50 protein-coding genes and 5 pseudogenes (1 of these 55 running past the window's edge) are annotated in these 57,221 nt (G+C 60.7%); 17 read left to right on the top strand and 38 right to left on the bottom strand.

Annotated features, from left to right (window positions below; genetic code table 11):
• The 9 genes from trbL to ACFQX9_RS01535 all read right to left on the bottom strand — a co-directional run.
• Positions 1–1,235, bottom strand: the 5' portion of a protein-coding gene (gene trbL / locus ACFQX9_RS01575; RefSeq protein WP_377786254.1) for a P-type conjugative transfer protein TrbL. The gene continues 1 nt to the left of window position 1, outside the view; the window shows 1,235 of its 1,236 coding nt (coding positions 1–1,235); the start codon lies at positions 1,233–1,235; the stop codon is cut by the window's left edge — 2 of its three bases fall inside, at positions 1–2.
• Positions 1,236–1,238: 3 nt separating this feature from the next.
• Positions 1,239–1,613 (bottom strand): putative entry exclusion protein TrbK-alt, encoded by a 375-nt coding sequence (gene trbK-alt / locus ACFQX9_RS01570; protein ID WP_377786252.1) that lies wholly within the window; start codon positions 1,611–1,613, stop codon positions 1,239–1,241.
• Positions 1,613–2,347, bottom strand: coding sequence for a P-type conjugative transfer protein TrbJ (gene trbJ / locus ACFQX9_RS01565; protein ID WP_377786250.1), 735 nt, complete (start codon positions 2,345–2,347; stop codon positions 1,613–1,615). The genes trbK-alt and trbJ overlap by 1 nt, the downstream gene beginning before the upstream one ends.
• Positions 2,344–4,785 carry a conjugal transfer protein TrbE gene (trbE, locus tag ACFQX9_RS01560; RefSeq protein ID WP_377786248.1) on the bottom strand — a complete coding sequence of 814 codons (2,442 nt, stop codon included), beginning with the start codon at positions 4,783–4,785 and terminating at the stop codon, positions 2,344–2,346. The genes trbJ and trbE overlap by 4 nt, the downstream gene beginning before the upstream one ends.
• A gap of 10 nt (positions 4,786–4,795) precedes the next feature.
• Entirely contained in the window at positions 4,796–5,059 is a 264-nt protein-coding gene (locus ACFQX9_RS01555; protein ID WP_007600323.1) for a VirB3 family type IV secretion system protein, read from the bottom strand.
• Positions 5,059–5,385: a TrbC/VirB2 family protein gene (locus ACFQX9_RS01550; RefSeq protein ID WP_377786245.1), complete on the bottom strand. Its 327-nt coding sequence runs from the start codon at positions 5,383–5,385 to the stop codon at positions 5,059–5,061. Before ACFQX9_RS01550 ends, ACFQX9_RS01555 begins: the two co-directional genes overlap by 1 nt.
• On the bottom strand, positions 5,382–6,302 hold the full coding sequence (gene trbB / locus ACFQX9_RS01545; RefSeq protein ID WP_377786243.1) for a P-type conjugative transfer ATPase TrbB: 921 nt from the start codon (positions 6,300–6,302) through the stop codon (positions 5,382–5,384). Before trbB ends, ACFQX9_RS01550 begins: the two co-directional genes overlap by 4 nt.
• Positions 6,303–6,548: 246 nt before the next feature.
• Positions 6,549–7,868 carry a nitrate/nitrite transporter gene (locus ACFQX9_RS01540; protein ID WP_377786240.1) on the bottom strand — a complete coding sequence of 440 codons (1,320 nt, stop codon included), beginning with the start codon at positions 7,866–7,868 and terminating at the stop codon, positions 6,549–6,551.
• 73 nt (positions 7,869–7,941) lie between these two features.
• Positions 7,942–8,604, bottom strand: a complete 663-nt coding sequence (locus tag ACFQX9_RS01535; protein ID WP_377786238.1) for a hypothetical protein — start codon at positions 8,602–8,604, stop codon at positions 7,942–7,944.
• Positions 8,605–9,325: 721 nt separating this feature from the next.
• Between ACFQX9_RS01535 and ACFQX9_RS01530 the strand changes: the two genes are divergently transcribed.
• Positions 9,326–11,452 carry an NERD domain-containing protein gene (locus ACFQX9_RS01530; RefSeq protein WP_377786236.1) on the top strand — a complete coding sequence of 709 codons (2,127 nt, stop codon included), beginning with the start codon at positions 9,326–9,328 and terminating at the stop codon, positions 11,450–11,452.
• 224 nt (positions 11,453–11,676) lie between these two features.
• Here ACFQX9_RS01530 and ACFQX9_RS01525 read toward each other — a convergent pair whose 3' ends face one another.
• Positions 11,677–11,805 carry a hypothetical protein gene (locus ACFQX9_RS01525; protein ID WP_377786234.1) on the bottom strand — a complete coding sequence of 43 codons (129 nt, stop codon included), beginning with the start codon at positions 11,803–11,805 and terminating at the stop codon, positions 11,677–11,679.
• A gap of 14 nt (positions 11,806–11,819) precedes the next feature.
• On the opposite strand from ACFQX9_RS01525, the gene ACFQX9_RS01520 reads away from it, so the two are divergent.
• Both ACFQX9_RS01520 and ACFQX9_RS01515 read left to right on the top strand, forming a co-directional pair.
• Positions 11,820–12,566, top strand: a complete 747-nt coding sequence (locus tag ACFQX9_RS01520) for a hypothetical protein (RefSeq protein ID WP_377786232.1) — start codon at positions 11,820–11,822, stop codon at positions 12,564–12,566.
• Positions 12,567–12,823: 257 nt separating this feature from the next.
• Positions 12,824–13,189 carry a hypothetical protein gene (locus ACFQX9_RS01515; RefSeq protein ID WP_377786230.1) on the top strand — a complete coding sequence of 122 codons (366 nt, stop codon included), beginning with the start codon at positions 12,824–12,826 and terminating at the stop codon, positions 13,187–13,189.
• Here ACFQX9_RS01515 and ACFQX9_RS01510 read toward each other — a convergent pair.
• The 4 genes from ACFQX9_RS01510 to ACFQX9_RS01495 all read right to left on the bottom strand — a co-directional run bounded on the left by ACFQX9_RS01510 (position 13,176) and on the right by ACFQX9_RS01495 (position 17,557).
• Positions 13,176–15,455, bottom strand: a complete 2,280-nt coding sequence (locus ACFQX9_RS01510) for a restriction endonuclease (RefSeq protein WP_377786228.1) — start codon at positions 15,453–15,455, stop codon at positions 13,176–13,178. The two genes, ACFQX9_RS01515 and ACFQX9_RS01510, sit on opposite strands and share 14 nt — an antisense overlap.
• Position 15,456: 1 nt before the next feature.
• The gene (locus tag ACFQX9_RS01505; RefSeq protein ID WP_377786226.1) at positions 15,457–16,680 is read right to left on the bottom strand and encodes a type II toxin-antitoxin system HipA family toxin; all 1,224 of its coding nucleotides are present in this window, start codon (positions 16,678–16,680) and stop codon (positions 15,457–15,459) included.
• Positions 16,673–17,251, bottom strand: a complete 579-nt coding sequence (locus tag ACFQX9_RS01500; protein ID WP_377786224.1) for a helix-turn-helix domain-containing protein — start codon at positions 17,249–17,251, stop codon at positions 16,673–16,675. The genes ACFQX9_RS01505 and ACFQX9_RS01500 overlap by 8 nt, the downstream gene beginning before the upstream one ends.
• 93 nt (positions 17,252–17,344) lie before the next feature.
• Positions 17,345–17,557: a hypothetical protein gene (locus ACFQX9_RS01495; RefSeq protein ID WP_377786222.1), complete on the bottom strand. Its 213-nt coding sequence runs from the start codon at positions 17,555–17,557 to the stop codon at positions 17,345–17,347.
• Between the two features lie 213 nt (positions 17,558–17,770).
• Here ACFQX9_RS01495 and ACFQX9_RS01490 point away from each other — a divergent pair, with 213 nt between their 5' ends.
• Complete coding sequence (locus ACFQX9_RS01490; RefSeq protein WP_377786220.1) at positions 17,771–18,298, top strand: LysR family substrate-binding domain-containing protein; 528 nt, start codon at positions 17,771–17,773, stop codon at positions 18,296–18,298.
• Between the two features lie 140 nt (positions 18,299–18,438).
• Here ACFQX9_RS01490 and ACFQX9_RS01485 read toward each other — a convergent pair whose 3' ends face one another.
• The 6 genes from ACFQX9_RS01485 to ACFQX9_RS01460 form a co-directional block, all read right to left on the bottom strand.
• Complete coding sequence (locus tag ACFQX9_RS01485) at positions 18,439–18,888, bottom strand: CopG family transcriptional regulator (protein ID WP_377786218.1); 450 nt, start codon at positions 18,886–18,888, stop codon at positions 18,439–18,441.
• Between the two features lie 9 nt (positions 18,889–18,897).
• A complete protein-coding gene (locus ACFQX9_RS01480; protein ID WP_377786215.1) occupies positions 18,898–20,874 on the bottom strand; it encodes a conjugal transfer protein TraG in 1,977 nt (658 codons plus the stop codon).
• Between the two features lie 92 nt (positions 20,875–20,966).
• A complete protein-coding gene (locus ACFQX9_RS01475) occupies positions 20,967–22,694 on the bottom strand; it encodes a relaxase/mobilization nuclease domain-containing protein (protein WP_377786213.1) in 1,728 nt (575 codons plus the stop codon).
• Positions 22,695–22,937: 243 nt separating this feature from the next.
• Complete coding sequence (locus ACFQX9_RS01470; RefSeq protein WP_377786211.1) at positions 22,938–23,834, bottom strand: lytic transglycosylase domain-containing protein; 897 nt, start codon at positions 23,832–23,834, stop codon at positions 22,938–22,940.
• Positions 23,835–23,837: 3 nt separating this feature from the next.
• On the bottom strand, positions 23,838–24,344 hold the full coding sequence (locus tag ACFQX9_RS01465; protein WP_377786209.1) for a S26 family signal peptidase: 507 nt from the start codon (positions 24,342–24,344) through the stop codon (positions 23,838–23,840).
• Positions 24,344–24,808: a DUF2840 domain-containing protein gene (locus tag ACFQX9_RS01460; protein WP_377786207.1), complete on the bottom strand. Its 465-nt coding sequence runs from the start codon at positions 24,806–24,808 to the stop codon at positions 24,344–24,346. The genes ACFQX9_RS01465 and ACFQX9_RS01460 overlap by 1 nt, the downstream gene beginning before the upstream one ends.
• A 323-nt stretch (positions 24,809–25,131) precedes the next feature.
• On the opposite strand from ACFQX9_RS01460, the gene ACFQX9_RS01455 reads away from it, so the two are divergent.
• Positions 25,132–26,109 (top strand): IS110 family transposase, encoded by a 978-nt coding sequence (locus ACFQX9_RS01455; protein WP_377786205.1) that lies wholly within the window; start codon positions 25,132–25,134, stop codon positions 26,107–26,109.
• A 584-nt stretch (positions 26,110–26,693) separates the two neighbouring features.
• On the opposite strand, the gene ACFQX9_RS01450 is transcribed toward ACFQX9_RS01455, so the two are convergent.
• From ACFQX9_RS01450 to ACFQX9_RS01430, 5 genes are all read right to left on the bottom strand, one after another.
• Positions 26,694–27,596, bottom strand: coding sequence for a replication initiator protein A (locus tag ACFQX9_RS01450; protein WP_377786203.1), 903 nt, complete (start codon positions 27,594–27,596; stop codon positions 26,694–26,696).
• Between the two features lie 3 nt (positions 27,597–27,599).
• A complete protein-coding gene (locus ACFQX9_RS01445; protein ID WP_377786201.1) occupies positions 27,600–27,878 on the bottom strand; it encodes a helix-turn-helix transcriptional regulator in 279 nt (92 codons plus the stop codon).
• A 124-nt stretch (positions 27,879–28,002) separates the two neighbouring features.
• Entirely contained in the window at positions 28,003–28,533 is a 531-nt protein-coding gene (locus tag ACFQX9_RS01440) for a DUF2285 domain-containing protein (protein WP_377786199.1), read from the bottom strand.
• Positions 28,534–28,582: 49 nt separating this feature from the next.
• On the bottom strand, positions 28,583–28,705 hold the full coding sequence (locus ACFQX9_RS01435; RefSeq protein WP_377786296.1) for a transcriptional regulator domain-containing protein: 123 nt from the start codon (positions 28,703–28,705) through the stop codon (positions 28,583–28,585).
• A gap of 218 nt (positions 28,706–28,923) precedes the next feature.
• Positions 28,924–29,202, bottom strand: a complete 279-nt coding sequence (locus ACFQX9_RS01430) for a DNA -binding domain-containing protein (RefSeq protein ID WP_377786197.1) — start codon at positions 29,200–29,202, stop codon at positions 28,924–28,926.
• Between the two features lie 106 nt (positions 29,203–29,308).
• Between ACFQX9_RS01430 and ACFQX9_RS01425 the strand changes: the two genes are divergently transcribed.
• Positions 29,309–29,590 (top strand): helix-turn-helix domain-containing protein, encoded by a 282-nt coding sequence (locus ACFQX9_RS01425; protein WP_377786195.1) that lies wholly within the window; start codon positions 29,309–29,311, stop codon positions 29,588–29,590.
• Positions 29,591–29,750: 160 nt separating this feature from the next.
• Here the strand turns inward: ACFQX9_RS01425 and ACFQX9_RS01420 are convergent.
• From ACFQX9_RS01420 to ACFQX9_RS01400, 5 genes and pseudogenes are all read right to left on the bottom strand, one after another.
• Positions 29,751–29,915 (bottom strand): annotated as a pseudogene (locus ACFQX9_RS01420) (DUF736 domain-containing protein); the annotation flags it as partial.
• A gap of 164 nt (positions 29,916–30,079) precedes the next feature.
• The gene (locus ACFQX9_RS01415; RefSeq protein ID WP_141340643.1) at positions 30,080–30,376 is read right to left on the bottom strand and encodes a DUF736 domain-containing protein; all 297 of its coding nucleotides are present in this window, start codon (positions 30,374–30,376) and stop codon (positions 30,080–30,082) included.
• Between the two features lie 482 nt (positions 30,377–30,858).
• On the bottom strand, positions 30,859–31,866 hold the full coding sequence (locus tag ACFQX9_RS01410) for a tyrosine-type recombinase/integrase (protein WP_377786193.1): 1,008 nt from the start codon (positions 31,864–31,866) through the stop codon (positions 30,859–30,861).
• Complete coding sequence (locus ACFQX9_RS01405; RefSeq protein ID WP_377786191.1) at positions 31,863–32,777, bottom strand: tyrosine-type recombinase/integrase; 915 nt, start codon at positions 32,775–32,777, stop codon at positions 31,863–31,865. The genes ACFQX9_RS01410 and ACFQX9_RS01405 overlap by 4 nt, the downstream gene beginning before the upstream one ends.
• Positions 32,771–33,356, bottom strand: a pseudogene (locus ACFQX9_RS01400) (tyrosine-type recombinase/integrase). Before ACFQX9_RS01400 ends, ACFQX9_RS01405 begins: the two are co-directional and overlap by 7 nt.
• A 1,017-nt stretch (positions 33,357–34,373) precedes the next feature.
• On the opposite strand from ACFQX9_RS01400, the gene ACFQX9_RS01395 reads away from it, so the two are divergent.
• Positions 34,374–34,676 carry a DUF736 domain-containing protein gene (locus tag ACFQX9_RS01395; protein WP_100951628.1) on the top strand — a complete coding sequence of 101 codons (303 nt, stop codon included), beginning with the start codon at positions 34,374–34,376 and terminating at the stop codon, positions 34,674–34,676.
• 147 nt (positions 34,677–34,823) lie between these two features.
• On the opposite strand, the pseudogene ACFQX9_RS01390 reads toward ACFQX9_RS01395, so the two are convergent.
• Positions 34,824–34,979, bottom strand: a pseudogene (locus tag ACFQX9_RS01390) (DUF736 family protein); the annotation flags it as partial.
• 625 nt (positions 34,980–35,604) lie between these two features.
• On the opposite strand from ACFQX9_RS01390, the gene ltrA reads away from it, so the two are divergent.
• Positions 35,605–37,131 carry a group II intron reverse transcriptase/maturase gene (ltrA, locus tag ACFQX9_RS01385; RefSeq protein WP_377786189.1) on the top strand — a complete coding sequence of 509 codons (1,527 nt, stop codon included), beginning with the start codon at positions 35,605–35,607 and terminating at the stop codon, positions 37,129–37,131.
• Positions 37,132–37,347: 216 nt separating this feature from the next.
• Here ltrA and ACFQX9_RS01380 read toward each other — a convergent pair.
• From ACFQX9_RS01380 to ACFQX9_RS01355, 6 genes and pseudogenes are all read right to left on the bottom strand, one after another.
• Positions 37,348–37,848: pseudogene (locus tag ACFQX9_RS01380) on the bottom strand (DNA primase); the annotation flags it as partial.
• Complete coding sequence (locus ACFQX9_RS01375; protein WP_377786187.1) at positions 37,848–42,167, bottom strand: strawberry notch-like NTP hydrolase domain-containing protein; 4,320 nt, start codon at positions 42,165–42,167, stop codon at positions 37,848–37,850. The pseudogene ACFQX9_RS01380 and the gene ACFQX9_RS01375, both read right to left, overlap by 1 nt.
• A 184-nt stretch (positions 42,168–42,351) precedes the next feature.
• Positions 42,352–44,447, bottom strand: a pseudogene (locus ACFQX9_RS01370) (ParB/RepB/Spo0J family partition protein).
• 108 nt (positions 44,448–44,555) lie between these two features.
• Complete coding sequence (locus ACFQX9_RS01365; RefSeq protein WP_377786185.1) at positions 44,556–45,512, bottom strand: ArdC family protein; 957 nt, start codon at positions 45,510–45,512, stop codon at positions 44,556–44,558.
• Between the two features lie 495 nt (positions 45,513–46,007).
• Entirely contained in the window at positions 46,008–46,190 is a 183-nt protein-coding gene (locus tag ACFQX9_RS01360; protein WP_377786183.1) for a hypothetical protein, read from the bottom strand.
• A 134-nt stretch (positions 46,191–46,324) separates the two neighbouring features.
• Complete coding sequence (locus tag ACFQX9_RS01355; protein ID WP_377786181.1) at positions 46,325–46,846, bottom strand: thermonuclease family protein; 522 nt, start codon at positions 46,844–46,846, stop codon at positions 46,325–46,327.
• A 504-nt stretch (positions 46,847–47,350) separates the two neighbouring features.
• Between ACFQX9_RS01355 and ACFQX9_RS01350 the strand changes: the two genes are divergently transcribed.
• Positions 47,351–47,617 (top strand): hypothetical protein, encoded by a 267-nt coding sequence (locus ACFQX9_RS01350; RefSeq protein ID WP_377786294.1) that lies wholly within the window; start codon positions 47,351–47,353, stop codon positions 47,615–47,617.
• Positions 47,618–47,648: 31 nt separating this feature from the next.
• Here the strand turns inward: ACFQX9_RS01350 and ACFQX9_RS01345 are convergent, their stop codons facing one another.
• Entirely contained in the window at positions 47,649–47,834 is a 186-nt protein-coding gene (locus tag ACFQX9_RS01345) for a DUF3606 domain-containing protein (protein WP_377786179.1), read from the bottom strand.
• A 238-nt stretch (positions 47,835–48,072) separates the two neighbouring features.
• Here ACFQX9_RS01345 and ACFQX9_RS01340 point away from each other — a divergent pair, with 238 nt between their 5' ends.
• The 8 genes from ACFQX9_RS01340 to ACFQX9_RS01305 form a co-directional block, all read left to right on the top strand.
• Complete coding sequence (locus tag ACFQX9_RS01340; RefSeq protein ID WP_377786177.1) at positions 48,073–48,945, top strand: hypothetical protein; 873 nt, start codon at positions 48,073–48,075, stop codon at positions 48,943–48,945.
• Positions 48,946–49,175: 230 nt separating this feature from the next.
• Positions 49,176–49,802 carry a transcriptional repressor LexA gene (gene lexA / locus ACFQX9_RS01335; RefSeq protein ID WP_377786175.1) on the top strand — a complete coding sequence of 209 codons (627 nt, stop codon included), beginning with the start codon at positions 49,176–49,178 and terminating at the stop codon, positions 49,800–49,802.
• Between the two features lie 50 nt (positions 49,803–49,852).
• The gene (locus ACFQX9_RS01330) at positions 49,853–51,931 is read left to right on the top strand and encodes an N-6 DNA methylase (RefSeq protein ID WP_377786173.1); all 2,079 of its coding nucleotides are present in this window, start codon (positions 49,853–49,855) and stop codon (positions 51,929–51,931) included.
• A gap of 35 nt (positions 51,932–51,966) precedes the next feature.
• Positions 51,967–52,866: a hypothetical protein gene (locus ACFQX9_RS01325; RefSeq protein WP_377786171.1), complete on the top strand. Its 900-nt coding sequence runs from the start codon at positions 51,967–51,969 to the stop codon at positions 52,864–52,866.
• Positions 52,867–52,922: 56 nt separating this feature from the next.
• Positions 52,923–53,651 (top strand): hypothetical protein, encoded by a 729-nt coding sequence (locus ACFQX9_RS01320; protein ID WP_377786169.1) that lies wholly within the window; start codon positions 52,923–52,925, stop codon positions 53,649–53,651.
• Between the two features lie 224 nt (positions 53,652–53,875).
• On the top strand, positions 53,876–55,624 hold the full coding sequence (locus tag ACFQX9_RS01315; RefSeq protein WP_377786167.1) for an AAA family ATPase: 1,749 nt from the start codon (positions 53,876–53,878) through the stop codon (positions 55,622–55,624).
• Complete coding sequence (locus ACFQX9_RS01310; protein WP_377786165.1) at positions 55,621–56,451, top strand: hypothetical protein; 831 nt, start codon at positions 55,621–55,623, stop codon at positions 56,449–56,451. Before ACFQX9_RS01315 ends, ACFQX9_RS01310 begins: the two co-directional genes overlap by 4 nt.
• Before the next feature lie 575 nt (positions 56,452–57,026).
• Positions 57,027–57,221: hypothetical protein (locus ACFQX9_RS01305; RefSeq protein ID WP_377786163.1), on the top strand; the 195-nt coding region annotated here is incomplete at its 3' end.

Genomic DNA, 57,221 nt, shown 5'->3' with positions numbered 1-57,221 from the left:
CAGTGATCCTCTTGCGAAAGGTCGACAGATCCGCCGCCGCCTCCGCGATCACCTGAGCGGATCGCGTGCGTTGCCGCTGATGCGCCATGACTAATCGTCTGCGCCCGCTTCATCCGCCGCACCCATGCGGGCGCACTGTCGGAAGCTCTCGAGGCGTCGCCTTCCCCCTTACCGGCATCGCTGGCCCCTCCACCAAGACCAGCTGCGACCGAGCGCAAGGGACTTGCAGCACCGGACGCGCTCGCCTCGGAGCCGGACTGACTCCCCGCCCGAAACACGCTCATGGTTCCACTTGCGATCGCACTTCCACCGCGTGCGGCACCTGCAATCGCGCCGCCGGCGAGACCGGCAGCGCCGGCCGCAAGGCCAGCGCCAGCCGCGACGACTCCACCGACGGCAAGTCCCGTCCCGACGGCGCTGCCTGCGCCGAGTTGCGGACCTCCGGAGACGATGCCGTTGGCAATGCCGGGTCCGAAAATGCCGAGCCCCAACAAGGAGAGAGCGCCGAGCACCAGCGCCATCGCGTTCTCGATGGTCGGCTGATTGCCGCCGAAACCTGCCGTGAACTGCGAGAATAAAGTCGATCCGATGCCGACGATGACAGCGAGGACCAAAACCTTGATGCCGGAGGAGATGACGTTGCCCAGCACCCGTTCGGCCGCAAAGGCGGTCTTGCCGAACAGACCGAAGGGGATCAGGACGAAACCTGCAAGCGTCGTCAGCTTGAACTCGATCAGCGTGACGAAGAGCTGGACAGCGAGAATAAAGAAGGCGAGCAGCACCACGATCCAGGCGAACAGCAGGATCGCGATCTGGACGAAATTTTCGAAGAAGCTGACATACCCCATCAGGCCCGAGATGGAGTCCAGGATCGGACGGCCGGCATCGAGCCCCACTTGCGCGATCCGACCTGGCCGCAAGAAATCTGCCGATGACAGGCTCGTGCCCGAGGCTTTGAGGCCAAGACCTGCAAAGCTCTCGAAGACGATGCGGGCAAGGCTGTTCCAATTACCGATCAGGTAAGCAAAGACACCGACAAACAAGGTTTTCTTGACCAGCCGGGCAAGAATCTCCTCATCACTTCCGAGGGACCAGAACAGGCCGGCAAGCGTGAGGTCGATTGCAACTAACGTCGTGGCAAGATATCCGACTTCGCCCCCGACCAGGCCGAATCCGGAATCGATATAGCGGGTGAAGGTTTCCAGGAACTGGTCGATGATGGAGGTGCCGCCCATTGCTCACTCGCTTTGGCTTGGAACGGAGGGTGAGAGCGACGGCAGGCGGCTTTCGTCCTTACGCGGCCCCGGGGAGGAAAATGGCGCCGTGCCCGCATTGCTTTCCGTACCGTTTACCGATCCGCTTTTCCCCAGGAACTGGCTGCGCCGTTCCGCCCAGATCCTCTCGCATTCGAGCAGAGCTTTTTTCTGCTCGTAGGTGACGGTGCGGCATTGCTCGAGCTTTGCCGCCGTCGGATCGGGCTTCGCAGCGGGCGAGGCGGAAGATTGGGTCGCGCTATCGTCGCCGCGCAGGCGAATGGGGCAGGCGGCGACGACCAGGACTGTGAGGCTAACTGCCACCGCGATCGGCAGCCGTTCAAATCTGTTCTTCATCATCAGTGGAACATCTGCACGGTTGTCGGTTGATAGCCCTGACCCTGGGTCAGAAAGCGCCGCAGCTGCTCCCTCCCCTGATCCTGGGCACTTGCTCTTTGTGCGGCTTCGAGCGTTTGTGCGCGCCCCTGCGCGGCCACGGTCGCGGTGAGATCAGCAAGCTGCTGGGCTTGCAGCGCAAGGAGCTGGTTGCCGGCCTGACTTGCCTGCAGAGCACCAGACGCGCCCTGGCTCGCCGTGACCAGGGCCGACATCTGGGTGCGGTTGGTATCGAGATTGCCGACGACGGTTGCCTGCACCCGCATGGCGTCCTGCAGGCCGGCAACCGCATTCTGCCAGCGCGTCTGGGCGTTGGCGACGAGGATGCCATTGGACATGCTCGCGGATGCCGGCGCATAAATTGTCGAGAACGCGCGATCGATCTGCTGGACATCGTAGGCAATGCGCTGCGCTTGACTGAGCAGCTGCTGCGTGCGCTGGATCGATTGCTCGAGCTGCTGCAACGACGAATACGGCAGGCTCGCCAGGTTCTTCGCCTGATTGATCAACATCTGCGCTTGGTTTTGCAGCGAGGTGATCTGGTTGTTGATCTGCTGCAGCTCGCGCGCGGCCGTCAGCACATTCTGCACGTAGTTGTTGGGATCGAACACGATCCACTGTGCCTTTCCCTCCCGGGGCGCTTGGGTCAGGCTAATTGCGATGACACTTGCTGCCAGCAGCGGACGGAGACGTTTCATGACAAGCCTCCTTCCTGGGCAAGCTGCGGAATGAGATTGCAGGCCCAGCCGAGGTCGCGCGCCTTGAGCCAGCCGGTGACGAAATCGTCTCGTCCGTGCTCGGCTAGCACCCGCTCGATGAGGGCCTGATCGGACTTGGACGACGCGGCCGCAAAGGCGAGCGCGATCTCGCCAAGGCCAAGGTCAAACAGTCGGTTGCCCCGGCGCGACTGGCAGTAGTAGTCGCGCTTGGGGGTCGCGCGGGCGAGGATCTCGATCTGCCGGCCATTCAGTCCAAAGCGCCGGTAGATCGCCATGATTTGCGGCTCGATCGCGCGATCATTGGGAAGCAGGATCCGGGTCGGACAGCTCTCGATAATGGCGGGCGCAATTGCGGAGCCATCGATATCGGCCAGCGACTGGGTCGCAAACACGACGGAAGCGTTCTTCTTGCGCAGCGTCTTCAGCCATTCGCGGAGCTTGCCGGCAAAATCGGCATCGTCCAGCGCAAGCCAGCCCTCATCGATGATGAGAAGGGTCGGACGACCGTCGAAGCGATCCTCAATCCGGTGGAACAAATAGGAGAGAACCGCCGGCGCGACACCGGTCCCGATCAACCCGTCAGTCTCAAACACCTGGACGGAGGTCTCGCCCAGCCGCTCACCTTCGGCATCCAGCAGCCGCGCAAATGGACCGCCGAGGCAATAGGGTTGCAGCGCGCGCTTCAAGGCATTGGATTGCAGAAGAACGGACAAGCCCGTCAGCGTCCGCTCCCGAACTGGCGCCGAGGCGAGCGAGGTCAAGGCCGACCAGATATGATCCTTGGTCTCGGGCGTGACCTCGATGCGCTCGCGCGCAAGGATCGATGCAATCCAATCGGCTGCCCAACCGCGCTCCCCGACATCGTCGATGCGCGCAAGCGGCTGGAGCGCCACGAATTCTGCCGAGTCTCCACCAACCGCGCCGCCGAGATCATGCCAGTCGCCGCCCATGGCGATCGCCGCCGCACGGATCGACCCACCGAAATCAAATGCAAAGATCTGTGCTTGCGGATATCGCCGGAACTGCAGCGCCATCAGCGCGAGCAGCACCGACTTCCCGGCGCCGGTCGGCCCAACAATCAGAGTGTGTCCGACATCGCCGACATGGAGCGAGAAGCGAAAAGGGGTCGATCCTTCCGTCTTGCCGAAGAACAGTGGAGGCGCCTTGAAATGATGGTCCCTCACCTCTCCCGCCCAGACCGCCGAGAGCGGGATCATGTGGGCGAGATTCAGCGTCGACACCGGCGGCTGGCGCACGTTTGCATAGACCTGTCCCGGCAGGCTGCCGAGCCAGGCCTCAACGGCATTCACTGTCTCGGCCATTGAGGTAAAGTCCCGGCCCTGGATCACCTTTTCAACGAGGCGTAGCTTTTCGTCGGCCGCGCTAGGATCCCTGTCCCAAACCGTGACCGTTGCCGTCACAAAGGCCTCTCCAATCTGATCCGAGCCGAGCTCCTGGAGCGCGCTATCTGCATCCAAAGCCTTGTTGTGGGCATCGGTGTCCAGAAGCGTGGACGCCTCGTTCGTCATCACCTCCTTCAGGATCGCGGCAATCGACTTGCGCTTGGCAAACCATTGCCGCCTGATCCTGGTCAGGAGTTTTAGAGCATCGATCTTGTCGAGCATGATCGCCCGCGTGGACCAGCGGTACGGGAATGCGAGGCGGTTGAGATCATCGAGGATCCCGGGCGTCGTCGCGCTCGGAAACCCCACAACCGTCAGGACACGCACATGCGCGTCACCCAGCATCGGCTCAAGCCCGCCTGTCAGCGGCTGATCGGCAAGCAGCGCATCGAGATACATCGGGATTTCCGGCACCCGAACACGATGCCGCTTGGTCGACACCGTCGAGTGCAGGTAGGTGAGCGTTGCCTCGTCATCTAGCCAGCCGCATTCCGGCATAAAGCCCTCAACGAGCTGGAGCACGCGGTTGGTCCGGTCGACGAAGCCACTCAGCACCTCGCGCGCATCCGCTCCCGCGCTGCCATGGCCGCCCTCGTACAGGAGACGCTCGGCCACAGCTGCACTCTCTGCAGGCGGCAGATAAAGGAAGGTGAGATAGTAGCTCGATTCATAATGGCTGCCGGCCTCCTCGAATTGCGCTTTCCGCTCCGCATCCACCAAGGCGGATGCGACATCCGGGAATGTGTCGGGCGGATAGCGCCCTGCCGAATGCCGTTGCGCCTCGACGAAAACCGCCCAGCCCGATCCGAGACGCCGGAGCGCATTGTTCAGCCGGCTTGCGACCGCAACAAGCTCAGCCGGCACGGAACTGTCGAGGTCCGGCCCCCTGAACCGCGCCGTCCGCTGAAGCGAGCCGTCCTTGTTCAATACAATTCCCTCGTCGACCAGAGCAGCCCAGGGCAGGAAATCAGCAAGGCGCGTGTTTGAATGACGGTATTCGGCAAGATTCATCATGGGACTTCTCTCAAGCGCTGAGGTGACCGGGAACACGAACGTGCCGGCGCACGACTTCGACGAATTCCGGATCGCGTTTTGCGGCCCAGACCGCGGCCATGTGGCCGATGAACGCCAGCAGAAGTCCGGCCAGCCACAAGCGCAGACCGAGGCCGAGTGCTGCAGCCAACGTGCCGTTGAGAATGGCAACCGATCGCGGTGCCCCGCCCATCAGGATCGGCTCGGTCAGGGCACGGTGGACAGGGGCGACAAAGCCCGGGACTGGCTCATCCATCAGATCACCACCCCGCCGCCGAACGAGAAGAACGACAGGAAGAAGCTCGAGGCGGCAAATGCGATCGACAGACCAAACACGATCTGGATCAGCCGCCGGAAGCCGCCCGAGGTGTCGCCGAATGCGAGCGAGAGACCTGTCACGATGATGATGATGACCGCGATGATCTTGGCGACGGGTCCTTCGACCGATTGCAGGATCTGGTTGAGCGGCTGCTCCCAGGGCATGTTCGAGCCGGCGGCCCAGGCCGGCTCGCTGGCCAGGTACAGACAAGCGAATGCCGCAACTGATCTGAAACCTCGCCCGAGAGATGATCCTACGTTCATGATTGATCTCCGATTTTCGAAAGGGTGTAGTCGCCTGATGGTCCAAGCCCGGTGACAGAAGCGAGTTCGCTCAAATGCCGTTCGGCACCACGGCCAGAGAGCACGGCGATGACGTTGATGGTCTCGGCGATCAGCGCGCGCGGGACCGTGACGACGGCCTCCTGGATGAGCTGCTCGAGCCGGCGGAGCGCGCCAAGCGCGGTGCCAGCGTGAATCGTGCCGACACCACCGGGATGTCCAGTCCCCCAGGCTTTGAGCAGATCGAGCGCCTCGGCTCCGCGCACCTCGCCAATCGGGATACGATCAGGGCGCAGGCGAAGCGACGAACGCACAAGTTCGGACAGCGAGACGACGCCATCCTTGGTGCGCAGCGCCACGAGGTTCGGCGCCGTGCACTGAAGCTCCCGCGTATCTTCGATGAGAACGACGCGATCCGAACCTTTGGCCACCTCCGCCAGAAGCGCGTTCGTCAGCGTCGTCTTGCCCGTCGATGTGCCGCCCGCGACCAGGATGTTCTTGCGTGTAGCGACCGCATCGCGGAGCGCGTTCGCCTGCTCCAAGCTCAGGATGCCGGCAGCGACATAGTCGTCCAGCCCAAACACGGCGACCGCAGGTTTGCGGATCGCGAAGGCCGGCGCGGCGACGACCGGCGGCAACAAGCCTTCGAAACGTTCTCCCGTTTCCGGCAGCTCAGCCGAGATTCGGGGCGAGCTGGCATGAACCTCAGCGCCCACATAGTGGGCGACCAGCCGGACAATTCGCTCGCCGTCGGCAGCTGATAGACTCTCGCCGGTATCGGTAAGGCCGCTCGACAGCCGATCGATCCACAGCCGGCCATCGGGGTTCAGCATCACCTCAACGACGGACGGATCTTCCAGAAAGCCTGCGATGGCCGAGCCCAGCGCTGTGCGGAGCATGCGCGCTCCGCGCAACTCGGCTTCCGAATGAAATGAATGGATCGCCACGACTACCCCCCAGTTGGGTGAGCCAGCTAGCGTCTAGCCGCCTCACATGAGGACAACTAGAAAAAGCAGAACCTGCGCGACAGCAACAATGGGACCGGGTCAGTCGTAGTCTGGCGTAGAAGAAGAAAGATTAGGGACGATCGCTTCTGACGCGCCGAACATCACGACCCCGGACATCAGCCCGGCGACATGCGGGCTTCACCACTCCGCATGATCATCCGCCTCCAGGATGGCGAGCTCGGCTGGTAGAATAACGACCTCAACCGAGTTCCAGCCTCCTGCCGGCTGACGTGTGGCCGAAGCGCCAGCCTTCCGTTTCCGGCGCTCCAGCCACGGGACGGCGGCGAACCAGACCAGCGCCGCCACCTGCAGCAAAACGTTCACACCGAACGCGGTCTGATAGGCCGTTAAAGGATAATGCCCCGTCTCTAGAGGCCATTGCTCCAGAATCAGTCCCATCCCGTATTGCACGAGGAAAGCCCAGCCAAACTGCAGGACATTCAGACCGCCATTGGCGCGCGCAACCAGCTCGGCCGGGAAATAATCCGCTATGATGGCGTAGGTCAGAGCAGTGGCTGATCCGGCCATCGACAGCACGCACCACGGCAGGAGTGATGGCCAGGGCGGATGCAGGATCAGCACAAGCTCCGCCACAATCAACATCGCCGCGACCAAGCCAAACAGAGCCTCGGTCTTCTTAGCCCGGCGGCGCACCCAGTTGGCAAGGACGCCCAAGACGAGAGCGCCGAGACTCAGAGCGACCGCCATCACGAACAATTCGTTGACGAGACTCGTTCGATCCAGCCGCTCCACATCGCAAAGCCAGGGCGCCGCCCATAAGGATTGCAGTGCCCAAGCGGACCCGATGCAGGTCGCCGATAAGGGCGCCATTCTCCAGAACCGCGCATCCGAGTAGACGGTTTTTAGAGTGGCGGGCGTCCTGCTACCCTGTGGCCCAGTGGTTCGTTCGGGAACCACGAGATAGATCAAAATGGCAGCAAGCGCGCTCGCGGCGGCCAGCACGCCGAATAGACCCCGCCACCCGATCCAGTCCAGGAGCGCTTCCGCAGGAGCCGTTGCGGTGACCGCGCCCAATGAGCCCAGCATAATCATATAGCCATTGATCAGCGCCAAACGTTCTCTTGGAAACCAGAGGACAATGATTTTCAGCCCGGACATCAGGGCTGCTGCACTCCCAAGTCCGACAATCGCGCGAGCAAAAAGAAGCGACAGGAATCCCGTCGATAGCCCAAAGAGCGCGGCCCCCCCTGCAGCAACAGCCAAGAGCACGCTCTGGACCCGGCGCGGCCCAAAGCGATCAAGTAACATGCCGATCGGAATCTGGGCCGCCATAACGACAAGAAAATAGATTGACGTGAGCAGCCCGATATCGGCAGGGCCAAGCCCGAGATCAGAGGCGAGGCGGCCAGCAATGAGTGTATTGATCGTCCGGAACAGGTACGAAAGGTAGTACCCGGCCGCGAAGGGAAGAAACACGCACGCGATGAGCCGCCACACAGGGATTGGCTCAACTCGTGCCACCGGCAATATTTGCGACCCAAGCTCCTTCCGCACGCTTCTGGCGGCCGGCCTAACAAAAGGAGTTGGGCAGGTTTCGAAAGTTTGGACTGCTGCCGCCCTCCTCGGCGGCAGCGCTCGGCTCGGAGTTTCCATCCGCCGCGACTGCTGACAGACCCTCCTTTCTCGGCTGTTCTTCTGCCGCGCGTTGTGACGCGCCAGCATGAGCTTCACTGACAGGTCGACTGCGCCTGCCCAGCCGATCGATCGTCTCCTGGATCAATGGCTGACCGAGCCGTACCCGCCGTTCGACCTGCTCCGCCAACACCTTAAAACGCTGCTGTCCGAGCAGGCACGCCTCCCGCTGCCCGGATGGCAGCATGGGCGGCGTCACGGTGAGGTGATAGCGCGCATGCAGGGCTACGATCTCGGCGATGATCGCGATCTCGTGCTCGAGCCTGGCCATCTGGCCACTTATCCGGTCCAGAGCCTGATGAACGCGCCCCTCGATGGGCGGTGAAGGATTCAGGAATCTTTCAAGCGCCGTCTCGACGACCATGCTCTTGCCGAGCCCCGGGCGTTCGGTCGCAACTTCAAGCCGCTGAAACATGCTCTCGGAGAGCTGAACGGTAACCTTCTTGGTTCGCGCTCCTTCGTTCGGGCTCGGCTGCGCATCGCTGTCGGCTTGATTCACAATCGAGTTAGGCTGGCCTCCAAGCTCTCCATCGACTTGCACTGCTTGTTCGCTCCCAATTAGCGGCCGCGACCTGCCCGCGCACCGCGGCACGCGCGGCGTCGATTTCGGAATCGAAACGGCTGTCGCGCCCAGCGATGATGGAGTTGACACAAGGGCCAATCCGAACGTCACTTCAACCGCACCGACTTCTGCGTCGTAGTGTGGCGTAGCCAAAGAAAGACAAGGCGGTCTCAAGAAGAGCTGGATTTGTAAAGCCTGTATCATTCGCGCGCAGCTAACGGGCTGTTGCAGCGGGCCCGGGCGCCTTGAGTGACGCGCCCATCGCTTGTTGCTTCATGGCGTGCTGCCGACCTGCAGTATGCTTATCTGATTCAGCGCCGCACCCATTGCCAGGAACTGCCAGGGCGCATTGGGGCGCGCGTACTGATTACTCATGCTTGTCAGAGGCGTGCATGTCGATGCTCACCTCTTTCAGGACGGTGGATCCGCTTGCAAGCCGCCGTCCGATCGACTCAACAAAGCGATCGTACGTTCCGCGCCCTTGGCGCTCTCGGAGGGCGCTCGCATTTGCTGCGATTTCAACGACTTATCCCGATGACGCTGATCGAAAGGTTCCTTTCAATCACCAAAGGGGTTTTCAGCCGCCCTTGCGCAAACCGTGGCATCAGCCGTTGCACGGTCGCCTATTCAGGTTTAGTGGGTCGATCAATCTTGGCGCGCAGCTTGTCAGGATCGCCCGTAGAATGGTGTGGAATCTGCAATGCCTTCCCGAACATTAAGCGAGAGTATCGTCAAGACGAGTTTAAAGGACTTGGATTGGCACAGACTTGAGCAACATCTTTCTACACTTGTATTGGATCAAGCTTGCGCGGCTCAGCTTCTCGGTCTACTTCGCCGCAACGGCAACCTCTTTCAGAAGCGGCCGGCCCCGATCCGGAGCCGAGCTCGCGATGCGTTCCTAGCAAACGTCGAAGCGCACTTCTTAGAACATCTCGGGCAAGATTGGGCGCGCGAGGTCAATGAACTGATGGGACTTAGCCATCAGATAGAAGCGGGCTATGCAGAGATACTGAGGAGCCTTTCTGCGACAGACGCCGCCAAAATGGCTCCGGAGGTTCAGGCCGCGTCTGGGCTATCCTGGTCAGCTCATGCATTCGATGACATGATGAAGGAGTTTCACGCCGACCTGCTGCGCCGAAGACGCATAAAGTTGAGCCATTTCCGCGTGCGGCGTCGGGATGGTACATCATTCAATCCGGACGGCGCGCTCGGCAATTTGGTCAACATGGCCACGATGACCCTGCTGTTGCTTGGCTACCAGCAGTCATGGTTCGACGTGGACGGGTTCCTTTTTTTGCCGACGTTGCCGGAGCCCACGAATGTCGACAATGACCGGACCGCGGCCACTCTTGCGCTGGCGGCTTCTTGGCGTCTTTGGGAACGCTTGGAGCAACGTTGTCGATATTTTGGCCGCGGATTTCGTGTTATCGGCGAGCCCATGCCGAGATGGGTGCCGAAGGACGCCAAGCGAGCGATCGCGTATGAGCTCATTACGCCCGAAGAAGGACTCGATTACTACGCTAATGTACGTCTTACCGATCAGCTAGCGCGGACCTATCACGGGTTGCTGCAGAATACCAACTTGAAGACTTGGGCTTCAGGGATAGACGGTCCTCTTGAACTTCCGCCGAAAGGATACGTGTCGCCGGAGGAAGGCCATTCCTGTATTTCGCTCAGCGAAGTGCTTGGTTACTTTGTCCTCGACGACCAGGAGCGTCCGTGCGGGCTGAGGCTCGTCGAATGGATACGCGGATATTCTACGTTGCAAAGTCTAGCCGGCGAGCGCTACCGCACTCTCGGTTTGAAGGGACTATGCCACATCATCCCCCGCAGCGAGTTGCGCGCTCTTTTGGAGCGGGTCGGCCTGAAGAATGGCGCCGCAGACCTTTTTATCAACCAAGCATCAATGCGCAAAACCAGCCGCGATCTTTTTGACCAACCGCTCGTGAGAATGCGAGACGGTTCCCTCATGCTCTTTGGCCCAGCGATCATATATTCTGAGCCTGGCCGCGTAACGCTTTCTGCTGTCGGAAAACAAGGCGAGCAGCTAGGGCGCAAAGGCAAGGCCTTCGAAAGGGAAATGTTGCGCTTTATCGCTGGTCAAGGATTGGCCGCGAAGGCCTTCAGGCTGAAGATCGCCGGAGAAGAGTTCGAGTACGACCTTGTCGTGCCTTGGAGCGAATATCTTTTCGTCTTCGAATGCAAAAATCGAACATTGTCGGCCCATAATCCAGCGGCAGCTTACTATTTCGCCTTGGAGATGAACTCTGCCGTAAATCAGGTCACCCGTTTGGCTACTGCATTGCACGACCATGCTGACGCGGTTCGCGACGTATCTGGGATTGACGCAAAGAATATGATTATCGTTCCTTGCATTTTGAGTTCGTTGCCGTACGCAGCGGCTGACGCGCGGAATAACGTTCACATGACGGACGTGTCTCTTCTTAAGCGCTTCTTCTCCAACTCGCGTGAACCAGCGACAACCAAACGCAGAAGCTCTGCTACATCACTCTGGCTTGGGGATAAGCCCACGCCAGCCGACTTCCTTTCTTACCTGCAAGCGCCATCCCCACTACAGGCCTTAATCGCACGGACGCGCCACGCGCCGTTCTATTTCGATCTTGGCGAAGAGACCGCAGTCGCGGTGACGGACATAATGGACAAAGACACTCCTGTGATGAGCTTGGGAAGGCTCTTCTCAGCCGAATACGGATTCATCGAACGAGGCACCTCGCGTTCCGACTTAAACAAGAGGAGACTTGTGGAGCGACAAGCCGTTCGGGAGGCCGACAGAAAATGGCGGAAAGTTCAGACTCGCATCAAGTGAAACACTCGCAACCGGGGGGATCGATCCTCCCGTCGAAATCCACGTCGTAAAACGATGTCCCACCGCTGGTCCAAATTTCGATCCTCCGATACTCTGGCTGTCCGGCCCGCATAGATCTTCGCAACTTTGCAGGTGGGCGGCGCCTTGACGTCAGGGGGTGCCCGGCTTTGGCGAGAAAGGCTTGTACATCTGTGATGGAGATCGCGAAATTCAGCGCCTCCCCCTTAGCTCAATGGAAGCGCGACAAGGATGATCGGTTGTTTCTGCTGGAATGCCCAAGGCGACATCACGGGCTTGTCCTGCGCCGGAGCTTTTGGCGCTTCTTTGCCCTCAAGATAGAGCTCGATCAGCATTTTTAAGCGCGAACATGTCGTCGCGCACCTCAACGGCCACTTTCTGCACGCACACCAAATTCCTGCGCCGGCCGCTCGCCCGGTGTGAAGCCCATAGCGACGACCTATCTCCGTTTTTGATTTATGGTGCGCTCGGAGGAACCGGAGGGACTCAATTTGTCGCGTCGCGCAAAGATCATTTGGATCGTCGGAACGGCGCTGCTGCTGGTGCTGCTGCTGGTCCTCCGGTTTATCCCCTACCCGGCCAGATTTGCGAGCCAGCCGGGGAGGCCAAGGTCGCGAACTGCACCTCTTATCAGCTCCTTCCCTTCATCGTGTTCGAGGTTGCGCAATTCCTGGATAAAATGGGCGGCGCGATTACCGCCGTTGCGACCATTGCGATTGCCATCTTCACGTTCACGCTCAAGCGGGCGACAGACAAACTATGGGAGGCCGGAGAGCGCCAGCTACACCTGCTTGGCGAAACATCGGCCGCTCAGTCCCGGGACATGCAAGCCTCTATCCAGGCCGCCACCGACTCTGCGAACGCAGCAATCACGAGCAATCAGATCGCTGCGACCAATGCCGAACGGCAGTTACGGGCATACGTCACTGTGCAAGACATCAATATGGTGACCCACCGGCTTGCCGATCGCGTAGGCACCCTCCATGACAACATCGTTCCCGGCGCGGTACACCTATCGATTTTCCGTCATTCTGAAGAACGGCGGCATGACTCCGGCGATCAACGCGCGAACCAACATAAGTCACAACAGATTTAATAGCGAAATCCCAGCGGACTTCCACTTTCCTGATTCGACCAATTTCGGCAATGCTCTGATCGGTCCGCAACTGGTCTGGCACACGCCGTCGATTACAATCCAAGCGGCGGAGCTTGAAACACCCTTGGTAGGAGCGTTGCACTATCTTTGGGGATGGATCGAATATGACGATATCTTTTCCAGTACCACACGGCATCGAACGGAATTCTGCTTCAAGATAGAGTGCGAGCGCCTTCAGCCCACGAACGAGTTTTGGGTTGGCTTTGCTCCTCATTCCAAGTTCAACGCCGCCGATGAGGATCGTCTACGGCACATCGATCCTGCCGGTTAGCACCCAGAGGCTAATCATAATTAATCTTGAGAAGATTGAGCTGGTGAAGGCGAAACGTCGACTCTTCAGGCGCGTATCTCACTTCAAAGAATTCAAAATCGCTACGCCGTTCCAGGCAGCATTTCTGGTCAATAATGCGCATGATCCTCAGCCTGTCCGCCAAATCGGTTCTTGCACCGAAGACTATGCCCGACAGATCTTCGAATTTGTATTGCAGGGCCCGCATCGGCTTCTCACGCAAATCGAAACCCGAATGCACTACGGCCACGTGGCGACAGCTATCGGCGAATGAGCGGCGCGAATAAATTCTGCAGGGCTGCATCGTCGAATTTGTCCGCTTCGGAAGTGGACGCGCGAACTGAAGGCGAACTTGATCTCGTCGATCTTCCTTCGACGACGGCGATCCGCTCCATAACCGTTTCCACTGCGCGAGATACGACCGCTGTGCTTACACGCGTTCTAGTTGCTAATTTTTTAAGAGTCTCGATGTGTTCCGTAAGGGTCGATTCCGAGTCGATGCTTTCGACAGTCCTATCTATTTCATCGAACTCTCTTATAATGACCTCGTTAACAGCCTGAGGAATCCCGCTGCCTAAATGCAGCTTCCACTCTTCAACCGCATCTGAGATTTTCTCAAGATCGTCCGGAGCGCAATTGTGGATCATTCCAATCGCAGCGGTCTCGAGGCAATTGGCGAGCTCGCCTGCAACAGTGAACTCGTCAAAATAATCTCCGTCACGCAATTTGGCGATGAGCTCGATTACGTCGTCGCCGTCGCGCCAGGAGTCCAGCCCGTCGACCGGCGCGCGCGCAAGCGCGAGAGCAAGATCTGAAAATCGTTGATCGCCGCTGGATCGATGCCAGGCAATTAACAGCTCTATGCGTTGTGTGTTCGAGAGACCGGTTTGTTGCAACGAATCCCCGTGTTTTCCGGGCGTCTTGATCCATACCGGGAGGTGAAGAAAGTCACCCGCAATCTTGGCGAAGCACGTGGCCACAACTGCAAGGCTATCGGCTGGAAGCCTTATGGTCTTGCAATATGACCAGACCGCTCGTGCAAAGTCCGATTCGACGGCAGAGGCGGCGATCTCACGGAGAAGCGCATGGTCATTGAGATACTCCGTCAGATAATCTCGCAAAGAAGGATTCACAAAACTTACGAGCGGCCCGCTGATCTTAACGAACCCTCCCTCAAGGGTTCGCAGGGCCTCGTCAAAATCCTTGGGTCCGTGCTCTTCGCCATATTTCGCGCAGAGGCGCGGGTGTAGACTTTCATAGGAAAGCTTCAGCTCCTTGAGCCCAACCCCGTATTCGGAGCTAAAAAAGAGAGCGAGCAGGAGATGCTGGCACATCTTCGCGATGTGCGTGCGGAAGGCAATGTCCCATAACTGCTTCGGATTCGTGAGAGCATCGATAAACGCGGCCGGGTAGATCTCCGGCAGAATGTCCCCCACACGGGTGCTATCCGTCATCCAATCGATAATGCGTGGGCTATAGTTCTTGTGATCGACGATCTTGGCGATATGACCGCTTCCGATGAGCGCGCTTATGTGACTCTGCGGCGTTCCCGCGACGAGCAGATGATTGTAGAGAATGCGCGCCTTGATCCGTCTGGTGTAAATGCCGACATCGAGCACATATTTGCTGATATCCAGGCGCTGATCGGCTAAGTACTCGGAAACCAGCCGGGCCTCCTCGAATATGTAGGCCCGCGTGGTCAAAATGAACCGCGCATTTGGGGATTTCCGGACGCGCTTGATAAAGCGCGCGAGATCGGAGTCCTTGTGCGAAAGGGCACTCCGGTCTAGCGCCACCCTTCCGAGAAAATCATCGAAGAAGAAGACCTGTTTCTTCGAATCTTCGATGGCGGCAAAACCGTCATCGAGACTTCGGATCGCTACAAGCTCCCAATCCTCGGCGATATAGGCGTAAGATAGCATCTCGGCGAGCGTGGTCTTACCGACGCCCGGCGGGCCTGAAATGATCACAAGATGATGCGCTTCCAGCGTATCGCGGGCACCATTGAAGCTCGGGTTCGGCGCATAAACACGTACCTTGGCTTCGATTTCTTCACGGGTGATATTATTGACAGTATGCGCAGCCGACCGCAAGACGCGCTCCAATACACCCACGCCTGACAGCCAAAGCTTGATATGAGACTTCTCAGTATCAGGGTATTTCCTGATAAGCCCGTTCAGGTCCCCCGGCCCTAGAATATCACCTTCGCTTTGGAGAGAGGGGCCTATCAGAGCCGCAAGTTCTGTTTTTCTGGGCGGCGTCAGCGCGCGCGATGTTGCAAGCACGTAGCGTGTAGGCGCGAGACGATCAATCGACGAACGCTCCCGTTTGAGTTCTGATTTGAGGCCGGGATAAGTTGAGCCTGCGTAATGTTTGGCCTGAAGGATGATCTTTGCGCCGCCTTTGGCGTGTCGGCCATCCATGCCGCCGTCTGGACCGGCCGCAAACGCCTCGAAACGGATACCAAGCTCGCGGCCGACGAGGTCACGGGCGAGGTCCTCGAAATCGGCTGGCGAAAGGTTTCCGAACTCGTAGGGCATCCTACAGCTCGCTGTAAATCGGGATGGAGACCGCGTGTGCATCGACGCTACCGACCACCTTTTTATCCAGCGGAAGCGTCTTCTTCTGGTCTGACCACACCTGCTTGAATCGCTGCACCGTTTCGGTGGCGGTATCGAGGACAAGCTTTTCAGAAATCTTCGCTTTCGCCGCAAGATGCTTGAGTTCATCTTTGGAAAACTCGGTCATTTTCTTGCTGCGTGAATAGTTCAACGCCATCTTGTCATCCGCAATATAGGGAATGGTCGAAAGCAGATCGTAAGCGGGCGACAATGCTGGCGTTCGCCGGTCGGGATAGATCAGCGACCAGTTCTTAAGGTGCATGTCGGTATTGCCGATCAGCGTACTGAAGACGAGCCTGCGAATAAATTCGGCGACGTCGGCATCACCGGTTTCAATGCCGAGCACACCTGCGATCCCCTTATAATTGACGTGCTCGTATTTCTCGTCCGGCGCGACGCCAAAGACCTGCGCGAAGTCTTCCATGTGAACAGGACCGTCGGCGGTCCGGTCAAACCGCTTGACGGCGAGCGCCTGTCCTTTGAATTCGCCGATGCCCTCGGGCAGTCCATCGATCGCGTTCACGTCGAGCAGCTGAAGGTCCGGTACGTCCATGCCCATGGCCTTCGCGATCGTCATCATCGAATATTCGTTCTCGGGCACGCCCGCGTACTGGTTGGACGGCAGTTTGACGATCCACGATCCGCCGACGCCTTCCACCGGGATGGTCAGGCCGCCCCTCTTGGAATTGCTCTTGAGCGCCGAGAATTTCAGCTGCACACCAGCCAGGGAAAACCGCAGCATGTTGTGCCGCTCGTCCGGCGTTAAGTCCTCTTCGACCTGCGGCGGCAGGGCCTCGCCTTCCGCCGGATGGACCGACAATGCGCCCGGAAGATCCTGACCCAGCATCCACAGCAGGAAGAATTCACGCTTTTCCTTTACGCCCGCGCGCTCTGCGAGATAACGGCGCAGCGGTCCTTCCGGCAACAGGTTAGAGAAAAACGGCGGAAGAACCATGCGGTAGGGCCTGAACGCGGTCAGGAGATTGCCGAACTGGTCTTTGAAAGACAGGCTCAGGGTCGGGCGATCTGGATCGTCGATATAGCTTTGATTGAAGGCAAAGAGCGTCCGGTCCCCCTGCACGAGCGTGAGGGTGGCGATGGGTTTGCCGTACAGATGAACGTCCAGAACCGAGACCTCAGGCATCGTCGTCCCCTCCATCAAAAGAATAGGCCGGACGCGGCGCTTCCACAGGATGCGCGATCCGGTTGCGAAGGCCCTGCAGTACGCCCGCAACATTATCTAGTACGGGCTTTGGTGGCGGGCTGGCCTGATCGTGACGCAAAGTCTCAATGACATCCGTAACGAGGGCGAGGTCGGACTTTGAAAGGCGGACTTGTTTTAGGAAGCGAAGATATTCTGCGATGCGGTCGAGCGCAGCTGAACTGCCGTACTGCTTCTTCTGTTTGGCGATGAGGCGTTCACCCTTGGCAAAAAGGACAGACTGCCCATCTTCCTGGAAGAATTCAGGGGCGGTCGAACGGAGTACACCCTCCACTGCGGGAAGAAGTTTTTTAGGCACAAGCACGACTTCGAGGTCGAGCGCCCGCGCCATTTGGATGAAGCTCGAGAGGCCCGGTTCAAGGCGCCCGGTTTCGATCTGGGAAATGTGCGCCTGGGTCAATCCGGAGCGGGCGGCCAAAGCGCGCTGGCTGATAGCCTCCTTGACACGCTGGCCCTGCACTTCTCGGATAAGCTCCTCGCTTTGGTACGCCATGATAATTATCCTGATCAAAATTGACCCTTGATAATGATATTATATCATTGTTGTGACCGAGTCAAGGATCGATAATTATCCTTATCAGGACGGCTAAATGATAAGTATTCTATATCGCATTGCGTGAAAAATAGGGATATAGACCATGACGAGACCAGCGAGAAAGACACGAAAGCACAGCGCCGGAACGCCTTCAGGCCGGCCCTCGATGACGAGCATCTGATCGCAATAGGTCAGGTCGCCCTGCGTGGGGAGATGCTTGACAATCCGATCGATCTTACTGCCCAACAGGTGATCCAGCGCCACTCCCCGATCGTCCGAAGGAACTGAGCAAGTTCACGACCGCGAAGAAAATCGGCTTGGCCCAGGAAGCTCTACACAGGACATGCCCGAGAGCAGCAACGCGATTGCCGAGTTTTTCGGTGAGCTCTACGCGGCACGATCCGAGAGGAATGACATCGTTCACCAGACCTAGCGGACGACGGATACACGCAGCAATTTCCGTAGGTCGACATCGAAATGATTGAGCGTTCGAGGGACCGTCTCACGATGGCCTTGCGCAACAGGGCCGTCGACGCCGCAATTGTGACCGGCGAACGAGCTCTGCCTGGAGCGAAGTCGATGCCGCTCTGGAGCGAACGCATTTTGGCTGTCTTACCCGCGGACCACAGATTGGCCGAAAGCCGAACCGTTTCGTGGACCGATCTCAGCGGCGAGACTCTCTTGCTGGGTCGCCGAGATCCCGGACCTGCAATTCACGAGTGTCTCATCGCAAAGCTCATGTCCCCAGAAGATCGACCTGAAATCGCATGGCATGATGCGACCCGAGAAACTATCAAGAGCCTGGTTGGCGCGCGTCCGGGTATTGGACTGACACTTGAATCCTCTCTTGGCACGAGCTGCGACGGCGTCGTTTACAGAGAAGTTCAGGATGGCGCTGGTTCGACGCGGATCGGGCTTTCTGCGAACTGGCGAGCAGACAACGAAAGTCCTGCGCTGGCAAATTTCTTGAAGTTACTGAAACAACGCTATCCATCACCGTCCTGATCTGTCTGGGGCCGCAACACCGACGCTCCGCATGGATTGATGAGTAGTGACGGCGATAGAAAGGCAGTAGCGCAACGATATCGAGCGACAGGAACCGGCGCTCGTGTTCTGGCGTAGGAAAAGAAAGGACGGTCGGCCGATCAATGAGAGCCGGGATCGCCTGTGACTGGTGCAGTACTCCCAGGATCGCTTGATTCCATGCTCACTTCCTTAAGGACCGTCGATCCGCTGGAAAGTCGTCGCCCCAGAGCTTCGACAAAGCGGTCGTAGCGCTCACCGCCCTTGGCACGCGCGGCTGGGCTCGACTGCTCGGGCAAGGCCGGGGTAGACGTCAGCCAGAAGCGGACGAACAACGCGATCGTCTCCAGCGTGACACCGTCATTCCGTTCGAGCCGTTCCAGCATGCGTACGATGCGGTCGAGCCGCTTGGCTATGGCCGCCTCCCGCCGGTCGGAGTCGTCCGGCGAGAGGAATGAAGAGATCGCGGCCTCGACGACCAGAGACTTGGGCTTGCCGTGACGTTTTGCGAGAGCCTCAAGGCTGCCGAAGATACCTCGATCGAGGTAGATGCTTAGCTGGACCTTTTTCATGACGACCGCTCAGAGGCCCATTTTGTCGTCAGGGTCGAGGCTGACAGTGCGTGCCATGCCCTGCATCGACCGGGTTAAGGCCGTTGCCTGCACGACCTCGGCGTCGGCATCATCCGGGGCAGTGTCGAACTCGTTTTCGGCAAGCGGAGAGCTGATCACCACTTCTTCATGCTGCGGTAGCTCAGGCTCGCGGCGAATACCGCCATTCGGATCGCGGGTCTTGCTCCTCAGCGAAGCGAGCAATTCGGCTGAAGGCGGAATCGGCTTCTGTCCCGACCATTCATCTGACCGTGTGGTCGATGTGACTGGCTTCGTGCGCGAGGGCGTCAGGATTCGGCGTTGGAGTTGTGGATCCTCATAATATCGAACCTTGCGGGCGCGTATCGGGTGCACCCCCGAAACCATCACAATCGCCTCATCGGGCGAGAGCTGCATGACCTCCCCAGGCGTGAGCAGCGGCCGGGAGGTCTCCTGCCGGCTCACCATGAGGTGGCCGAGCCATGGCGAAAGGCGATGCCCGGCATAGTTCTTCATCGCCCGCATCTCGGTCGCGGTCCCGAGCGCCTCCGACACCCGTTTGGCGGTTCTCTCATCGTTAGTCGAGAACGCGATCCGGATATGGCAATTGTCGAGAATAGCGTGGTTCGGGCCATAGGCACGTTCGAGCTGGTTCAGGCTCTGGGTGATCAGGAAGCTACGGATGCCGTAGCCGGCCATGAAGGCGAGCTGGCTCTCAAAGAAGTCGAGCCGGCCGAGTGCTGCGAACTCGTCAAGCATGAGGAGCAGTTGCTGCCGCGGCCGGGTGGTATCCAGGCTTTCGGTCAAGCGCCGTCCGATCTGGTTGAGCACGAGCCGCATCAAGGGTTTTGTGCGGGCAATATCGGATGGCGGTACCACCAGATAGAGCGAGATGGGACGATCCCCGTCGACGAGCTCCCGGATACGCCAGTCACATCGGCCGGTGACCTTGGCGACGACGGGATCGCGATAGAGCCCCAGGAAGCTCATCGTCGTTGACAAGACGCCGGAACGTTCATTTTCACTCTTGTTGAGGAGCTCCCGTGCAGCCGAGGCGACCACGGGATGAACGCGCTTCCCAAGATGCGGGGTCGCCAGCATTGCATTCAGCGTCGTCTCAATCCGGCGCGATGGGTCCGACAGGAAGTTGGCTACGCCGGCGAGTGTCTTATCGGCTTCCGCGTAGAGGACATGCAGGATCGCGCCGACGAGCAGGGAGTGGCTGGTCTTCTCCCAATGATTGCGGCGCTCGAGGGCTCCTTCCGGGTCCACGAGGATGTCGGCGATGTTCTGTGCGTCCCGCACCTCGCAGTCGCCCTTGCGGATCTCGAGCAGCGGATTGTAGGCGGCACTTGCCGGATTGGTCGGATCGAACAGGAGCACGGGGCCAAAGCGGGCGCGCCAGCCGGATGTCAGCTGGAAGTTCTCGCCCTTGATGTCGTGGACGATGGTGGAGCTCGGCCAGGTCAGAAGTGTCGGAATGACAAGGCCGACGCCCTTGCCCGAGCGCGTCGGAGCAAAGCAAAGCACATGTTCCGGACCGTTGTGCCGCAAATAGTTGCGGCCAAAGCGGCCGAGCACGACGCCGACGGGACCAAGAAGCGCAGCATGCCGAATCTCCCGCGCATCCGCCCATTGCGCCGAGCCATAGGTCGTGACGTTCTGCACTTCCTTGGCCCGCCAGACCGAGAGGAAGATGGCAACGCCAACGGCTGCTATTCCGCCTCCAGCCGCGATGCATGCGCCCTGCATGAAGATGACGGGCGCGTAGGCATCGAATTTGAACCACCAGATGAAAAACGCGGCTGGCTGATAGATTGGCCAGTGCCCGATCATGAACCAGGCGGGACCGAGCTGCGGCTGGAAGGCCAGACGCCAGGCCGTCCACTCGGTCGCCGTCCAGAGGAAGGCGAGCACGACCAGCGAGACGACGATCAGTTGGCTCCAGACAATCTTTGTAGCGGACATGGACCGAGGCAATGCGGCAACGCGTGCTACTAGCGCAACGGCGAACCGCTCGGTGTCGTAGTCGCGCGCAGATTGGCGCGGAGATCGGTGGGTCAAAGCGAGAGGTCGCGCTTGCGGCCGAAACTCCAATCCACCCCGCCTGGACCGGCAATGCCGCTCACCTGCCTGCCCAGTTCACGCTCCAGCGACGGTAACCAGGGCACGAGCTGGAAACCGAGGCCGTTGTCGATCATGGCGAAGCGGCCGGAGGCGAGCGATAGCCTCCGGCTGTAAACCCCCGAAACGGACTCTCCTGGCTCCGCGGGCAAATGCGCCAGCCCGGTTTCGGAGGCCAAGCGCCGCCCCACGGTCTCGAGCTCGCGGTTGCGCAGGATGCCAATCAGGTTGCGACCGAGTGTGACCTTGTCGCCATCCCGGCTGGCGAGGCCCTTCTCTACGAGGGCGTCGATCCTGTGGTCGAGCGCGGCGCGGACTTCGGCGCCGAAACCGGCACGAGAGAAATCGGCGCCTTCACGAGCGACCAGGCGCCGGTCGAGCCAGGTCGCCCCATCCGCCGTCACCTGCTGGTCAAGATTGAGGTCTGAGCGGACAGCCAGCGCGATCCGCTGGCGGCCCCCTGCGTCCTCAAACCGTCGCAGCTCTACAATGCCGCCAACCGGCCCGTCACCCGCGGCCTCGATCTCGGGGAGTTTCAGGTGATGAACGCGCCCATCGACGCCGTCGACGACGGCGAAGGCCGAGCCCCTCAGCTCATCGTCAAGCCCACGTGCGATAAGGCGGCCGATCACGGGTTCGCCATGGCGTTCGCTTTCGAGTGCCCAGGATGACGATGCGCGTGCGGCGCCATCCTTCGTGAGGCTCTTGTGCAGCCGCTTGATAATATCGCCGCGTTCCCCGAGCTCTCGCAGGCGCTGCTCCGCGTCAGCCGCCAGTACCCAGCGCGCCGGCCCGGCCGGCTCGGCCAGGCCCAGCCGCTCGAGGTTGCGCATCCTTCCGATCCGGATCTCACGCAACGGGTCGCGCGCGGCTTCCCGGTCCGGCCGCAGATCAATGACCCCGTCCGCCGCCCCTGTTTCCCGGGCCAGCACCCGATCGAGCCTAGTCCAACGTTCAGCCGTCACTTCCCTGTCCAGGTTTCGGCGGATCTCCAGCTCTGATCGCGGGCCGAGTTCACGCGTGACGAGATCCCCGGCTCGGGCGCGCAAGCCCTTCGAGATATAGTCCCGGCTGATGACAAGGTCCTTGCCGTCATCGCCACGGCCCCTCACGAGGACGTGGATATGCGGGTGCTCCGTGTTCCAATGATCAACCGCCACCCAATCGAGTTTGGTGCCAAGGTCCCGCGAAGCTTGATCCATCAGTTCGCGGGTGAAGGTTCGTAAGCTTTCCAGCTCAGTGGCATCATCGGGCGAGACGATGAATCGGAAATGATGCCGATCGTCCTCGCAGCGCTCGGCGAAGGCGCGGCCGTCGGCCTCATCGCCGCTAGCGTCAAAGAGCTTGCCGGGTGCTCCGTCGCGGGTGACGCCGTCGCGCTGGAGATAACCGATATGGGCACGCAGGGCGCCTGGCGAACGCATCCGGCGCACAACACGCGCCTTGACGATGGCGCTGCGGGCACGGTTATTGAGGAGCCGGGTCGCGGCAAGGCTCGCCGCGCGGCCGCGCCCAAACGTGCTGCCATGGCTGCGGCCACCATGTGAGAGGCCGCCGGCCTTCTGCGCAGCTTTGAGGGCCTGCGCCAGGAACGGTTTTGTCCGAGCCGGGCGCGTCGAGCGGATGCGGCCGGGACGGACGCGGAAATCATCGTTACCGGCCATCGTCAGCTCCGCAGGGTGTCGAAAGCTGAACCAAAATAGCGCGTTGCCGAACGTCGCAAGGTTTGCTGGACATTGGCAATGTTTGCAGCGTGATTTGAATTTGCTGGTGATTCCTGCCCCGACCGACCGGCCGCACCTTGCGGCTTTTACCCTGCCCTCCCCGGTCGCTCACTCCCAGCTCTCTGCCGACCACTCTCAAGGTTGCGACTGGCTTCGACATCATGCGACGAAATGCGATTGCGATCATCGGGACTGCACCTCGTCTGATCGCAGCGCAAACAGGCCCGTCCCGCGAGGCACGAGTGCAGTTGCACCCGCCCTAGGCGCTGCTTTCGACGAATTCATCGTGCGGATACCGGATGCCGAGTTGGTGTCAGCCGATAAGCTCTTGGACCGCTCAACAACGAGCGGCGCTTGCTGCCACGCGGCGAAGCGTCTGGCAGCCGAACCACCGCTGTTGCGCTGCTCAATACCGATCAATGGTGCGAGTATAGCGATGTAGATCTGTGTTTCATCCGGAAGCGCTCGACCGGTGGCCAGGTGCTCCTCGTACCGTCTTGGTCCAGCATTGTAGGCTGCGAGAAACCCTGCTGATCCGAAACGATCGAGCATCTCGCGGAGGTACGCTGTCCCAGCCATGATGTTGTCGTGAGGATCAAACGGATCGATACCGAAATCGTAACGAACGCTCAGTTCGACCCAGGTCGCGGGCATGATTTGCATTAACCCGAGCGCTCCGCGAGGTGATATGGAGTGCGGATCACCACCGCTTTCGGCCTGCATGACAGCACGGATCCAACGCTCCGGGACCGCGAACCGATGCGAGGCTTCAGTCACGAACGCGGCGTATGCAGGGCCTGGAAGCAGGTTTGAGGAGCGCGCAGCGGGTGCGCGCGATCCAGCCTCCGCTCTGCCGGCCAATGGCGCTCCGAACGTCAGCAGAATTCCCAAGAAGCAAGCAGCGGCTCGAGATAGCAATGTGTGGACAGCCGCCAAGGACAGAGCTCTTCCCGGCCGGCGCTGAGCCGGCGCGAGACGGCGGCGACGCGCGCCGATTGCCGACAATTCGGCCGGGATGGAGGAATGACAGTGCGATCGGTCGAATAGAGAAACTGCAACCCAGTGGAGCAATGCCGGCATTTGTCAGTCCTCCCTGGTCCACACCGGTAGCGCTTGCCCGATGACGGCCGATATCGGGAGCGGTCCGAAATATCTGCCGTCAAAGGACACCGCCGACTGCCAGTTCATGAGAAAGACCTCGTCCCCAGCGACGACCCGGCAGCCCTGCCAGGCCGGCAATTGCCTGCCACGGCGGTCGCGCTCGCGTGCCTGGCCCATTTCGATGCCGTCGACGACGACTGTGAGTCCCGTTCTACAGACGGTTTGTCCGGGTAACGCCAGCACGCGCTTGAGCATCGGAAGACCGCTCGGCAAATAGCCGTTGAAGTCGAGGAAGCTCGCAAGCGGCTCTGGTGGCCGAACGGCCACGAGCTCAGTGATGTGCAATCGTGCGGTCCCTTGCAAACGGTAGAGGCCGATCGGCACACTTTCGGAAGCGTTCCAGATGTACGATAGTGAGGTGTCGGTGACCGGCCAAAGCCCGAGCGTTGTGGCCCCACATATCGCAAGGATGATCCTTAGCCGTCCCATCAGAACACCATCCTGCGCCGGTGGAGCCAGGCCTGGTGGCGCGCACGCGTATAAGGTCGTGGCGTTTCGTTGACGGAAAGACGGTTGTGGATGTGATGCCAATACTCGGGCGCTGCATCGGCAGGTTCGATGCCGAGTGACTCGACGGCGTCGATCAACTGGAGAACGCGCTCGACCTTTCGCCAGCCCGCCAGTCGCAGCAGGCTTTCGCCGCCGGGGCTGACCCAGGGCACAGTCGAATACCGCTGCCCCGGTGTGATCGCGCGCAGAATGTCGATGCGAGACAGGATGGTTCCGAAGTCATTGGACGACCAGCGCACGAACGCAAAGATGCTGCCGGGCATAAACGAGAGAATGCGCCGGTGCTGGTCAATGATCTTCTCCGATACAGGCTTGCCGAACCGGATTCGGTTCTCGATCCGCTTCTCGAGCCACAAGAGTTCAACAGTTGTGAGATCGCTCACCCGGCCACTCCATAGTTTTGAGAGGAATTTCGGACATGCCAACGGGTGCGCTGTCGCCAGCGCATCGACGTCAGAGCTTTGGTTTCGGCAGAACGGTTGCGATGAAGCGTCGATGATCGGCGTTGTCCAAGCGTTGCAGCGCTCGTGCTGCTGCTAAGGATCGCTGCCGAGTGGCTCCAATTCGTTAGAAGGAATCTGAAGGAGAGCGGGTTAGCCGGGGTACTGACCGGTGCCCCCTCACCGGTCGCATTGCGACGACGATGCCTCGCGACGCTTCGCGAACGGAACGCACGGTGCGTTCCGGCGGTCGGCAGCGGAGGGGCATGATGGACTTCTATGCAGGGCTCGACGTGTCGCGGGAGGCGACGAACATTTGTGTGGTCGACGACGGCAAGGTCGTCAGGGAGGCGAAGCTGGACACCGATCCGGACGCGATCGAACTGTTGCTGGCGGAGTGGGGAATTCGTCTCAAGCGCGTCGGCCTGGAAGCGTTCTCGTTCAGCGCCTGGCTGTTCACGGCGGTTGCCGAAAAGGGGCTCCTGATGATCTGCATCGAGAACCGGCACGCCAAGGCGTCGATGAACGCGATGCTGAATAAGACCGCCCGCAACGACGCAAAAGACAATGCGCAGATGATGCGCACTGGTTTGTTCCGCGCGGTTCATGTCAAGTCGGAGAGCGCACAGACGTTGCTGGCGCTGCTGGTCGCGCGCAAAGCGATGCTCGGCAAGGTTCTGGACATGGAGAACATGATCCGCGGCCTGCTGCGCCCGTTCGGCTTCAAAGTCGGCGAGATCTCGGTCGGCCGTTTTGATGCGCGGGTGCGCGATCTCTTGGCCGGGAAGAAGGAATTGGAAGCGATCGTGGCGCCGCTGTTGGACGCCCGCAGCGCCATGCGACAGCAGTTGGCAAAACTGCACCGCGTGGCGCTGACGTTTCGCGCCGCCGTCGATGATCCGCCGCGATTCAAGAAGTCGACCAATGTCGGCGCCGGTTTCGGGCTGACGCCGCGGCGCTATCAAACCGACCAGACCGACCGGATCGGCAACATCTCCAAATGCGGCGACGAGCTGACGCGGGCGATGCTCTACGAGGCGGCGATCGCGATCCTCACGCGCATTCCGAAGACCTTTAAGCTGCGGCTGTGGGGCGTGCGGCTGGCCAGGAAGAAGGGTCTGATGCGCGCGGCGACCGCAGTGGCTCGCGCGTTCGCCGTGCTGCTGCACAAGATCTGGACTAGTGGCGCCACCTTCCAGTTTGGCGCCGGCGGCAAGCGTGGCCGGGTCGCTGCGGCGACTTAAGGGCCTCCGCGACCCAGCCGCTTCCTCGCGCGCCTTTTCCTTCCGCCACGGCGGAGCGGCGTCCGAGGGGACGGGGATGTGGGTGAGATCGCAACTTTTCTTGCGGGCGGCTTCATGCAGAGCTGTGAGGCCATCATGCACGGCGCTGACTAGCCTGACTGCCCATTCTCCAGATTGCGGCATCTGGTTGGCGTCGTGCCAACCACGGACGTTAGCGAGTTCTCCTCGACGAGCGAGCTGCCGCAAAGGAAGGCGACGAGCGTGATGCTGTGCTGCCGATGCTGGTGATTCCGTGATTTTGCGCGCGATCGCGGACGCGCGCGCATCTTGGAGAACGGATTCGCATTGCAGGAAGGTCTTGCGCGTGACAGCATAAGCGCATGAGGCATCCTCGTTGCACGCACGACCGACCTGTTCACAACTCCCTGATTCACAACAAGAAGTTAGTTTTAGTACGTTAGTAAAGTTACGGGAGCAGGAAATCTCGGCGCCGCAGAACCTTAGCTCTGATTCCGGTCCTCGATAGCACGAGCATCGCGTCCCCGATGGCACGAGCGCTCTGGTCCCTGATAGCACGAGCGAATTCACCGCTTATCCCCAGCAGGAAGGACGAGGCCACGCTTGCGCAGTCGCTTGCTTGACGGGCCGATGGGGACTGGTGCGAAATTCAATCGCTCTGCGCCATTCGGATGATGCGTGATGATGAGCCGATAGCCTGGCAATGTCTGACTTCGGACGATCTGACGCAGGTCGTAGGCAAAGTGTTTGAACGGCGACATGCTGCCGGACTTCGCATGCAAGTGCACGAGATCGAAGCTCCAACCGCCATTCTGACGGCCGCCGTGCTTGCGGACGAGGCGATAGAGCCAGCGCTCCAATCCACCGGTCAGATCGAAATAGGCGCGGTCAATCGTTAGCACGAGCGCTTCATCGAGAACGCCCGTGTAGAACCAATCGGGCAGGATCAGCTCGATTCCACGGGCATGCCCGTGCGGATCGGCAGTCTCTTTCCATTCGTTGATCCAGGAAAAGCGATGCCGCCGCCGTTCGCTCGGCTGGCGGATCGATGTCATCACAGTGGTCGATTGCAGCCGGTCGAGCGCAGCCTTCAGGCGGTCGTAGTCGCGCACGCTGGTGCCGCGGCCGACGAAGGTCAGGATCTCGTAAGGGGTCGCTGCCATCAGGCGGGACGTTTTCAGGCCGGCATCACGGGCTTCGACAATCTGCGAGGCAGCCCAGATCAGAACGTCCGCGTCCCAGATCGTCGCCATGCCATGTTCCGGCACGGCTTCGACACGAATGGTGATGGTGCCTGCGCGGAAATCGATGGGAACAATGCGCCTCGACTTTGCCAGCGAAAAGAACGGATACGCCATCAGGTCTTGCGCGTCCCGTGGCGCCAGATCGCCCGGGAGGGCGCGAAACAGATCGAGCTGGTCGCGCTCTGATTGGCGCCTGCTGCTTGCAGTGGAGTTGCTGTCCGGCATGGGTCAGCGCCGCTCCTTACCGGCATACGGAACGGGTGTGTGCCGTTTCGCGGGCAGAACCGTGCCTGTGCCGGGATCGCTGGTGGACGTTTTGGCGCCGCGGTCAACCCACGCCTTCAGGTCCTCGATCGCATACACAACGCGACCGCCGAGCTTGCGGTAGGTCGGGCCTGTCCCATACGTGCGGTGCTTTTCGAGGGTGCGGCCGGACAGTCCGAGAAAGCGCGCCGCTTCGGGCGTGCGCAGGTATCGCGGCGGCAGGCCTGCGTTCGGATCGGGCATTTGCGAGGCTCCGTGGTCGTCTGGAGCGCGGCCGGCTCGGGCCGCGCGTCGACGGTCACGATGGCGCAGTCAGCGTGCCTAGGGGGATGCCGAAGATCGAGTGATGATTTTCGGCACCCCTGCTCTACTCCTTGCGAGATGAAGGACGTAGCAATGCGCGATAGCCGCCGCGCATCAGAGCCAAGCCAGCCTGCACCAGGCGGATGGTCCGGCTGCGCAATTCGTGGGTTTTCCAGGCGTGCTCAGGGATGCGTTTCCGGCCGAACAGCACCTCGGCGATGACGCGATAGGAAGCACCCTCCATGTGTCCATCGAGCGCTCGCAGCACCAAGACGAGTCGTTCGCGCCGCTGCGCCGAAAGCTGATGAAGGGAAGGTCCCGGCGGGCGGCCGTTGATTGCGCGCCACAGCCGATGTGAGGCGTGGGCGCGGATCTCAAAGTCCGCATCGAGCGGCAGTTCGGCCGCATAAGAGACACCAAACTGCGGCGCCTCTTTCAGCCAGAGATGATGTTGTGCCCCTTGAAGGCGCAATACGGCATGCCAACCGTCAGATGCCTGTCTGATGGCGCCCGATGAAAGGTCGGCAAGCTGTAGCCCCGCGCCGACCGCTTTTGAGCCGGACGCGCTGCGAACGACCGGCACCACCGTCGGCAACGCCTCAGGTGCCCAGAAGATAGTCTGTTGGTGAAAGGACCCCTGCGGGTCATGGGCGAAAGCAGACGCCCCATCTCCTTCGGAATTCGGAACTCATCTGCGATCGATTTTTACGATAGGAAGCCCGATAGTTGGAGCTGCGCCGCAGTGACTCCCAGGCGAAATCCGCCATCTCGCCCGACTTGATAGCATGCTGATACGCCTCCGGTGAGCGCCAGTCGAACTCGGACATCGCTGTGATCCCCTGCTGTAAGTCGATTGCGGCGCAATGTCTATGAAGCTTGGGATTGTTGCGGAAGTCGCCAATTATGCATTGCGTGATGCCTGCAGGCGATCACGCGTCAGCGAGGAAATCTGTTCTCGAGTGCGAATTCTTCATGAAAGATTTTGCTATTTAGGCGCGCCGCCGCGAAGCAAGCCACGGTAGCCGTGGTCTGCCATCCATTTTGCGCGGGCCAGGTGACTATCAAACGCATTGCGGGCGCGAGCAGGTTCGCGATCCGGATCGATGTGCAACAGGATCCGGGTTACCTCTTTCCAATCTGCGCCATCGGCTTCGGCATCAAGAAGTCGCCAATACGTCACGAGATGTTGCTCGTCATAGGTCGTCAGCACCGGCTCATGCGGCGCGACATCGGCGACATCGGGATCTAACGGTGGCTTCGTCATGTAGGCTTATGCGCGCACTTCGCTAATCTGCATTGTAAGGAAACTTACCAAAATAGTTCGGTTATAGCCAGTGGTTTGATGGTCTGCCTAATGGCTGTTTGAGCGCATGAAAGCTCGTGCGCTCGTTGCCTGGAATGTGCGCCGGATCCGCGTGGATCGCGGTATTCCGCAAGAGCAACTGGCCTACGATGCCGGGATCGACCGTTCATATATGAGCGGCCTTGAGCGGCAATCTGAGAATCCGACTATTGATCTTCTCGACCGGCTCGCCGAGACGCTGGGCGTTCATTTATCTGAATTCTTTGTTCAGCCACCCAAGGGAGCGGCAACACCCAAGACGTTGCCTAAAGGTCGCAAGTCACCGCGTCTAAGTTCCAAGAAGCAATAGCATTGGGCGAGTTCAAGCCACGCGGACAAGCGCCATGTAAGTGCGTGTCTTAAACTCGAAAATCAACTCGACCAGGCCGGTCCGGCTGCAGCTTTGCTCAGTCGGCTTTTCCCCAAGAGGGAGCCCCGCCCGAGGTCGTCGGGCGGGGCGATAGTGAGCCTCACTCTCCATTCTTGCGGGGCCGCGACCAGAGCAAGGTGTAGCCTTCGCCTTCCTCATCGAACAGGTTCGCGTAGATCGGCGCGTTGAACGAGGGATCGTCGAGCTTGAGCGAGAGGTAGTCGCGGCCTTCCTCCGAGCGCTTCGACCAAGCTGCCCCGATCTCGACGTTATGCGGTGCACCGCATAAGGCGGATTATGCGTCGCGCGGCGGAGTCGTGGACTGGTAGCCGCGATTTTCCCGAGCTTTTGCGACTGCGCCGCTCCGCATAATCCCGAGGAGAGAAGCTGCGGCGCCTCGCACGAGGTGAGGCGCCGCAGCGGCGCGGGTCAGCGCGACCAGACCAGCGCGTAGCCGTCATCGACCGCGACGAGGTTGGCGTAGATGGGCGCCGGGAAGGACGGGTCGTCGAGCTTAACCGAGTGATAGACGGCGTTGTCCTTGGAGGTGCGCTGCCACGCGGCACCTATCTCGACATTGCCGACCACCACGCGCAGGTTCGGAGCCTTCTCGTTCTCGGAGGGTTCGGCAGGAAGGAAGCGCGCCTTGAAGTTGAGCGAGAGCGTCTTGATGGTGCCGGTGTATGAGCCGTCTTCGGCGCGGGTGAAGGTGCCAATCTGAGCCATGGTAATCTCCTGTTGCTGTTTTCAAGCCCGCGACCATCGCGGCCTTGATGGCGATCTTTGAGCGCCGCAACGACCGGCCCGCAGCCTCTGGCCCGCAGCGCAGCGGAGGATGGCGGGCTGAGCGATCTTGTTGCCTCGCGAGGAATGCCGCCGCTTGGCGGCAGGGGAAGAAGATCGCGAACAAGCCATTGCGGGTAAAGGTCGGCGAGCGCAGCGAGCGTATTGTGGCGCGTAATCCGCCAGCAAAAGGCCGGTATGGACGTGGGCCAAGCAGCCCGACAGGAGAGCATCGCTCAAAGGCCTCACCACCGCCGCGACGGCGACACCATCACGGCAAGCGCGATCGAGCCACAGCGCTTTGCTTCGCCGATTCCAACCCAATGGAGAAGAGCTCGATTGCTCGTGCGGGACGGCGCGGTGATGCCGCGACGTCACAGCGCATCAAAGGTATTTCGTCGTAACGATCGGCTGCCCGACGTCTCTCACCCTGAAGGCAGAGGTGCTTTCTCCAACAGCGAGGCAATCAGCGCGTCTGGTGCCTTGAACCGTCCACGGCGCAGCGCCGGCGGAATGACCGCTTCCACAGCCTCAAGCTTTTCAGAGGGATCCATGCGGAGATAAATCTCCATCGTGCGGATATCGGCGTGGCCAAGCCAGAGCGCAACCTTGCGGATGTCGCGTGTGGCTTGCAGCATCAGGACTGCACAACTGTGCCGCAAAAGGTGTGGCGACAGGGTGCGCCCGCCTAGCGTCGGGCATCGAGCTGCGGCCGCCTTTGCGTGCTTTTCGAGGATATACTCAAAGCCGGCGCGGGTCATCGCCATCCCTTGGGCGTTGACGAACAGCTCTGTCGCCGGCGGCTTTCCTCGCACTGACAGCCAAGCGCGCAAGTCGCGAGCGGTTTCCTTCCATAGCGGAAGGCTGCGTTCGCGCCGGCCCTTGCCGAACACCAGGATGCTTGGCCTCGGTTGCAGCGTGACGTTCTCCAGGGTGAGGCCAGTCAACTCGGAGACGCGCAGGCCGCCGGCGAAGCACAGATGCAACATCGCTCGATCCCGTAGTCCGAGGCGTGTCGTCGCGTCGGGCGCATTGAGCACGGAGCGGATCTCGTCCATGGTCAGATGGCGGATGAGCTTCTGGTCATGACGCTTGCCTGGGATCGCATTGATCTGGGCGACCTGCTCCAAGGCGCCGGGATGCCGCAGCTCGACGTAGCGCATGAACGACTTGATCGCGGCGAGCCGCAGGTTGCGAGTCGCCGGACCGTTGCCGCGGTCATGTTCGATGTGATGCAGGAACGCGACCACCATGTCTGCATCGATCTGCTCGAGCTGGAGCAGAGAGGGGCGCGTGTGCAGACGCCGGGCGGCAAAGGCGAACAACAGCTGGAAGCTGTACGCATAGGTCTCGCAGGAGTGCGGACTGTAGCCGCGCTGCTGCGGCATGTGCTCGCGCATGAAGCTGGTGATGAGCGGGGCGATCGGCGTCATGCGACCTCCCCGGCGATCAGCGCCTCGGCAGCACCCGCTATATCGGCCATGAGGTCCGGGGTGGCTTCCAGATACCAGTAGGTATGTCGGATGTCTGCATGGCCGAGATAAGTGGCGAGAGCGACGAAGTCGCGCGCAACATCATCACGACGCGTCGCGCATTGCTCCAGCACACGCGTCGCGAAGGTGTGGCGCAGATCATGGATACGCGGGCGACGCGGCCGATTCTGACCGACGCTAGCCTTGCGCAGGATCACATAGAAGTTGCTCTGGGCGGTCCGAAGCGACATAGGCTTGGCACCCACGGACAGGAACACATGGTCATCCATCCCGGCGAACCGCCGCCGGACCTCAAGGTAGGCCTGCAGCGCCTCGACCACGCTGGGGTGCATCGGCACGAGTCTGCTCTTGTTGAACTTGGTCAGGCGGATGTGCAGCACGCCGTCGGGCAGCAGATCGTCCAACCGCAGGTTCAGGGCCTCGGAGATCCGCAGGCCCGTCGATGCCAGCAGCCCGATCAGCATCACATAGATGTGGCGCCTGAGCGGGCTGGGCTTTTGGCGCCGTAGATTGCCCGCAGCGTCGAGCATGCGAGCCAGTTCCTCCCGCGTGTAGATATAGGGCGCGGGACGTGTTGCAGGGCTGCGGGGGTGATGCGGCACTTCATGCGCGCGATCCTCCGCGTAGAGAAAGCGTGCAAAGAGCGCGATCTCCTGAAGCCGCCGCTGGTGACTGCGCGGCGTCGACGAGACGGCCGCCGCCCAGGCGGTCGCGGTCTCGCGGCGAACATGAGTATCGCCCCGGTCGCCCGCATAACGCGCGAACGCGGTGAGGTGTCGGGTCGTCTTTGCGAGCTTAAAGCCGAGCGAGCGGCGCAGCTCGATGTAGCGATCAACATCATCGATCAGCATGGCGACCTCCCGGGCCAGGGCTGCGCGATGGCCGCCAGCAGCGCGATATCGACCTTGGCGTAATGCGCCGTCATCGTCTGCGATCGGTGGCGCAGCACCGTGCTCACGCCCGGCAGGCTGACGCCGTGGCGGAGCATCGCCGTGGCCGCCGAGTGGCGCAGGATATGCGCACCCTTGTAACGGCTCTCGACGCCCGCGCTTGACCATACATTTGACCGTGATGCGGTCGATTGGCCGCAGCGGCGCATATTCGGTGATGAACAGGGATGGCGTCGCCAGTGCCGGCCGTCCGCGTTCGATGTAGGCGAGCAGCGCGTCGCCGATCTCCTGGGTGAGCGGCAGCAGTTCCTCGCGCCGGCCTTTGCCGCACAGGCGGATGCTGCCCTGCCGCCAGTCGATATCGTCGAAGCTGAGCCGCGCCACCTCGCTCGCCCGAAGCCCGAGCCGGACCAACAGCAGGATGATGGCTCGGTCGCGCAGGCGCCGCTCCCCGTCGCACGCACCGATGATCCGCGCGATATCGGCATCAGGCAGGAAGCGCGGGATCGATGCCAGCCGCCATCCCGCAACATTCGGCATGGCGTGGTCGAGCCCAGGCGGACATCGTCCTGTCGCGATCAGGAAGCGCAGGAACGCGCGGATGCCGACCGATATGCCCTTCATGCGCTCGACCGATACGGCCTTTGCACGTTCGATCATGTATGCCCGGATCGTCACGGCGTCGTAGGCCGTCGGGATATCCCCCAGCGCATCGACGAAGGGAGTAATCGTCCCAAGGTACGCGGCGAGCGTCGTTTCAGCCAGGCCGCGCTGCTCGCGGGCCCAAGCCGCAAATTCGAGAACCAGTGGCGCCGCCGATTTGGTCGGTAATCGCGTCATCACGCCCTGATCCTCAAGGTAGGCGATGAACAGCTTGGCGCACTCGACCGCGTCCTTGTTGAGGTCGCCGCGGAAGCGCGGCCGATGTCCCGCTTCGATCAAGGCGAATGAGGCCGCATGCGCCTCACGGATTGCAGCCAGCGTGTAGCCTTCCCCGCGCGCCCAGTGCGTCCAACTCGCAAGCAGCCGCATCCTCTCGATGATGGTAAGTGGCGTATATCGGCGCCCGCGGAGCCATTGAGCAAAGTCGGCCGCGTGGTCTGCGGCCATTCCCGCCTTCAATCGGTCCCAGACCGCGTTCTGACGGACATAGACACCTGTTGGCATGTCGCCCCCTTCTGCATGTGGAGGCTGGACTATGGTCGAGGTGGTTGCTGTTCGGAACGTCAGTCAGCGGTTGTGTTGGGCGCGCTCGTGCCGTACGTGTCCGATTGGAGCCGGATGGTTCTCCGGGCGTGCCGTGATGCCCTGCGACCGACGGGCCTTGCTGGGCGGATCTGCCCCGAGATGCGGTCTGCGACCCGGCCTGTTCCCCGCAACAGCGTGCCGGCGATCTTCTTCCCCGCGGCTGCGCCGCTCCTCGCGCAGCAACAAGATCGCCGCACGCCGTCCTTCGCATGCGCTGCGGCCTGACGGTGCGGGTCGGCCGTCCCGGGGCTTTCGATCGCCACAAGGCCGCGATGGTCGCGGGCTTGAACACAGCACAGGAGATCCACCATGTCCCAGATCGGTTCGTTCACCCGCAGCAACGATGGCACCTACACCGGCACCATCAAGACGCTCGCGATCGATGCCAAGGCGCGCATCGTCCCCAGCGATCCCGCCTCCACCAGCGACAAGGCGCCAGACCTGCGCGTGATCGTCTCAGGCGTCGAGATCGGTGCCGCCTGGCGCCGGACCTCGAAGGACAATCGCTCCTACCACTCGGTCAAGCTCGACGATCCGTCCTTTACGGCGCCCATCTACGCCAACCTCTTCGAAGGCGACGATGGCGAGTGTGCGCTGATCTGGTCGCGCTGACCTACACCGCGGCGTCTCGCAACATCGCGGGACGCCACGGACAGAGCCCTCGTTATTATGCGGAGCGGCGCAACCACAAAAGCCACAAAAGCCCGGGAAAACCGCGGCTACCAGCCAACGACTCCGCATAATCCCGCGCTACGCATAATCCGCCCGGCCCACATAGATGCGGTGGCTGGGAGCGTTGTCGTTGGAGCGGTTGGTCTCGGCGACGATGCGCACGCCCTTGGCCTGCAAGCTCAGGGTGATGATCTCGCCCTGGAAATCGTTGCCGACCTTTTTGAAGGAACCGATGTTAGCCATGTCTCTTCTCGTGCGCCAAGAGTGACGGGTGGAGTCCGTCACGCGCACTTGTTGCCCCTGCGGGGTGAGAGACCCCGCAGCCCACGTGCCGCAAGCACGGGGGTTGAAGCAGACGGGTGAGGTAAGCTGGGTGCCTCCGGCGAGCCATAAATGAGCAGAACCCGTCAAAGTCGGACGACCCGGGACTTCCGTCCGAGGCTGGTCCGGCGAGCGTACCTGCTACGGAAAGAGTTATCGAACCGATGTTTGAAGCCTCGTTGCAACATGGAATCCGCCGAACCGGAAGTGGGCGGATCGGTCGAAAGACCGGAGGAGTGCCGATCTCCGCTGAGTGGACGGAGATCAGGGACGTGCGTGATCGCGCACGTCAGCCAGCGGCCCAGCTTGCGGTGACCGTTGGCCGGAATCCTCACGGGGTAGAGTCGGTCCCTAAGGCAGGTGAAGGGACGACAGGTGAACTTGGGAACCTTGCCGTGTTCTCTCGCGCCGGATGGCGCGAGATGATCGAGGCGACCGATGATCGGCGCGGCAGGGGGCGGAGTCTTCGTAGTAGTCGGAGGGCGGGAAAGCCGTCCACATGGCGAAGGGAGACAGTGGGTGAAGCAAGCCGGCAGGAGGCGGGCCGATGAGGCCCGGCGCGGTGAATACCGCGTTCGTCCTCGACATGCAGCGCAAGCTTCACAGGTGGAGTGTCGCGAATGCCGAAAAGGAGTTCGCGGATCTGTTCAACATCGTATGCGACCGCAGGACGCTTTTGGAAAGCTGGCGTCGGTTGACCCGTAACAAAGGCAGCCGCACACCGGGTACCGATGGCGTCACGCGGAAGACCGTCGAAGAGCAGCTGGGCGGCGCAGTACGGTTCATCGAGGATATCCGCGGTGAACTACGCAGCGGCACCTATCGGCCCGAGCCTGTCCGGCAAAGGCTGATCCCCAAACCGGGTAAGCCCGGCAAGGTACGTCCGCTCGGCATTCCGACGCTCAAAGACCGACTGGTGCAAATGGCTTTGAAGCTCGTGCTGGAGCCGATCTTCGAGGCGGACTTCTATCCGACCTCCTATGGCTTCCGGCCCGGCCGGAGCACCCATGATGCGCTGGCGAAAATCCAGCGACGACTGCACCCCACACCCAGCGGCACTTCCGAGTACCGCTTCGTGATCGAGGGTGACATCAAGGGCTGCTTCGATGCCGTCGATCATCATGTGCTGATGGAGCGTGTGCGCCGACGCATCGGGGATCGCAAGGTCCTCAGGCTCGTGCTCGCCTTCCTAAAAGCCGGTGTCATGATCGAGGGCACCGTCCGCCACCCTGTTACGGGCACCCCGCAGGGCGGCATCATCTCGCCATTGCTGGCCAACGTCTATCTGGCGGCCATCGACGAGAGATACGGACGGTGGTCGATGCGCCCTCGCGAACGACCGCAGAATGCAGCCGACCGGCGGCTTTACGATCGCCGGAGAAACAGGCCTACATTCTACGCCGTACGTTACGCCGACGACTTCGTCGTGCTGACGGACGGGACCCGCGAGGAAGCAGAAGCCGAAAAGTTTGCGTTGGCGCAGTTCCTCAAAACGGAATTGCGCATGGAATTGTCGATGGAAAAGACCAGGATCACAGGCGTCGGGGAAGGCTTCGACTTCCTCGGCTATCGGGTGATGCAGACCAAGGCACGCCGCACCGGACGTATGGTCGGTAATCTCTTCATTCCGAAGAGCAAGCTGAAAGACCTGCGCCACAAGATCAAGGTCAGGGTGAAGGCGACGCCGACAGGCCAAGCCCTTGCCGATCTCATCGACGATCTCAACCCGGTCATCACCGGATGGCGAAACTACTACCGCTACGCCACGTGGGCCACGCGGGACTTCGCCAATCTGGATTGGTGGCTGTGGCAGCGCATCGGGCGATGGCTGCACAGGAAGCATCCTAAGACGACGTGGCAAGAATTGCGTCGCCGCTTCCAGGCAACAGTGCCCGACAGCCGCTGGCGATGGGTCGACGGACCTAAATCGCTGCGGTTCTTCCGGGAAGACGGATCACTCCACTTCCCGCACCGGGGCATACGCATACCGAACGGATGGAACGATCCTGGCGAGAAGTTCCGCAAAGGAGCCGATCGCTTCTGGGCGTCGTTCAACACCCTCATGGACGCGTGAGGACCACACGCGGCGTAAGCCGCGCATGGAGAGCCGGTTGCTTGGAAACTTGCACGCCCGGTTCGGCGAGAGGGGCGCAGAAACCATCCGTCGCAAGACGGACAGGCGCTGTGCCCCTACTCTACCTGTTGTGTTTCGAGCCCGCGACCACCGCGGCCTCGATGGCGATCTGCAGGCCGAAGATGATCGGCGACGCACCCGCTCGCGGGCCGCAGCGTCGGGGCGATAATAGCAGCGCGGATGGAAACGCAGACTGCCACCATGGTGCACTCGGGCTATGCCGCGACGCTGCAAATATGCCTCGGCAATGGTCCCCTCGATCGGGCTGGATATCGCAAAGAGCCGACGGGCCGCCTCTTGCGATCCGGCCGGTACTGCCGGACCAACAGTCCTTCGGACGAGCTCCGGTTCATCGCGAGGCAGTTTCAAAAAGCGTCTTGCCTCCTCGGCGACTTCGCGGAAGTCGCGCAGTCCCAGGCTTTCACGGATGACGTCGAGGAGATCGCCATGTTCTCCTGTTGCGGCATCGGCCCACTTGCCCGCCGGCCCCTTCGGCGACTCCTTAAGTCGCACAAACAACGAGCGGCCCGCAGTGTTGTGGACGTCGCCGACCACCCAGTACCGGCCCGCCCGCTTGCCATTCGAGAGATAGTGTCGGCACACCGCCTCGGCGTCGCGCGCGAGGCGGCGTGCCAGCTCGGAGGCATCGCGGGGCATCAGGCGGCCTCCCGCTCACTGATGCGCGCGACCGGATAGTGGTCGAGCACTTTCGACAGGATTTCGACGCCGCTCGCGTCCGTGGGCACAAACATGCGCAGCTTCCAGGAGATGATCTCTCCGAAGAAGCCGTAAGCCCGCAAGCGATCGCGCATCGTGTCGATGAAGCCCGAGAGTTCGATGCGGTGCGCGCCCATTACACGGGCGCGGCGAAGCTGGAGCCCCTCCGCAAGTTCGAGGACGGTCCGTCCCCCCATGAGCACGGCAAAGGCAGCGTCCGGCGTCAACGCCGGCGCGTCCGCCGCAAGGACGTTCGCGACCCAGGTCGCCGAGACCTTGCGGCCGATGATGCGCTCGCCCGCGTCGGTCTGAAGCCGATGGACCCGGGTCGATTCGTTCGGCAGCCGCTTCCAGATGGGCAACAGCAAGCCCGCCACGACGTGGATCGTGCTTTCCGTGAACTCGGGGACTTCGGCAACCTCTGCCAGCCAGGCCGTAGTAAAACGTTCGCGATCCGCTTCGATCCAGTGACTCTCCGCCATTATATTCAGGGGGATCGTATGCTGCTCCATCGGCCGGATTAGGCGGACGCGCCGTTCGATCTCGCCGTCGTCAAGCATGAAGCTCGGGGCGGGGACCTGCACGGCGGCTCGTCCCGAGCGCTCATTGATCAGCAGGGCAGCGTTGCGATTGGAGACACGAGCAAGAGCGTCATTCAGACCCACAGGATGGTTGCGCTGGCGCCGGGTGATGGTGAGCAGCCGGGTCTCGGCGCCGGTGCCCGGATGGACATAAATCGTGCGCCGGTCGGTGATGACAAAGATTTCGGCGCGGAGCGTTTCCAACCCGACATCATATGTACCTGACGCGACCGCACCCTCGATCCGTGCGGTCAAGAGCTGCTCGAAAACGGTGAACAGTATGTTCTGAAGATCGATCGTGAGCGCCAGCAACCGGTTCAGGAAGGTCGTGATCGGCGGCAGGTCATCTCTGAGCCCATTGGCATCCGTCAGCTTCAGGCCGGTCGCATCCTCGAACCTCTTGAGCGAGCAGCCCGCGACCTTGCCGCGCGCGAGTAGCGTATAGAGCTGACGCAACGCATCACGGCCGTACTGGCTTTCGAGATTGTCTTCGGGCCGGAACAGGCCCTGCCCTTCGGTCTGGCGCTGGCCGCGCGTTATCGCACCCAACGTGTCCAGCCGGCGGGCAATAGTGCTGAGAAAGCGCTTTTCCGCCTTCACGTCGGTCGCAATGGGACGAAACAGCGGCGGCTGCGCTTGGTTGGTCCGGTTGGTGCGGCCGAGGCCCTGGATCGCGGCGTCCGCTTTCCAACCGGGCTCGAGCAAATAGTGGACTCGCAAGCGGCGATTCCGCGCCCACAGCTCGGCATAGTAGCTCCTCCCCGTGCCGCCAGCGTCCGAGAACACGAGGATGCGCTTGACGTCGTCCATGAAGGCCGACGTCTCGGCGAGGTTGGCCGAAGCGGCTCGGTTTTCGACCACCAGCCGGTCGTCCTTGCGAACGATACGACGCGAGCGGTCGGTCACCTCGGCGACCATGTCAGTACCAAAGCGTTGGACGACCTGGTCCAGCGCCCCCGGCACCGGCGGCAGCGAGGCGAGCTTCTCGATCAACCGATCGCGACGTGCGACGGCCTCCCGGCTCCCGACCGGTTGGCCGTCGCGATAGACGGGCCGGGAGCAGAGGTTGCCCTCCGAGTCTGTGAACGGCTCGTAGAGCTGGGCCGGAAAGGAATGGGCGAGATAATCGAGGACATACTCGCGGGGGGTAATATCGACCTGGACGTCGCCCCAGTCCTCCGTTGGAATCTCGGCGAGCCGGCGCTCCATCAATGCTTCGCCGGTCGAGACGATCTGGATGACGGCGGCATGGCCGGCGTCGAGATCGCGCTCGATCGAGCGGATCAGTGACGGCGTCTTCATCGAGGTCAGGAGGTGGCCAAAGAAGCGCTGCTTGGCGCTCTCGAAAGCGGATCGCGCGGCCGATTTGGCCTGGCCGTTCAGCGTACCGGTCTCGCCCGTGATGTTGGCGGCCCGCATTGCCGCGTCGAGATTGTTATGGATGACGCTGAACGCGCCGGCGTAGGCGTCATAGACGCGAACCTGTTCGGGGGTGAGCTCGTGCTCGACGAGCTCGTACGCGACGCCCTCGTAAGAGAGCGAGCGGGCCGCGTAGAGGCCGAGCGCCTTGAGATCGCGCGCCAGCACCTCCATCGCAGCGACGCCGCCCTCCTCGATCGCCTCGACGAACTCGGCGCGGCTAGAGAACGGGAAATCGGCGCCGCCCCACAATCCCAGCCGCTGGGCATAGGCGAGATTGTGGACCGTCGTGGCACCGGTTGCGGAGACATAGACGACGCGGGCATTCGGCAAGGCGTGCTGGAGCCTCAGGCCCGCGCGCCCCTGCTGGGAGGCCGCCTGGTCGCCGCGCTCGCCCTTCCGGCCCGCCGCGTTCTGCATCGCGTGGCTCTCGTCGAAGACAATCACTCCGTCGAAGTCGGAGCCCAACCATTCGACGATCTGCCGCACGCGCGAAAGCTTCTCGCCGCGTTGATCGGTGCGCAGCGTAGCGTAGGTGGTAAAAAGGACGCCTTCCGAAAGCCTGATCGGAGTGCCTTGACGAAAGCGAGAGGGCGTCACGAGCAACCGCTCCATGCCGAGTGCGGACCAGTCGCGCTGCGCGTCCTCGATCAACTTGTCGGATTTACTGATCCAGACCGCACGGCGGCGGCCCTTGAGCCAGTTGTCGACAAGGATGCCTGCGACCTGCCGACCCTTGCCCGCGCCGGTGCCATCGCCCAAGAACCAGCCGCGAGGGAAGCGGACGGCAGTTTCTGCATCGTGGCGTGCGGCCGTCACCACGTCAAAGGTCGCATCGACCGCCCAGCATCCCGCAAGAAACTCGGAATGGGCCTCGCCTGCATAGATGACGCTTTCAAGTTGGGCGTCGGACAGGATGCCATCCGCCACGACATTGGCCGGCAGATGTAGCCGGTGCGACGGCTTCGGCGGCGCGACCGAGGCCATCGCGGCAGACTGCACGAGTTTCGTCGGATGCGCATGCGCGTCCGGAATATGGATCGCCTGCAATGCGTATTCCTCATAAAGGGCGTCGGTCAGTCGGGCGCGTTCGGGCGGCGACCATTCGACCGTCTCGTAGATCAGTTCTACGCCTTCGGGCGCTACGCGGCTCGAAGCGGACGATGGGCGTGGCGCAGATGCGCCGACCACTCGTGATACTGCAGGGCGCCTGATGACGTCGACCGCTATCGGCGTCGCGATCGGCAGCCTCGGCGGCACATACTGGGTCACCCAGTCAAGCAAGGTGGCGACATCGCCGGACATGCCAAGTGAAGCCGGAAGGAGTTTCGGATCTGCGGCGGGCAACTTGTCGATCACAAGCAGTCGTGTGTCAGTCTGCGTTCCGTGCTTGGCGTAAACGGTCCCGTCGATGGCGGCAGAAAACACCACGCGCCCGCGCTGCTGGAGGCGAACGAACGCATCTCGCCATGCCGGATTGTCGGGCGCAAGACTTGCGCCGGTAATGGCAACCAGACGCCCGCCGTCGCAAAGCCGCGCCAAGGCAGAAGCGGTGTGCCGGAGCGCCGCATCCGCCATTCGTCGATCAACGTTCGCCAATGCCGAGAACGGCGAGTTCATCAGGACGACGCTCGGTACGACACTCGCATCGAGGTGATCATCGATCTGGGCGGCGTCGAACCGCGTGACCTCAGCGTTGACAAACAGTTGGTCGAGCAACGCCGCGCGGATCTCGGCCAGCTCGTTCAATACCAAGGTGCCGCCGGCGAGCTCGGCAAAGATGGCGAGCAAGCCGGTCCCCGCAGAGGGCTCCAATACCCGATCGGACGGCGTGATGCCGGCCGCGGTGCATGCGGCAAGCCCGAGCGGGATCGGCGTCGAGAATTGCTGAAGGGCCTGGCTGTCCTCCGAGCGCAGCGTGTGGGTCGGCAGACAGCGCGCGATTCTCGCGAGCATGGGCAGCATCGCGGCCGGCGAGCCGGCCTTGGTCCGGATGGCCGGGCCAAACTTGCGAAGGAACAGGACGGTTGCGGCCTCGCAGACATCATAGGCGGTCTTCCAGTTCCAGACGCCGGTGGCGTCGGACGCGCCGAAGGCCGCTTCCATGGCGCTACGCAGGACAGCGGCATCGATGCGACGGCCGCGCTCGAGATCAATCACGAGCTGTCGCGCGGCCCTGATGGCGGCGGAGGTGAGAGTTGCAGCGACACGCATCGAGAGCGGCGCGGCGGCAGCGCCGCCGGCGAGAGATTTGGTCATGACAGGGTTCTTTCGGAGAGCAGGAAACGGGTCGAACCATCAGGCGCTCTCCTCAAGACCCGACGGCTCAAACCCTTCCCGGCCCGGCTCTCCCTCTCAGCCCTCGCCCATAAGAATGGGGACCGGCGCGGCACACCGGTCCCCAAACAACTGTGGGACGGCGGGAGCCATCCCATTCCAGATGTCACTCAGCCGCGTCGAGCTGTTGCGGATCATCGTCGCTCGCATTCTCCCGATCCTGGTCGTCGGCGAGGAATTCAGGCAGCGGGCCCGCTTCACTCTCCTGCTCCCCTGACGCCGCGTTGGGATCGACGAGACGCAGCGGCTCCGGCAACCAGCCCGCACCATCGAGAAGACGCTCAGCCTCCTTGGCCATGTCGGCCTTCTTCAGGTGGTCGATCAGTTGCGCCGACGACTCGCCCTTGGCTTCCCGCACCGCCTCAAGGATGCGAGGCTTGGTGACCCGGCCGAGATAGTTGTCGACGGCGGGCTTCCAGCTCGCTCGAACCATATCGAGGTCGACAGCGCGCGCTAGCACATCTGCCAAGTCGAGGCGGGTGCGGATGCCTTGGGCAGAGACGCGGCCCTGATTGTAGCGGTTGGCCGGCTCGTAGACGGCGTTGACCGCAAATGACGCGCAGTGAGCAAACAGGGATGCCTGTGCGTCGCCATCGAGGGCTGAAAGAGCATCCCAGAGATCGCTCTCGCCCTTCGGCAAACGTGCCTTCCAGGACTCATGCCGCGCCTCAACGGCCTTCCCTGAGGCGCTTTCTCTCAAGCCAGCCGCTTGAGCCGGAAAGGTCGGTGTGCGAAGCCCGATCTCAAGGCAGCTCCCGGACGATGCGAAGGGTAAAAGGCCGTCAGCACGAAGGTGTGCAGCACCGCCTGGAACGCAATCGCCGGATTTTCCGCCAGCGCATCCCGCAATGCCAGCGTGCGATGGGCTGTCAGCTCCGTGATCAGCCGATCCGGCAGAGGTTTGGTCGCGTCCTCGTCATCGTCTTCGGTATCAGTAGCGCCGCCGGCCACCGCGATGACCGTGCGTTGGACGGAAGGACCAGCCGCCTTCCCCTCGACAGATTGTGTGTCGGCGGCCTGCCCGACATCGGGATCGACTGCCGACAAATCGTCCTCCGGACGGACGTAACCCCGATCGACCGAGAGGCGCCCTTCGGAACCGATGCCGACGAAGACACCGGCGCGGGCGATCTCGGCCGGATCGTAAAACATCGGCCGCTCTTCGAATGCGGCCAGGGCCACCTCGATTCGCCGAGACGCTGATCGACCTCATCGGGCAACTCGTCGGCATCCTGAGAATCGGATTCAAGCTTGGCTTGCTCCGCATTGAAGGCGTCGATGGTGGCCTGATCCTCCGGGGAAAGATCGACAGGCTTGCCCTCGATTGCACGCAGGCCATCCGCGTGGCCGTAGGGGAATTCGACGGCGAGCGATATCCACTTCCAGCCTTCGGCTGCAATCGTCTCAGCTTCGGCTTTGAGCTTTTCTGTCCACGAGACGATCGAGCAAAGCAACGTCCTGGAGCCAGCCGCCGTCATCGTGCTCGAACAGATCCCGCAAGACGCCGCCACCAGCCTGCTCGTAAGCATCCAGCCCAATGAACTGCACGCGCCGATCGGACGCGCGCACGGTATTTTCGGTCAGCATTCGCCGGATCTGATAGGGCTCATCATAGCCGGATCGGCTGACGTTCTCCCAGACCTGCTCCTGCCTGGCGTGATCGGCTGAAACCGTGAAGGCCATGAGCTGCTCGAGAGTCATGCCGTCATCGGCATAGACGTCGTGGAGCTTTGGCGACACGGACGCCAGCCAAAGGCGTTGCTTCACGACAGCCGGGGACACGAAGTGCCGGGCCGCGATATCCTCGTCGGATAATCCGGTGCCGCTCAAGGTCTGGAATGCTCGGAACTGATCGAGCGGATGAAGCCCTACCCGCTCGTCATTCTCGGCAAGCGAATCGTCTTCAGCGATGCCCCCTCGCGCACGACACAAGGAACGGCTTGCGTCTTCGCCATGCGCTTCTGCTTGACGAGAAGCTCCAGCGCGCGATAGCGCCGGCCGCCGGCCGGCACCTTGAACATGCCGGTCTCATTGCCTTCGGCGTCCACAACCGCCCGCACGTTCAGACTCTGCAGCAGTGTGCGCTGCGCAATGCTTTCGGCGAGTTGCTCATGCCGGACGTTGGACTGGCTGAGGACCAGCTTGTTGAACGGAATGTCGCGTGAGGGGGAACAGCGTGATCTTTTGGACAGCCTTCGTCATATCGATTCTCCACGACGGGCGGCCGGGAGCCTCTCTCTCGGCCTCCAACCCGTCGCGAAGACCGCCGCTCCCCTCTCACCCTCTTGTTTGAGGCAACAGGTGAGACACTCACGCCGCCTCCTGCTCCGCCGCCTCGGTTGTCATGCCGACTGTCACTTTCGGCAGGAAACCAAGGAGATAATCCGCAACCTTGCTGGCCTGCGAAGCAGCTCGCACAATCGCGCGATTATCCTCTCGCAACACCTCCAGCCACGAGCCAATATAATCGGCGTGCCGCACCGTCGGCATGATACCAAGCGAAGCGCAACTGAACGCAGACGAGATTTCCGCAACCAACTCCTCAAAGGCATACTTCTTGGTACCAAAGCTGCCCGACAAGTCACGGTTGAGACGTGATGGATGACCGCTGGCATGCGCCAATTCATGCAGTGCCGTTCGATGCCAATTGATCGGCTCGAAATAGGCTTGCGGAGGCGGCACCTGCACATAATCTTCGGTCGGCATATAGAAGGCGCGGTTGCCGCCGATGCGGAAGTCGATGCCGGTCGCCTTGATCAGGTATTCGACCCGCGGCTCGATCAGGCCTGGCGGCGGAAGCGGCGCCGTTGTCGCGATCTCTGGAGGCAGGCCGTCGCATTGATCGCAGTTGAAAACCCTGAAGCGCTTGAGGAACGGAAGGGCGTGCGCTTCCTCACCGTTCTCGCTGGCGCGGCGCTTTTCGTCGGCCGGCACAAACCGGTCGGCATAGACGACGGTCGTACCGCGCTCGCCCTTGCGGACATGCCCCCCGAGCGACAGCGCTTGGCGGAAGGTAAGCCAGCTCTGCCCTGTAAATCCGTGTTCGGTCGCCGCACCCCAGAGAATTAAAATGTTTATGCCGCTGTATTGGCGGCCGGACGCGGCGCTTTTTGGCATGGCCAAAGGCGCCGTCGCTGCCGCCGTGCCCCAAGGCTGCACCCACGGCGCTCGGCCGGCCCCCAGTTCGGCGATGATCTTGTTGGTGATGTCGTCATAAAGGTTTGCCCGGTCCTCACCGGTGCGCGCCCGAGGATGATGTCTGGACATCGCGGATCTCCGCGACGGAGACCGCGAGCCTCTCTCGCAGCCTGTAACCCGTCATGGCAAAACCCCGCGACACTCTGACTCTCGCCTCTACCTGAGAGAATACGAAGTCTGCGACGCAGCCAACCTTCCATCGTTCATGGGAATTGCGTTGAGCTACCAGGGCCGCAGGCCCGACCAGGCGTGCGCCAGGGGCGCATCGCCTCCCGGGAATATGGCACCCGGAGAGCGTGAGCATAGCGACCCGAAGGGGCACGCGGGTCCGAGTGCAGCGACGAGACCGGTTCAATAGCGGCACCCGGGAACGGGCAGTGATAGCGATCGCCGCAGGCGAGCCCCTTTTCCGAGTGCCCCCGGCGAGGAGCTCCGCATCTCTTTGCGCGAGGGATCGACGCCGCACGGCCGAGACGCAAAGCGGCTCGGTTTACGAGAGCCCGATGCGGCGGCAGCCGCACGCGCTCTGGCCGAGCAACTCTGCCATGACTTGAATCAGCGGATCTAGATTTCCTCGCGCGCATGCGTCTGCGCGTCATAGATCTTGATCTGAAGCATGGGAAAACGCCTCTTCAGTTCTTCGCCACCTGCCCTTGCGCCGTCTCTGGTTGCAAATTCGGCTTTGAGCCGGCCGTCCACTTCAAGCGCGTAACCAGAGGCCGGCAATTCTCGGGTGGCTGCAACCATTTCATTCCCATTGTGCAGTGAGGTGATCGAGAATGATAGGTAGCGTGAGTCGCCCAAACCGCGCCAGAGCCACCTGCCCAAGTGCGGTGATTAGCCAACGCACGTTGTGGATTGGCGCCCTTGCCGAGATCGCATCAAGGATGGGCATTTGCATCGTCGGAACAGGCGGACGGCTTTCCACTCGCGCGGATGCATGAACGATAAAGCCACGGCTCGACGTAGCTGCCCTTCCACAGTCCCTGGCCGGCACGCTCAGCCTCGCGCTGGGCTTCGCGATACCTGCCCTTCGAGTATTGCGGCCAATCCAACGCAAGGCCGTTGCGTACCAGCCATTCCCCGAGATCCCTGCCTGCGACGGAGCAGGTCGCGACCGTGCGGCCATATGGGTCGAGGCTGACTGGAGCACAATTGACGGGACGGCGGGCAATGAAGGCATCCAGGTCGTTCGCGGCCTGCGCACCGCACCGATATTGCAAGCTGTCTTCGCCGCGGCACAGCTGGCTGCTCTCCGGTGCATCGATGCCCCAAAGCCGGATGCGCACGCCATGCATTTCCAGCGTGTCGCCGTCGATCACGCTGGCCTGTCCGACAAAATCATCGGCCAGCGCCACGCTCGACAGAATGGCGAGAATCAATGCGACAGCGGTTTGACGCATTTCCAGTGACCTTGTAGCTACCGCAAACCATGCGGACTGGATTTCGACTAGTTGTCGAATGTTGCAACGCCGGCGGGTGCTCCGGCCGCTCGGGATAGTGAAACACCGTGCCGCGCAGCCAACGACATTGAAGCGAGCCGAAAGCAGAATCGCGTCGATCCGCCAAGCGAATTCATGAACCTTCCAGACGCCGTCATTCTCTACAACGTCGCCGGTCGCGTTGAATGCCAGGCCGCTCAGCCGGCAAAAACGCGTAAATTTTCCTCCCGGCGCACCCCTGGGGTTGAGGCAAAGGCACTGCAGCGCTCTTTACCAGACGAGGCGCTGATAGTCGTCATGCGCGACGCGTACAAGGAAGACAGATCGCTGCGTGGCTGGTTTTGCACAGGGCGGCGGAACACGTGGAAAAACACCTGTCCGGCGATTTTGAATCCCTGCTCTGTGTTAGCAGCCGGAACGAATCGAGGGCTGCAAGGATTCGTCCCTCGCGGAGGAGCGATCTTGATGCTGATGTCCAAGGAGAGGCGGACGGCGATCCGCACGGTACGGGGGTGGGCGATAGCCGTGCTGCAGGAGGCAGGCGCAATCCGCGAGTGTGAGTACCACGGCTGGATGCAGGACCGCGCAGATCCGCACGCCCGCGAGCGGGCGTTCCAAATCGCCCGCCAGGATCCGCCGCCGGGCCTTTCGCCCGAGGCGGCCGCCGGCGCGATGACGGAGGTCCTGGACTCCTTCGGCGAGACCTGCCCCGAATGCCCGCCCGAGGTCTAGGCAACGTGCCGGAAAATCGGCGCATTAGAACCTAACGCCCGAGACGCTTCTCGACCCGCTTCCGGCTGTTGCCGACCTTCTTGACAGCTTTCTTGACCGCTGACGCCGACCGTCCTGTCTTCTTGGACTCGTACCCCACTTCATACTTTTGCCCGCCGGCCACACGGGCCCGGTCCAGCTTGCGCCCACGCGCTGTCTTCTTCTTCGCTGCCGCCATAGGCACCTCCTGCCCGACTGATGACAAACCAACCCAGCAAGGGATTATTGTGCTTTCTTTTGGCGGGGCTCTCCAAGTATCAAACCTTCGAGGCGTTGTTCGAATATGTCGAGGATGGGCGCAGTTTCCGACGAACGAGCCAGTGATCTATGCGTGGTAACGAAACGGTTAATGCGGCTCAAATGCACGACCGTGTCGTCCGACGACAAGACGATTCGTGACTTAGGAAAGATGACCGATGGCAAAACGGCAGAAGCAGCAGCCGAAACAGCATCGCTATGAGCGAAGAATAGTTCTGTTTCTTGACTTCCTCGGTTTCAGAGAGATCGTCGACGAGACGGAGCGGGATAGCGAGAAACTACGATTACTGCTTAGGGCAATCGATCGGCTATATGATATCGGACGTGAGGATGCCGATCTCTACAGGACACGGAGCATCACGACCTTCTCAGACTCCGTAGTGCTGTCATACGCGATCCACGAGCAATCGGCGGTTTTTTATCTTCTTTGCGACATAGCGTTTGCGGTTATTGATCTTGCGATCCAGGGATATCTCGTGCGCGGTGCGATCACCGTTGGCGAGTTGGTCCACACCAAGCGTTACCTCGTCGGCCCCGCGATGGTGAAGGCCTATGAGATGGAATCGAAGCTCGCGAAGTACCCGCGCGTGCTGATCGATCGGACGCTTGTTACAATCGCGCGCAAGGCACATGCCGAACAACATGATGGGGAGCACGAAGCGGATTACGTGCGCGCATTCATGACCAAGGACGAGGACGGCAACCACTACCTCAACTACGTGTCGTGGAAGTCGGTAGTGGAAGTCGCAGGCATGGATGACGATAATTATCCACTCTACCTCCGTGATATCGGGTTGATAGTCAAACGGGGCCTCGCCAAGACCGATGCGGGCGTTCTTTCGAAGTACGTGTGGATTCACGCGCAGTATGTCGCGGCGATCGAACAGTTCGAGAAACTCGGTTCAAAGCACCATTATCGGCTGAACAACCCCGAAAATTGCGCGGCCATCGAAGCGCTTCCCAAACTTACCGACGAGGCCAAGCAGGCCAAGGGCATCATTAGGGCGGCTCAGACAAAGCACGCGAAGTAAGGGTGAGAAATCCCGCGAGGTGCAAGCGGCCTCGCGGGGCCAGCTGTCGTCTTCCTCACGGGCCCCCAAGCCACCATTGGTTAACACATTGATACTATATCTTATTACCACCTGACGCCGAGATTTCCACCGGCGGCGCGGGGACACCTTGGACCGGCCGCACCCTTTCGTGCCGGACTGACGGAAGCGAAGCTTGAATACTGTATTTTTTTACAGTACTACGCTCGCCGATGGGCATTGGCACGGAACTGACAGCGAGACAACGACAAATCTTTGATTTTGTTGAAGAACATATGGCCGCGGCTGGTGCACCACCGACTCTTGAGGAGATTTGTGGCCGGTTCAGCTTCAAGAGCCCGAATGCCGCGCGCGAACACCTACGTCTCATCGAGCTGAAGGGCTATCTCAAGCGTGCACCGCGCCATGCCCGCGGAATTCGCATTGGTCGGGAAGATTCCGCTTTGGGCGATCTCGTGCGGGTGCCACTCTTGGGCAGGATCGTTGCCGGCAGTCCAACCGACGCTCTCGAGAATGTTGAAGCCAGGATTCCGTTGCCGCGGGCGCTCCTGCGAGGCGCCCGTCTTTTTGCGTTGCGCGTCGGGGGAAGTAGCATGGAGGGTGCGGGTATCTTCGACGGCGACATTGCGATTCTGAACACGCAGACCGAGGTTGCGAACGGCGCAATTGCTGCCGTTCTGATCGGCGAAGAGACGACCCTCAAGCGTGTTTTCAAGAGCAATGACGGTATTCGGCTTCGCGCTGAGAATCCGGAGTTTCCAGATCTCGTTTTCGACCAGTTCAATGGCGGCGCGCTCCACGTCGCGGGTGTCCTCGTCGGTATTCTGCGGCTGGTGTGAACGTGGCCGAAGTATCACCCTCACCCTCGCTTGCCAGACTCGAACGTGAGATGAGCAAGATCGGCTGTCCGGATCTGATCGCGCTCGACGGGACGGCAGACGCCACCCATCTCAACTATCTGGATTTGATGTCGGGCCGGCGCGCCAGCGATTTGAGGCCGAACGCGGTCGCCGAGTTTCAGGGGCGTCCGATCCTTTACCTGGTCGATGGTCTGACCGATCGCGTTCAACCGAGCGACCATCAAGTGCGTCACCTCGGCCAGTTGCTCGCAAACCGAAGTGAGCATGCAATGTTGGGGGTTGTGCGGCCCGGCGAGCTGACGCTTTATCCGATCAACCTCAGTCGCGCGGAACTAGATGGCGCAACACCGACGCCGGTCTCGTTGACGAACCCGGATCCCCTGCTCTTCCAAGGTTTGGCAACAGGCTTGGTCAGCATCGAGGGACAACCGACCGCCCCCGACTATGTGTTCGATGAGATTCACGAGCTGCTGACGGAGGCAGACTCGGCTCTCGCCGGGCGCATGTCAGCACTCGAGGTGTTGTCTGTCGCAGGGCGGGCCCTGTTCTTTCGGTTTCTCCATGATCGCAGGATCATTCTGCCGGCTGAGCTACACGAGATCTCGCCAAAGGCCAATGATTTGAAAGACGTCTTTTCCGACGCCGAGCGCGCGGCTGCCACGTCATGCTGGCTGGACGAAACGTTCAATGGCGATCTGTTGCCGCTTGTGGACGAAGTAGCACATGCCGATCCAGCAAAACGGCTTGCCGCGTACAGGAAGTTCTTCCGCCAAGCCGACAAAAAAACCGACGGGAAGATTTTTCTTCATCTGCAGGCCATCATGCGTGGCTGGAAGCACCTGGGTGATTCAACATTCCAGACGAGGATCGACTGGGACGACTTCGATTTTGCGCATATTCCAATCGGAGTACTGAGCCAGGTCTACGAAACATTTAGCCATCGCTGGGATGAAGCCCACGCCGAAGAAACGAGCGTCCACTATACGCCCAAGAATGTCGCCCAACTTCTCGTCGAGGAGGCACTCGCCGGCGCAAAGGACGCCTGTGATGCCGTCATTCTAGATCCGTCATGCGGGGCCGGCGTATTCCTGGTGCTAGCCTTCAGACAATTGATCCGACTTCACTGGCAGAAGGAAGGACGAAGGCCCGACAAGAACACTATTCACCGGATTCTCTATCGGCAGATTCGCGGATTTGACGTAAGTGAACCGGCGTTGCGGCTGGCGGCACTTGCGCTGTACGTCACGGCCATCGAGGTGAACGGCACAACCCGCCCTCCGAAGATACTCAAGTTTCCGCGAGCGTTGCAGGGGGAGGTTCTATTCAACTTTGCTTCCACTGCGAGCAATGAAGCTACGCGCGGATTTGGTCTCGGAAGTCTGTCGTCGCATGTACCAAAGGAATTCGATGCATCTTTCGATGTTGTCCTTGGAAATCCGCCTTGGACGCGGCTGCGGTCGAAAGCAAAGACCGCTGCCGAAAGGACTGCCGATCGCAAGCGCCATACTAAGATGAACCGCGAATTCACCGCGATAAGTCGGCGCGCGCTCACAGCGAAAAACATCGAGGGCCTCTCGCCCGAATTGTACGAAAATCCTGATAACAATCCGGATCTTCCCTTTGTTTGGCGCGCAACGGAATGGGCCAAGCACGGCGGCATCATCGCTTTTGCACTCCCGGCCCGGATTATCCTCAAGCAAAGCGGCACGGGTCGACTCGCAAGAGAGGCACTATTTCGTGGCCTGACGGTGACAGGTATCTTGAACGCGTCAGATTTGGAAGAGACGCCGGTTTGGCGGCATATGAAGTTGCCGTTCATGCTTCTGTTTGCTCGAAACGCGCCCGCGCCGCTTGGACATCAGTTTCAATTCGTCACGCCGCTGCGCGAGAATGCTCTTACCAAGCGGGCAGAATTTCGCATTGACTACCAGTCTGCCCAGCCGGTGTCGCTTGATGCCGTCGTAAAGAGACCCTGGATGTTGAAGACTCTAGGGGTCGGCACAATCTTGGACGTAGAAGTATGGGACAAGATTGCTGAGAAAAACATTCCCAATCTCGGGGATGTGTGGAAACGGTTGGGCCTGTTCTCGAACGAAGGCTACAACTAAGTCTTCCGCAGGTCGCGGCAAAGCACATTCTGGCCTTGCCCGACTTTGAGCCTCCAGAGGATGGATTTGACATCAATTTTGGTGAACTTGATCTCTGGCGGGACAAGCACAGGCGAACGACTGCGAATCGACCGCGTGAAGCCGAGCTGTATAAGGCCCCCTTGGTCATCGTCCCGCAAGCTCCGGGTGAAACCAGAGATCGACCGAGGGCATACCTGTCGGCAAGCCGGCCCGTTGCGTTCCGTAAGAGCTATTATGGATATTCAACGAACGGCTATCGCGATGCTGATTTGCTGGCTCGCCTGCTTTATCTCGTCGTTCATAGCGAGCTTTGGCAACACTTCTATCTGACGCATACTTCGCGCCTCGGCGCGAGCTATCGCACGATTCTGAAGGAGGAGCTGGATGGATTTCCCTTCCTGGAGCCTTCAGGGCTAGGGACCTCGGAAAAGCAGCAAATTCGTACCCTGTCGTCGCAACTTATGTCAAACCAGGTGAAACCCTGGGAAAAGATTGATCAGCTTATATTCAGTCTCTACGGACTCAGCGCACATGACATCGACGTCGTCCGCGACACCGTACAATTCAGCTTACCATACAAGTCCTCCCGCGACCCCGCCGCTCTTCCGCCTGACCAGAACGATTGCGATCGGTTTTGTCGGTACCTTCACGACATGTTGCAGCCGTTTGTACAGCCGACCATCGGGCAGCTGCGCATCGAGCCCCTGAACGAACTGGCGGATACATGGATGCCTTCGTGGCGGTTTATTACTCTAGCGTCGGCGCACGCGACTTCTGATATCTCATCAACTCTGGTTTCGAAGGTGATGCGGGAAGCCAATCGCACGGCCGCCAGTCGCGTCATCATGGTCTTGCCGCAGCACGGCCTCCTGGTTGGCCTGCTCAATCAGCGCCGCTTCTGGAGCAAAAGCTGAGCCCGACTTTGCGGACTGCACATTGTTCGCCAGCATCTAAACGCGTTTCGGCACAGATGAGCATTGCGGGATTCTTTGCCGAAGGTATCGACTATCGTCTACCGCATCCGGCGTTGGATGACTCTGTTCTGCTGATTGCCCATAACGCGATCTGTCATGCGTTCTCGTTGTTGCGGGGAGCGCCTCCGGGGGGTTTTGAGCTTTCGTCGGCCCAAGAGAATGCCATAACCCAACAATTAGAGTGGATACTCGAGAACCGTCTTCGAAGGAGCGGAAAGGTGGCTGGCTTCGACGAGCGCATCTTTCAGAAGGTACGGCGTGGCGCCGAAGTTACGAATTATGATGGCAAGCATCCGAGCAAGAAACCGGATCTCGTGTTTGATCTTGTACGAGATGCGCCGCTAGCGCTATCGAGCCTGGATGCATTGTTTGTGGAATGCAAACCAGTCGACAAGAATCATTCCTTCGAAACGCACTACGGGACCAAGGGTGCGTTTCGCTTCATCAACGGAGACTACAGCTGGGCGATGCAAGAAGCCATGATGGTCGCCTATGTCCGTGACGGGAATGAGCTTTCAGCAAGCGTTGCTCGGGCTTTTGCCAAAGAACCACTCCATTCGCTGCTCGGAAAGCCGAGCGCGATGATGCGGGTGGCGAATTGTGCAGGTAGCTCTCTGGCCGAGCCGTTGCATTTCACGAGCCATGAGCGAAACTTCGAGTGGCCACAAGATCGGGGAAGCGCAAGTGCGATCCGCATTTTCCATTCGTGGCACAAATGCTCGTAATACAAGCGGCGATTCCCTGGTCTTTCCGATTTGAGCGCGGGTTCCGCACCAAGCTGCTGCTTCGCGCTAAATTCTATGTGCCAACAGTCTCGATAAGCGCAATCTCGAATACGATCCGCGACAACCTCAAGGCTATCGTGGATCAAATGCCAAACGAATAGCTATTCGGTACCCGAAAGTGTGGGTTGCCACAAAGCGCAATTGCTGTAGTTCTGGATCGAGGATTGCCGCCCGATTCTCGATTGCTTATAGTTCCGCGCATCGTGAGCACTGCAGAGCCCATTCCCGCAAACGCCCCGGTTCCCGTTATATTCGCGCACGACGCGAATACGGCAGCACTTGCTCCGATCGCACGACCTGCCGTCGCGGTGATACCGCAGCACAGTACCTGGAATGATTTCACCTACTATTTCACCGCGCGCCTGCTGGTACTGCTGCCGCAACAACAGCCCGTACCGTTTGATATGCACTTTATGGTTTCTGAGTTTGATCGAACTGATGGCTTCTTCAACCAGCTCCTTCTTCACCAACCTTGGGTGCCGATCGAGCTTGCGAATGCGAGCTACGTTGGCATTCTCGATAACGTTGAGTCATACGGCTCGCTGATTGAATTGCTTGGCTTCGCGCGCGCTATGACGTCGCTGCGATTGCTCGGTGACGCGGTCGTTCTTCGGACAGAGGGCATGGACACCGCACGTCTGCCGCTTTTCGACACAGACCGATTTCACCTGGGCGCGCTAAGGGCCAGCTCCAACTATGTCGCGTTCCGCCACGGCCGTCGCTATTTGCGGGCCGAACCGCAAGCTCCAGTCCCTGATGCGGCGACAAGCTTCCACATGGGGACGAACCTGCTTGCGGCCGACAATCCTTATGACATTGATTTCGACTTTCGATCGGACGAACTTAATCGTGATCGTGTCGCGGTCCTCATTGGACGAAACGGAACCGGCAAGACCCAGCTTTTGCTAAGCCTCATCCATTCGCAACGATCTCCCCAAGTCGGCGAGCCAGCAGTCTCGACCGCTTTCGAAACCGCCCCAACGTTCAGCCGATTGATGGTCTTTTCATCTGTGGCGTCGGACTCCTACCCACGATCGATCCCGCCTTGGGAAGGCGTCGACTATCAGTATTTTTCGATGATTGCCAATACGGACACTGAGGCCGATGCATCGACCGGCGCATTGATCGATTGCCTGCGTGATCACAGGCAGTTTGAGCCTTTCTCCCAAGGTATGCCATTTAGCGGACCGAGTCGGCTGAACATGCTGGAAAGGTCGCTAGCCCCCCTGTCCTTTTCAAAGACGATCCACCTGCCTCTCAGGGATCAATCGGAGCCTCACGATCTGTTCGACGTGAGAACCTGGCAGGGTAAAGCCTATTTTCCCCTGTTCAGATCGCTGAACGAGCAGCGCCAGCTGCAGTTGGTTCGCATGGTCGACTGGTCCAGGTCGCCGGTGACGTTCGGCCTGGGCGAAGCGCCCCGTACACTCAGCAGCGGAGAGCAAGCGATGCTGAGATTTGCGGCCCAAGCCGTTGGGTCGATCGAACAAGGCAGTATGCTGTTGTTCGACGAACCGGAAACGCACCTACACCCGAATTATGTTTCGGACTTTATGTCGATCCTGCACACGCTGCTGGCCGCGACGAGATCCGTAGCAATTATCGTGACACATTCTGCTTATATCGTAAGGGAAGTCCCTCGGCAGCGAGTCCGAATATTATCACTGAATGAGAGAGCGATTTCGATCGATCAACCTAGGCTCCAGACGTTCGGAGCGAGCATTGACAGCATTTCCCAGTTTGTATTCGGCGATAGCGACATCTCCCACGGCTACCAGGACTTGCTGGTAGATTGGGTCAATCGTCTCGGTCCCGAAGTGACGATCGAGCGCATTGTTCAGGATCACGGCGAGAGGTTGAATCCAGAAACGCTCTCTTATGTGGCCCACCTCCTTCGCATGCGACAGCAATGATAGCGCTAACCGCTCCATCGTCTGCGGAGGACGATGCTTACCTCAACAAGATCTGTGCGGAGCCGGCCTGGGCTAATTACGTTGGCCTGTGGGCATCATGTTATCAGGCCTATCGAGTACATGGCGGCAATCCGTGGTCGATCGTTGGCTCGAAATTCCCGGCGGCAATGGGCACGGTTCAGCAGAGGCTTTACGAGAACCGAAAGAGTGTGACTCGCTTCAAGAACCTGCGCAGCCAGCAAGTCGCCAGCTGCCCGATGTGTGGGTCTTCGGTCACGGGCGCCCTGGACCACTTTCTGCCAAAGGAAACGTTTCCTGAGTTTTCGGTCATGGCGGCGAACCTCGTTCCGGCCTGCACGAGCTGCAACTCATCGGTGAAGGGCAGTACCTATAAAGGTGAAAGCCCGGAGGAGTGGCTCATTCATCCTTACTTCGACACGCTGGCCAACTCCGACCTCTGGGAGATACGGATCATCCAACCGTATCCGGCGGCCCGATTTGAAGCTATTCCCAGCTCTCACCATGCACCGTCCGTGCAAAAGCGTATCGCTTTTCATTTGAAGTATGTGCTCGGTGAGCAGTTTCAGCGCGCCTGTACGAACGCTTGGGCGACGCTACCACAACATATGCGCAACATGGGACCCACGGCTGGCCTCATTTCTGTCGCCGATATCCATGCAGAGCTCATCAAGCTCGTGAGCTATCATTATATCACGACGGGACGAAACGCCTGGTTAGCTGCGTTCCACCGCGGACTGCTGGGGGACTTGCCGGCTCAGGCATTCGTTGCGGCACAAGCGACGACACTTACGAAGTTGGTTCTCTGAGCCTCATTGACCACACCTGTGCTCCCTGGGGGAATAAAGGGACACTCGGCTGCCTGTCAGTTGGCGCGATTGCCGGATGAACTCGAAAAGCCGGCGTGTGCGTCAGCGATCGATACCTCGGGAATTAGACCATTCCTCCCGATGACGTCTGAGAGGTCGACACGTGGGTCTGGTCGAAGGCGACGCTCCGCAAATCAATCGGCCCTTTAATTGCGGTTTGTTGTTAAGTTACCATTCTTCCTCTCTCCAGTGACACGCCCGTAGCGATTGCTCCGTCGGAGCTGGTCAGGTTGCGGAGACGGAGCGATCGCGGATGGCGAGACGATTGCCTAGCGGGCTTGTCAATCGACGTCGTTGGCGGCTTCAGCGAGTTGAGTTGATGTCGTAGCTGGGGTCATGGTCCTTTCCGAGGTCGCGAGCGCCTCATGATGATGTCCGGATCGGGCGCCTCAACGTTTGCAGCGGAGTGCGGGCGAACTGCCACCAGCCGATTGACCGAGGTCACCACGACCACCGTCCCAGCGGGACATCGCCAGTCCGGCGGACCGGACCAGGAACTTGCGAGCAAATATTAGATGGGCTTCGGCTGGCCCCAGTCGAACGATGTGCCATCGACCCAGATGCAGTGGAGAATCACGCCGATCTTTCGGGCAATTGCGACCTTTGCTGCGGATTCCGACGAAGTCGCCCAGGCGTACCGATATGAAGTCGCCCGTGGATTCCGAGACGATGTCGCCCACCTTTCCGATTTGATCTCGCCCAGCGGCGAG

This window comes from Bradyrhizobium sp. GCM10028915, from assembly GCF_042666195.1.
Lineage (GTDB): Bacteria > Pseudomonadota > Alphaproteobacteria > Rhizobiales > Xanthobacteraceae > Bradyrhizobium > Bradyrhizobium canariense_D.
The sequence above is the reverse complement of the archived record's forward strand: the minus strand, read 5'-3'. Positions and strand labels throughout refer to the sequence as shown.

Coding starts and splice junctions, on each gene's coding strand:
- ACFQX9_RS01405 (WP_377786191.1), bottom strand. CDS start 32,777: ATGCTGATCGATGATGTTGATCGCTACATCGAGCTGCGCCGCTCGCTC.
- trbK-alt (WP_377786252.1), bottom strand. CDS start 1,613: ATGATGAAGAACAGATTTGAACGGCTGCCGATCGCGGTGGCAGTTAGC.
- ACFQX9_RS01530 (WP_377786236.1), top strand. CDS start 9,326: ATGCCTTCCCGAACATTAAGCGAGAGTATCGTCAAGACGAGTTTAAAG.
- ltrA (WP_377786189.1), top strand. CDS start 35,605: ATGAGGCCCGGCGCGGTGAATACCGCGTTCGTCCTCGACATGCAGCGC.
- ACFQX9_RS01410 (WP_377786193.1), bottom strand. CDS start 31,866: ATGACGCCGATCGCCCCGCTCATCACCAGCTTCATGCGCGAGCACATG.
- ACFQX9_RS01485 (WP_377786218.1), bottom strand. CDS start 18,888: ATGAAAAAGGTCCAGCTAAGCATCTACCTCGATCGAGGTATCTTCGGC.
- ACFQX9_RS01375 (WP_377786187.1), bottom strand. CDS start 42,167: ATGACCAAATCTCTCGCCGGCGGCGCTGCCGCCGCGCCGCTCTCGATG.
- ACFQX9_RS01480 (WP_377786215.1), bottom strand. CDS start 20,874: ATGTCCGCTACAAAGATTGTCTGGAGCCAACTGATCGTCGTCTCGCTG.
- ACFQX9_RS01450 (WP_377786203.1), bottom strand. CDS start 27,596: ATGCCGGACAGCAACTCCACTGCAAGCAGCAGGCGCCAATCAGAGCGC.
- ACFQX9_RS01350 (WP_377786294.1), top strand. CDS start 47,351: ATGCTGATGTCCAAGGAGAGGCGGACGGCGATCCGCACGGTACGGGGG.
- ACFQX9_RS01340 (WP_377786177.1), top strand. CDS start 48,073: ATGGCAAAACGGCAGAAGCAGCAGCCGAAACAGCATCGCTATGAGCGA.
- lexA (WP_377786175.1), top strand. CDS start 49,176: ATGGGCATTGGCACGGAACTGACAGCGAGACAACGACAAATCTTTGAT.
- ACFQX9_RS01555 (WP_007600323.1), bottom strand. CDS start 5,059: ATGGATGAGCCAGTCCCGGGCTTTGTCGCCCCTGTCCACCGTGCCCTG.
- ACFQX9_RS01520 (WP_377786232.1), top strand. CDS start 11,820: ATGTCGTCGCGCACCTCAACGGCCACTTTCTGCACGCACACCAAATTC.
- ACFQX9_RS01505 (WP_377786226.1), bottom strand. CDS start 16,680: ATGCCTGAGGTCTCGGTTCTGGACGTTCATCTGTACGGCAAACCCATC.
- ACFQX9_RS01345 (WP_377786179.1), bottom strand. CDS start 47,834: ATGGCGGCAGCGAAGAAGAAGACAGCGCGTGGGCGCAAGCTGGACCGG.
- trbJ (WP_377786250.1), bottom strand. CDS start 2,347: ATGAAACGTCTCCGTCCGCTGCTGGCAGCAAGTGTCATCGCAATTAGC.
- ACFQX9_RS01525 (WP_377786234.1), bottom strand. CDS start 11,805: ATGCTGATCGAGCTCTATCTTGAGGGCAAAGAAGCGCCAAAAGCTCCG.
- ACFQX9_RS01500 (WP_377786224.1), bottom strand. CDS start 17,251: ATGGCGTACCAAAGCGAGGAGCTTATCCGAGAAGTGCAGGGCCAGCGT.
- trbB (WP_377786243.1), bottom strand. CDS start 6,302: ATGCTCCGCACAGCGCTGGGCTCGGCCATCGCAGGCTTTCTGGAAGAT.
- ACFQX9_RS01470 (WP_377786211.1), bottom strand. CDS start 23,834: ATGCCGGCATTGCTCCACTGGGTTGCAGTTTCTCTATTCGACCGATCG.
- ACFQX9_RS01355 (WP_377786181.1), bottom strand. CDS start 46,846: ATGCGTCAAACCGCTGTCGCATTGATTCTCGCCATTCTGTCGAGCGTG.
- ACFQX9_RS01465 (WP_377786209.1), bottom strand. CDS start 24,344: ATGGGACGGCTAAGGATCATCCTTGCGATATGTGGGGCCACAACGCTC.
- ACFQX9_RS01365 (WP_377786185.1), bottom strand. CDS start 45,512: ATGTCCAGACATCATCCTCGGGCGCGCACCGGTGAGGACCGGGCAAAC.
- ACFQX9_RS01475 (WP_377786213.1), bottom strand. CDS start 22,694: ATGGCCGGTAACGATGATTTCCGCGTCCGTCCCGGCCGCATCCGCTCG.
- ACFQX9_RS01415 (WP_141340643.1), bottom strand. CDS start 30,376: ATGGCTCAGATTGGCACCTTCACCCGCGCCGAAGACGGCTCATACACC.
- ACFQX9_RS01510 (WP_377786228.1), bottom strand. CDS start 15,455: ATGCCCTACGAGTTCGGAAACCTTTCGCCAGCCGATTTCGAGGACCTC.
- ACFQX9_RS01320 (WP_377786169.1), top strand. CDS start 52,923: ATGAGCATTGCGGGATTCTTTGCCGAAGGTATCGACTATCGTCTACCG.
- ACFQX9_RS01550 (WP_377786245.1), bottom strand. CDS start 5,385: ATGAACGTAGGATCATCTCTCGGGCGAGGTTTCAGATCAGTTGCGGCA.
- ACFQX9_RS01395 (WP_100951628.1), top strand. CDS start 34,374: ATGTCCCAGATCGGTTCGTTCACCCGCAGCAACGATGGCACCTACACC.
- ACFQX9_RS01445 (WP_377786201.1), bottom strand. CDS start 27,878: ATGCCCGATCCGAACGCAGGCCTGCCGCCGCGATACCTGCGCACGCCC.
- ACFQX9_RS01330 (WP_377786173.1), top strand. CDS start 49,853: ATGAGCAAGATCGGCTGTCCGGATCTGATCGCGCTCGACGGGACGGCA.
- ACFQX9_RS01360 (WP_377786183.1), bottom strand. CDS start 46,190: ATGGTTGCAGCCACCCGAGAATTGCCGGCCTCTGGTTACGCGCTTGAA.
- ACFQX9_RS01435 (WP_377786296.1), bottom strand. CDS start 28,705: ATGGCGGATTTCGCCTGGGAGTCACTGCGGCGCAGCTCCAACTATCGG.
- trbE (WP_377786248.1), bottom strand. CDS start 4,785: ATGATGAATCTTGCCGAATACCGTCATTCAAACACGCGCCTTGCTGAT.
- ACFQX9_RS01425 (WP_377786195.1), top strand. CDS start 29,309: ATGAAAGCTCGTGCGCTCGTTGCCTGGAATGTGCGCCGGATCCGCGTG.
- ACFQX9_RS01490 (WP_377786220.1), top strand. CDS start 17,771: ATGATTGAGCGTTCGAGGGACCGTCTCACGATGGCCTTGCGCAACAGG.
- ACFQX9_RS01455 (WP_377786205.1), top strand. CDS start 25,132: ATGATGGACTTCTATGCAGGGCTCGACGTGTCGCGGGAGGCGACGAAC.
- ACFQX9_RS01430 (WP_377786197.1), bottom strand. CDS start 29,202: ATGACGAAGCCACCGTTAGATCCCGATGTCGCCGATGTCGCGCCGCAT.
- ACFQX9_RS01310 (WP_377786165.1), top strand. CDS start 55,621: ATGATAGCGCTAACCGCTCCATCGTCTGCGGAGGACGATGCTTACCTC.